The 56758-nt window shown below is 62.2% G+C and carries 54 protein-coding genes (2 of these 54 cut by a window edge); 25 read left to right on the top strand and 29 right to left on the bottom strand.

Annotated features, from left to right (window positions below; genetic code table 11):
• Positions 1–1186 carry the 5' portion of a M20/M25/M40 family metallo-hydrolase gene (locus HB630_RS03110; protein WP_213769978.1) on the bottom strand. 197 nt of this gene lie to the left of the window's left edge, so 1186 of the gene's 1383 nt are visible here — the first part of the coding sequence; its start codon is at positions 1184–1186; the stop codon falls past the left edge of the window.
• Between the two features lie 160 nt (positions 1187–1346).
• Here HB630_RS03110 and HB630_RS03105 point away from each other — a divergent pair, with 160 nt between their 5' ends.
• Positions 1347–1877 (top strand): hypothetical protein, encoded by a 531-nt coding sequence (locus HB630_RS03105; RefSeq protein ID WP_213769976.1) that lies wholly within the window; start codon positions 1347–1349, stop codon positions 1875–1877.
• Between the two features lie 160 nt (positions 1878–2037).
• On the opposite strand, the gene HB630_RS03100 is transcribed toward HB630_RS03105, so the two are convergent.
• The 4 genes from HB630_RS03100 to soxC all read right to left on the bottom strand — a co-directional run bounded on the left by HB630_RS03100 (position 2038) and on the right by soxC (position 5810).
• Positions 2038–3426, bottom strand: a complete 1389-nt coding sequence (locus HB630_RS03100) for an ammonium transporter (RefSeq protein WP_213769975.1) — start codon at positions 3424–3426, stop codon at positions 2038–2040.
• A gap of 64 nt (positions 3427–3490) precedes the next feature.
• Entirely contained in the window at positions 3491–3718 is a 228-nt protein-coding gene (locus tag HB630_RS03095) for a hypothetical protein (protein ID WP_213769973.1), read from the bottom strand.
• 243 nt (positions 3719–3961) lie between these two features.
• Positions 3962–4525 (bottom strand): cytochrome c, encoded by a 564-nt coding sequence (locus HB630_RS03090; RefSeq protein ID WP_213769971.1) that lies wholly within the window; start codon positions 4523–4525, stop codon positions 3962–3964.
• Complete coding sequence (gene soxC / locus HB630_RS03085; RefSeq protein ID WP_346656022.1) at positions 4512–5810, bottom strand: sulfite dehydrogenase; 1299 nt, start codon at positions 5808–5810, stop codon at positions 4512–4514. The genes HB630_RS03090 and soxC overlap by 14 nt, the downstream gene beginning before the upstream one ends.
• A 787-nt stretch (positions 5811–6597) precedes the next feature.
• Between soxC and HB630_RS03080 the strand changes: the two genes are divergently transcribed.
• On the top strand, positions 6598–7536 hold the full coding sequence (locus HB630_RS03080) for an alpha/beta hydrolase (RefSeq protein WP_249780613.1): 939 nt from the start codon (positions 6598–6600) through the stop codon (positions 7534–7536).
• Positions 7537–7568: 32 nt separating this feature from the next.
• On the opposite strand, the gene HB630_RS03075 is transcribed toward HB630_RS03080, so the two are convergent.
• From HB630_RS03075 to HB630_RS03060, 4 genes are read right to left on the bottom strand one after another with little or no spacing between them, the layout of a single operon-like run.
• Positions 7569–7757: a hypothetical protein gene (locus HB630_RS03075; RefSeq protein WP_213769969.1), complete on the bottom strand. Its 189-nt coding sequence runs from the start codon at positions 7755–7757 to the stop codon at positions 7569–7571.
• Between the two features lie 48 nt (positions 7758–7805).
• Entirely contained in the window at positions 7806–8540 is a 735-nt protein-coding gene (locus tag HB630_RS03070) for an SDR family NAD(P)-dependent oxidoreductase (protein WP_213769968.1), read from the bottom strand.
• Entirely contained in the window at positions 8533–9915 is a 1383-nt protein-coding gene (locus tag HB630_RS03065; protein ID WP_213769967.1) for a fatty acid--CoA ligase family protein, read from the bottom strand. Before HB630_RS03065 ends, HB630_RS03070 begins: the two co-directional genes overlap by 8 nt.
• On the bottom strand, positions 9902–10147 hold the full coding sequence (locus HB630_RS03060; RefSeq protein ID WP_213769965.1) for an acyl carrier protein: 246 nt from the start codon (positions 10145–10147) through the stop codon (positions 9902–9904). Before HB630_RS03060 ends, HB630_RS03065 begins: the two co-directional genes overlap by 14 nt.
• 218 nt (positions 10148–10365) lie before the next feature.
• Here HB630_RS03060 and HB630_RS03055 point away from each other — a divergent pair, with 218 nt between their 5' ends.
• Complete coding sequence (locus tag HB630_RS03055; RefSeq protein ID WP_213769964.1) at positions 10366–11415, top strand: HoxN/HupN/NixA family nickel/cobalt transporter; 1050 nt, start codon at positions 10366–10368, stop codon at positions 11413–11415.
• 68 nt (positions 11416–11483) lie between these two features.
• Here HB630_RS03055 and HB630_RS03050 read toward each other — a convergent pair whose 3' ends face one another.
• Both HB630_RS03050 and HB630_RS03045 read right to left on the bottom strand, forming a co-directional pair.
• On the bottom strand, positions 11484–13316 hold the full coding sequence (locus tag HB630_RS03050; RefSeq protein ID WP_213769963.1) for a long-chain-acyl-CoA synthetase: 1833 nt from the start codon (positions 13314–13316) through the stop codon (positions 11484–11486).
• A gap of 201 nt (positions 13317–13517) precedes the next feature.
• A complete protein-coding gene (locus HB630_RS03045; protein WP_213769962.1) occupies positions 13518–14816 on the bottom strand; it encodes an MFS transporter in 1299 nt (432 codons plus the stop codon).
• A gap of 239 nt (positions 14817–15055) precedes the next feature.
• Here HB630_RS03045 and HB630_RS03040 point away from each other — a divergent pair, with 239 nt between their 5' ends.
• Positions 15056–16045 (top strand): tripartite tricarboxylate transporter substrate binding protein, encoded by a 990-nt coding sequence (locus tag HB630_RS03040; protein ID WP_213769961.1) that lies wholly within the window; start codon positions 15056–15058, stop codon positions 16043–16045.
• Positions 16046–16377: 332 nt separating this feature from the next.
• On the opposite strand, the gene HB630_RS03035 is transcribed toward HB630_RS03040, so the two are convergent.
• Both HB630_RS03035 and HB630_RS03030 read right to left on the bottom strand, forming a co-directional pair.
• The gene (locus HB630_RS03035) at positions 16378–16587 is read right to left on the bottom strand and encodes a hypothetical protein (protein WP_213769960.1); all 210 of its coding nucleotides are present in this window, start codon (positions 16585–16587) and stop codon (positions 16378–16380) included.
• 106 nt (positions 16588–16693) lie between these two features.
• A complete protein-coding gene (locus HB630_RS03030; protein ID WP_213769959.1) occupies positions 16694–17047 on the bottom strand; it encodes a phasin family protein in 354 nt (117 codons plus the stop codon).
• A gap of 297 nt (positions 17048–17344) precedes the next feature.
• Between HB630_RS03030 and HB630_RS03025 the strand changes: the two genes are divergently transcribed.
• From HB630_RS03025 to HB630_RS03015, 3 genes are all read left to right on the top strand, one after another.
• The gene (locus HB630_RS03025) at positions 17345–18763 is read left to right on the top strand and encodes a TAXI family TRAP transporter solute-binding subunit (RefSeq protein ID WP_213769958.1); all 1419 of its coding nucleotides are present in this window, start codon (positions 17345–17347) and stop codon (positions 18761–18763) included.
• A gap of 164 nt (positions 18764–18927) precedes the next feature.
• Positions 18928–20646, top strand: coding sequence for a SulP family inorganic anion transporter (locus HB630_RS03020; protein ID WP_213770705.1), 1719 nt, complete (start codon positions 18928–18930; stop codon positions 20644–20646).
• 357 nt (positions 20647–21003) lie between these two features.
• Entirely contained in the window at positions 21004–21288 is a 285-nt protein-coding gene (locus tag HB630_RS03015) for a hypothetical protein (protein ID WP_213769956.1), read from the top strand.
• A 101-nt stretch (positions 21289–21389) separates the two neighbouring features.
• Here HB630_RS03015 and HB630_RS03010 read toward each other — a convergent pair whose 3' ends face one another.
• Both HB630_RS03010 and HB630_RS03005 read right to left on the bottom strand, forming a co-directional pair.
• Positions 21390–22913 (bottom strand): tetratricopeptide repeat protein, encoded by a 1524-nt coding sequence (locus HB630_RS03010; RefSeq protein WP_213769954.1) that lies wholly within the window; start codon positions 22911–22913, stop codon positions 21390–21392.
• Positions 22914–22918: 5 nt separating this feature from the next.
• Positions 22919–23131, bottom strand: coding sequence for a hypothetical protein (locus HB630_RS03005; RefSeq protein ID WP_213769952.1), 213 nt, complete (start codon positions 23129–23131; stop codon positions 22919–22921).
• On the opposite strand from HB630_RS03005, the gene HB630_RS03000 reads away from it, so the two are divergent.
• Positions 23130–24821 carry a tetratricopeptide repeat protein gene (locus HB630_RS03000; RefSeq protein ID WP_213769951.1) on the top strand — a complete coding sequence of 564 codons (1692 nt, stop codon included), beginning with the start codon at positions 23130–23132 and terminating at the stop codon, positions 24819–24821. The two genes, HB630_RS03005 and HB630_RS03000, sit on opposite strands and share 2 nt — an antisense overlap.
• A gap of 96 nt (positions 24822–24917) precedes the next feature.
• On the opposite strand, the gene HB630_RS02995 is transcribed toward HB630_RS03000, so the two are convergent.
• The 6 genes from HB630_RS02995 to HB630_RS02970 all read right to left on the bottom strand — a co-directional run bounded on the left by HB630_RS02995 (position 24918) and on the right by HB630_RS02970 (position 29501).
• Positions 24918–25319: a type II toxin-antitoxin system HicB family antitoxin gene (locus tag HB630_RS02995; protein WP_213769950.1), complete on the bottom strand. Its 402-nt coding sequence runs from the start codon at positions 25317–25319 to the stop codon at positions 24918–24920.
• Positions 25320–25324: 5 nt separating this feature from the next.
• Entirely contained in the window at positions 25325–25513 is a 189-nt protein-coding gene (locus HB630_RS02990; RefSeq protein ID WP_213769949.1) for a type II toxin-antitoxin system HicA family toxin, read from the bottom strand.
• A gap of 114 nt (positions 25514–25627) precedes the next feature.
• Positions 25628–26392, bottom strand: coding sequence for an SPFH domain-containing protein (locus tag HB630_RS02985; RefSeq protein ID WP_213769948.1), 765 nt, complete (start codon positions 26390–26392; stop codon positions 25628–25630).
• Between the two features lie 210 nt (positions 26393–26602).
• On the bottom strand, positions 26603–27853 hold the full coding sequence (locus HB630_RS02980; RefSeq protein WP_213769947.1) for a CoA transferase: 1251 nt from the start codon (positions 27851–27853) through the stop codon (positions 26603–26605).
• Positions 27854–27965: 112 nt separating this feature from the next.
• A complete protein-coding gene (locus HB630_RS02975; protein WP_213769945.1) occupies positions 27966–29081 on the bottom strand; it encodes a Fic family protein in 1116 nt (371 codons plus the stop codon).
• 264 nt (positions 29082–29345) lie between these two features.
• Entirely contained in the window at positions 29346–29501 is a 156-nt protein-coding gene (locus HB630_RS02970) for a hypothetical protein (RefSeq protein ID WP_213769944.1), read from the bottom strand.
• Between HB630_RS02970 and HB630_RS02965 the strand changes: the two genes are divergently transcribed.
• From HB630_RS02965 to HB630_RS02955, 3 genes are all read left to right on the top strand, one after another.
• Positions 29490–29939 (top strand): PadR family transcriptional regulator, encoded by a 450-nt coding sequence (locus tag HB630_RS02965; RefSeq protein ID WP_213769941.1) that lies wholly within the window; start codon positions 29490–29492, stop codon positions 29937–29939. The genes HB630_RS02970 and HB630_RS02965 overlap by 12 nt on opposite strands.
• Before the next feature lie 94 nt (positions 29940–30033).
• On the top strand, positions 30034–31236 hold the full coding sequence (locus HB630_RS02960; protein ID WP_213769940.1) for an arabinose transporter: 1203 nt from the start codon (positions 30034–30036) through the stop codon (positions 31234–31236).
• A 341-nt stretch (positions 31237–31577) separates the two neighbouring features.
• Positions 31578–31874: a DUF3551 domain-containing protein gene (locus tag HB630_RS02955; protein WP_213769938.1), complete on the top strand. Its 297-nt coding sequence runs from the start codon at positions 31578–31580 to the stop codon at positions 31872–31874.
• Positions 31875–31992: 118 nt separating this feature from the next.
• Here HB630_RS02955 and HB630_RS02950 read toward each other — a convergent pair whose 3' ends face one another.
• The 5 genes from HB630_RS02950 to HB630_RS02930 form a co-directional block, all read right to left on the bottom strand.
• The gene (locus tag HB630_RS02950; protein WP_213769937.1) at positions 31993–32133 is read right to left on the bottom strand and encodes a hypothetical protein; all 141 of its coding nucleotides are present in this window, start codon (positions 32131–32133) and stop codon (positions 31993–31995) included.
• An 86-nt stretch (positions 32134–32219) separates the two neighbouring features.
• Positions 32220–32789 (bottom strand): hypothetical protein, encoded by a 570-nt coding sequence (locus HB630_RS02945; protein ID WP_213769936.1) that lies wholly within the window; start codon positions 32787–32789, stop codon positions 32220–32222.
• 70 nt (positions 32790–32859) lie between these two features.
• Positions 32860–33411 carry a DUF1376 domain-containing protein gene (locus HB630_RS02940; protein ID WP_213769935.1) on the bottom strand — a complete coding sequence of 184 codons (552 nt, stop codon included), beginning with the start codon at positions 33409–33411 and terminating at the stop codon, positions 32860–32862.
• Positions 33408–33605, bottom strand: coding sequence for a hypothetical protein (locus HB630_RS02935; protein ID WP_213769934.1), 198 nt, complete (start codon positions 33603–33605; stop codon positions 33408–33410). Before HB630_RS02935 ends, HB630_RS02940 begins: the two co-directional genes overlap by 4 nt.
• Positions 33602–34132, bottom strand: a complete 531-nt coding sequence (locus HB630_RS02930; RefSeq protein ID WP_213769933.1) for a GcrA family cell cycle regulator — start codon at positions 34130–34132, stop codon at positions 33602–33604. The genes HB630_RS02935 and HB630_RS02930 overlap by 4 nt, the downstream gene beginning before the upstream one ends.
• A gap of 126 nt (positions 34133–34258) precedes the next feature.
• Here HB630_RS02930 and HB630_RS02925 point away from each other — a divergent pair, with 126 nt between their 5' ends.
• Together HB630_RS02925 and HB630_RS02920 are read left to right on the top strand one after the other, a co-directional pair.
• Positions 34259–34882 carry a S24 family peptidase gene (locus HB630_RS02925; RefSeq protein WP_213769932.1) on the top strand — a complete coding sequence of 208 codons (624 nt, stop codon included), beginning with the start codon at positions 34259–34261 and terminating at the stop codon, positions 34880–34882.
• Between the two features lie 155 nt (positions 34883–35037).
• Positions 35038–35328: a hypothetical protein gene (locus tag HB630_RS02920; RefSeq protein WP_213769931.1), complete on the top strand. Its 291-nt coding sequence runs from the start codon at positions 35038–35040 to the stop codon at positions 35326–35328.
• A gap of 151 nt (positions 35329–35479) precedes the next feature.
• On the opposite strand, the gene HB630_RS02915 is transcribed toward HB630_RS02920, so the two are convergent.
• Entirely contained in the window at positions 35480–36454 is a 975-nt protein-coding gene (locus tag HB630_RS02915; protein ID WP_213769930.1) for a quinone oxidoreductase, read from the bottom strand.
• A gap of 277 nt (positions 36455–36731) precedes the next feature.
• On the opposite strand from HB630_RS02915, the gene HB630_RS02910 reads away from it, so the two are divergent.
• The 11 genes from HB630_RS02910 (at position 36732) to HB630_RS02860 (ending at position 55005) form a co-directional block, all read left to right on the top strand.
• A complete protein-coding gene (locus HB630_RS02910) occupies positions 36732–37799 on the top strand; it encodes a type III polyketide synthase (RefSeq protein WP_213769929.1) in 1068 nt (355 codons plus the stop codon).
• Positions 37796–38302 carry an isoprenylcysteine carboxylmethyltransferase family protein gene (locus tag HB630_RS02905; RefSeq protein WP_213769928.1) on the top strand — a complete coding sequence of 169 codons (507 nt, stop codon included), beginning with the start codon at positions 37796–37798 and terminating at the stop codon, positions 38300–38302. The genes HB630_RS02910 and HB630_RS02905 overlap by 4 nt, the downstream gene beginning before the upstream one ends.
• 59 nt (positions 38303–38361) lie before the next feature.
• On the top strand, positions 38362–39843 hold the full coding sequence (locus HB630_RS02900) for a DHA2 family efflux MFS transporter permease subunit (RefSeq protein ID WP_213770704.1): 1482 nt from the start codon (positions 38362–38364) through the stop codon (positions 39841–39843).
• A 379-nt stretch (positions 39844–40222) separates the two neighbouring features.
• On the top strand, positions 40223–41566 hold the full coding sequence (locus tag HB630_RS02895; protein WP_213769927.1) for an efflux RND transporter periplasmic adaptor subunit: 1344 nt from the start codon (positions 40223–40225) through the stop codon (positions 41564–41566).
• A complete protein-coding gene (locus tag HB630_RS02890; RefSeq protein WP_213769925.1) occupies positions 41563–44664 on the top strand; it encodes an MdtB/MuxB family multidrug efflux RND transporter permease subunit in 3102 nt (1033 codons plus the stop codon). Before HB630_RS02895 ends, HB630_RS02890 begins: the two co-directional genes overlap by 4 nt.
• Before the next feature lie 8 nt (positions 44665–44672).
• Positions 44673–47948 (top strand): efflux RND transporter permease subunit, encoded by a 3276-nt coding sequence (locus HB630_RS02885; protein ID WP_213769923.1) that lies wholly within the window; start codon positions 44673–44675, stop codon positions 47946–47948.
• A gap of 169 nt (positions 47949–48117) precedes the next feature.
• The gene (locus HB630_RS02880) at positions 48118–49653 is read left to right on the top strand and encodes an efflux transporter outer membrane subunit (RefSeq protein ID WP_213769921.1); all 1536 of its coding nucleotides are present in this window, start codon (positions 48118–48120) and stop codon (positions 49651–49653) included.
• Between the two features lie 11 nt (positions 49654–49664).
• The gene (locus HB630_RS02875) at positions 49665–49994 is read left to right on the top strand and encodes a hypothetical protein (RefSeq protein WP_213769919.1); all 330 of its coding nucleotides are present in this window, start codon (positions 49665–49667) and stop codon (positions 49992–49994) included.
• Complete coding sequence (locus tag HB630_RS02870) at positions 49982–50392, top strand: hypothetical protein (protein WP_213769918.1); 411 nt, start codon at positions 49982–49984, stop codon at positions 50390–50392. Before HB630_RS02875 ends, HB630_RS02870 begins: the two co-directional genes overlap by 13 nt.
• Before the next feature lie 168 nt (positions 50393–50560).
• On the top strand, positions 50561–53758 hold the full coding sequence (locus HB630_RS02865; protein ID WP_213769917.1) for an efflux RND transporter permease subunit: 3198 nt from the start codon (positions 50561–50563) through the stop codon (positions 53756–53758).
• Between the two features lie 32 nt (positions 53759–53790).
• The gene (locus HB630_RS02860) at positions 53791–55005 is read left to right on the top strand and encodes a mandelate racemase/muconate lactonizing enzyme family protein (RefSeq protein WP_213769916.1); all 1215 of its coding nucleotides are present in this window, start codon (positions 53791–53793) and stop codon (positions 55003–55005) included.
• Between the two features lie 79 nt (positions 55006–55084).
• Here HB630_RS02860 and HB630_RS02855 read toward each other — a convergent pair whose 3' ends face one another.
• Positions 55085–55387 (bottom strand): HU family DNA-binding protein, encoded by a 303-nt coding sequence (locus tag HB630_RS02855; protein ID WP_249780612.1) that lies wholly within the window; start codon positions 55385–55387, stop codon positions 55085–55087.
• A gap of 367 nt (positions 55388–55754) precedes the next feature.
• On the opposite strand from HB630_RS02855, the gene HB630_RS02850 reads away from it, so the two are divergent.
• Entirely contained in the window at positions 55755–56138 is a 384-nt protein-coding gene (locus HB630_RS02850; RefSeq protein WP_213770783.1) for a hypothetical protein, read from the top strand.
• Between the two features lie 142 nt (positions 56139–56280).
• Here HB630_RS02850 and HB630_RS02845 read toward each other — a convergent pair whose 3' ends face one another.
• On the bottom strand, positions 56281–56758 hold the 3' portion of the coding sequence (locus tag HB630_RS02845) for a trypsin-like peptidase domain-containing protein (protein ID WP_213769915.1). The gene runs 572 nt beyond the window's last position; only the last 478 of its 1050 coding nucleotides appear in the window; the start codon falls outside the window, past its right edge; its stop codon occupies positions 56281–56283.

Here is a 56758-nt window from a genome sequence, read left to right as displayed (position 1 = left end):
GCAGGATCGCGGGATCCTTGCCGGTGGTCTTCCGGATCGAGTCCGCCGCCCATTCGATCCAGGGGCTGTCGAGATCTGCGCGCGAGGCCGCAAAACTCTGCGAGGCGCTTACCTTCACCATCGAGAATCCGTTTGCATCGAGATGACGCTGAACCGCAGGCACGACATTCTCGATGTTCGTGCCGACGACATAGCGGATCTGCAGCACGGCGCGCGCCTGGCCGGGAATGGCATTGGCCGGCTTGTCGATATTGCCCGAGGACATCGCCAGCACCTCGAGCGTATTCCATGCGAAGAGCCGTTCGGCCGGCGACAGGCCATCCTCGCCCCAGTTTGGCGATAACGCGGGCTCGTCCGCCATCGGCTCGACCTTGACGTCGGCGAGCATGGCGCGGATCTGGTTGGTGAGCCGCGGCGGCTTCATCTCCTCCAGCAACAGACGGCCCTGCCCATCGACCAGCGAAGCGATCGCGTTGGCAAGGATTGTCGCGGGGTTGGCCAGCACGCCGCCCCAATTGCCAGAATGATGGCCGCCATCGCGCAGATCGACATCCAGATGAATCCGCAAGCCGCCGCGGCACCCCAGAAAGATCGTCGGACGATCCGCCGACAGCCGCGGCCCGTCCGAGGCCACGAACACGTCGGCCCTGAGTTCATCGCGCAAGGAGCCACAGACTTCCATCAGGTCGGGAGATCCGATCTCCTCGCTCATCTCGATGATGAACTTGGCGTTGAATCCGAGCCTGCCGCCACGGGCCTCGCGAACCGCACGCAGCGCCGCGATATTGATCGAGTGCTGGCCTTTATTGTCGGCGGTGCCGCGGCCGTAAACCCGATCGCCCGCAATGGTCAGCCGCCAGGGATCGAGATGGTCGCGCCACTCGCCGGCCATGCCGTCGACGACATCGCCGTGACCGTAGGTGAGAACGGTCGGCGCCGTCTCACCCTCTTTATATTCCGCGAGCAGATAGGGACGCTTGCCACCGGCGGATTCGATCACGCGCGTGGTGAATCCGAGTTCCGAAAACGTCGGCTTCAGTTCCGCCTCGAGATAGGCGCGCAGCACCTCCCTCCTTCCCTCATTCTGGCTTTCGGTCGGATACGCAACCCTACGGCCGAGCTCATCGAGAAAATCACCGGATTGGAGATACTGGCTGACGCGATCGATGACTTCGGCTCTGCTCACGAATAATATCCCGCGTTGGCGTTGCGGGATCAGCGTAATCGAACACACGCCATCGGGTCCATGTCTGATCCGTGCCTGATTGTTTTGATCGGCCTGATTGTTCTGATTTGTGTCGTTTTCAACCCTTCGCCGGAACGTGAATGTCCGGGCACAGGTCCGCATGAGCGCAAATCTCGATGAACGGAATGCCGGTGGTTATTCGGTCGCCTACGGGCGCGACGACAGCTATTTTCCTGTCTATGTCACCGCCGCCCTGGCCGCGATCTTTCTCACGGCCGCCTGGATCACCGCCGCGGCCTATTGGCTGGCGCTGGCGGTCGCGGCGGCCGGCTTCACCTATTACAACATTCCTTTGCTGGAGACCGGGCGGCCCACCATCGGTGCCAACCAGTATGGCATCTTCATCCAGGCCTTCGGTCTGCTCCGCTGGCGGGCCATCGAACGGATCGATCTTGTCGAGATCGCCGAGCGCGCGATGACGGTGCATGAGCTTCAGATTGCACTCAACACGACGCTTGCCAGCGCGCTCGTCACCGACTGGCGCAAGCAGCCGATCCATCGCCTGCTGATGCGCTTGCCGTGGCGCATGGATCACAAGGGCGTGCTGCGCGTCAGCCTGGAGCCATTTGACCGGCCGCCCGATGAAATCCATCGAACGTTCCTCAGGATGTGGCGCTTTTATCGGAGCTAGCCAGCTGCGGGGAAATTCCGCCCCCCTCTCCCACAAGCGGGAAAGGTAACGCGGGTTCACGGACGGGTCGATTCAACCAGGCCACTGGCTGGCTTCCGTCCCATGCCCGGAGCATTGGCCGGCCGAAATGCCGGTGCTCCGGGACGATCTCGATGGCTGGCTACTGCACCACTTCTCCATGCAGCGCGAGATCGAGTCCCTCGCGCTCCGTTTCGTCCGACACCCGAAGGCCGACGAAGATCTTGACCACGAACAGGATGATCAGGCTGACGACCGCGTCATAAATGAAGACGGTGGCGACGCCGGTGCATTGATTGAAGAACTGACCGATATTGCCTTCGAGAACACCCGCGGTCCCGCCATATTGCTCGACCGCAAATACCCCGGTCAGCAGCGCGCCGACGATGCCGCCAATCGCATGGACGCCGAAGCAATCCAGGGCATCGTCATAGCTGAACAGGTGTTTCAAGCCGGTGCATCCCCAGTAGCAGACGACGCCCGCGGCGATTCCGATCACAAAGGCGCCGACCGGTCCCACGAAGCCGGAAGCCGGCGTGATCGCGACAAGCCCGGCGACCGCCCCCGAGCAGATGCCGACGACGGTCGGCTTGCCCTTCAGCGCCCATTCCACCAACATCCAGGTGAAGCCGGCGACAGCCGTGGCGATCTGGGTCACCAGCATCGCCATGCCGGCCTGCATCCCCGCGGTGACGGCGGAGCCGGCGTTGAAACCGAACCAGCCGACCCACAGCAGAGCGGCGCCGATGAAGGTCAGCACCACATTATGCGCCGGCCCCGTCTCGGCGCGCTTGCCGAGCATGATGGCGCACATCAGCCCGGCGACACCGGCGTTGATATGCACGACCGTCCCGCCGGCGAAGTCGAGCACCTTCACCCATGCGGCATCGTTGCCGGCGGAAAATATCCCGTCGGGTCCCCAGACCCAATGCGCGATCGGCGCATAGACGAAGATCGCCCACAGGCCGATGAACCACAGCATGGCCGAGAATTTCATGCGCTCGGCGAACGCACCGGCAATCAGCGCCGGCGTGATGATCGCAAACGTCATCTGGAAGCAGATGTACACACTTTCGGGAATCGTCGCGGCGAGCGGATTGGGATTGCCGATGCCGCCCTTGCCGATATCGCTCAGGATGTCCTTGAGGAACATGCGATCGAGGCCGCCGATAAAGGGCGTGCCGGCGCGAAACGCCAGGCTGTAGGTCAGGATCGCGAAAAGAATCGTCACCAGGCAGGTGACGGCAAAGCTGGTCATCACGGTGTCGCCGACATTCTTCTTGCGCACCATGCCGCCATAGAACAGCCCGAGGCCCGGGACCGTCATCATCAACACCAGCGCGACCGAGGTGAGCATCCACGCCGTGTCGCCGGAATTAGGCGTGCAATTCTCGAGAACCTTGCCGCCGCAGGCCGGCGGCGCGTCCTGCGCGAATGCGATGTCACTGAACGCAAGATAGAGAAGTACCGTCCCCAGAACAGCGGTCCCGAAAGTCGCGAGCCTCTGGCGCGCGTATGTCCCTGATCCCATCGTCGTCTTCCTCCCTGTCGCAAGATGATGTCAGTAGGTTTACCCAGCCCCTTTTTCAGCCCCTTCAGCGCGAACGTACGCGGTCCGCTCGATCGCAACCTGCGACGATAGAGAGGTCGGCATGCCAGGCGCCGCAATCAATTTCCGGATGTTGTTTGTGCCGGCCGAATCCGTCGGCCTCGATCACAGTGATGGTTTGCACGGCGACGGCCTGCATGCCGAGAGCCGACGGCACGCCGTGTACTTCGTCGGGCACGACTGGCTGGATATTGGCGGTGACTAGCCCCATCACTTACCAGCCCTTCCTGACATCCGGTCAGGGCTCGACAACGTTTCCCGCAACTAATTTTTGGTCTTGATTAATCAAGATTCATGCCAGCGATCACGCGCTGGCAACTTGTTGAATCGCTGTTGATTCCAATTCGCTCTTCCGGAATCACTCTAGCGTTCTGCTATTTCTGATAGCAGGCTCGCCCATAAAGAAGGCAGGATATTGCAGCGCAACGGCGGTTGCGCGCGATGTATCCATCTCCGCTCAGCAGCCTTTCTCGCAAGCCGGATTCTTGACGTCGGGCCTGGGGTCGCCGGTGAACATGCTCCGGTTCGGCATCTCGATCGCGCTCAGCGTCCTGGCGTCGAGCGTCGCGTCGGCGGGCAACAGGCCGTTCATGTTGAGGATATAGGCTGAGACCGCATAAACATCTTCATTGCTGAGCGACTGCGGCGCGTTCTGCGGCATCGCACGGCGGATATAGTCGAACAGCGTCGGCGCGTAGGGCCAGTAACTGCCGACTGTCTTGATCGGCTTTGGCGTCGCGATCGTGCCTTGGCCGCCGACCAGGCGATCGCCGACACCGCCCTCGCCCTTCTCGCCATGACAAGCCGAGCATTGCTGCTCGAACACCTCGCGGCCGTGGGCGACGGTGCCGCTTCCGGCCGGAAGGTTGGAGCCGTCGCGGCCGATATCGATATTCCAGCCGGCGATTTCCTTATCCGTCGCGGGGCGGCCGATGCCGTAGTGGCCCTGCGTCTCGGCACGCACGGAGAACGCCAACGACGTCAGCGCCACGAGCGCCAGCACGGATTTACGCATTGGCATTGGTCACCTGCCCCTGCGCGTCGATGCGCCACGGTTGGATCGCGTTGTTGTGGTAATATGAATTCACACCGCGAACGGATGTGAGTTCGGCGAAGGTCGGCTGCACATAGCCGGTCTCGTCGATGGCGCGGCTCTGGATCACTGCCGGTTCGCCATCCCAGTGCCACGGCAGCCGAAACCGCGTCAGCGCGCGGGTCAGCACCGGCTCCTGCAATTCCGCTTCCTGCCAGCTCTTGCCGTCATCGACCGAGATATCGACGCGCTTGATCTTGCCATGCCCGGTCCAGGCGATGCCGGTGATCTCGTGAAAGCCTTTTTGCCTGAGCTGCTGCCCGCCGGAGGGCCGGGTGATGATGGATTTCGCTTCCATATAGAAGGTGAACTCGCGCGCGGTGCCATCCGGCATCAGGTCGGTGTATTTCGAAGTCTCCTCGCGCGAATAGGCCGGCTCGGTCACGGCCTTCAGGCGGCGCAACCATTTCACGTTCATATTGCCTTCGAAGCCGGGCAGCAGCAGCCGCAGCGGATAGCCCTGCTGCGGGCGCAGCCGCTCGCCATTCTGGCTGTAGACCAGCATGGCATCGTCGAGGCATTTCTCGATCGGGATCGAGCGCGTCAGCGCCGCCGCGTCGGCGCCTTCGGCCACCAGCCATTTGGCTTCAGGTCGCAATCCGGCCTCTTCAAGTACCAGTTTAAGACTGACGCCGGTCCATTCGGCGCAGCTTAGCAATCCCACCAGGTCGGACGCGGTCTTGCCGTAAGGCTTGGTGTAGACCGGATTGCCGGAGCATTCGAGGAAGTGGATCCGCGATTGCGACGGGAAGCGGCGGATGTCCTCCATCGTGAAGATCGTCGGACGCTCGACCAGCCCATGCAGCATCAGCCGATGCTGCTCCGGATCGATGGCGGGAACGCCGCCATGATGGCGCTCATAGAACAATCCATTGGGCGTGATGATGCCGTCGAGATCGCCGATCGGCGTCCGCCCCGAGGCCGAGATATATTGCGGCAGATTCGCCTGGATGTTCTTGACGACGTTCTTCTCGAACGGCGACGGCGTGCCATAGGGTTGACTGCCCATGTCCGCGCCCGGCGCCTTCATCCAATCGGGAATATTGGGCGGCAGATTTTCCGAGCCTGGCGCGGGCTGTTCGGCCAGCGCTTGTCCGCCGATACTGCCCATGACCGCGCTGCCGAGCAGCGCGCCACCTTCGCCCAGCAATCGCCTGCGCGACAGGGACCGCCTCGCCTTATCGGCACTGGCGGCAGTTGTTTTGCTTGCCACTTCTTCCTCCGCTCCCGGTGGTGACGGCTTCCGAGCCCTTACGGGGCCGAAGCCATATGGTCATATTCCCCCGCTTCGCTCAACGCCGGCTCGTTTCGAATGGCATGTGGATGACGGAAGGCTGCGTCTAAAATTTATCGGTGATCGGGAACAAAATTCTCGCCACGATATTTCGTTCCCGAGATCTGCACCGGCGACGCAGATCCGGTTTGCGAAACGCCTCGCGTGATTTCTCAAGCTTCTTGAGAAGATCAATTGTATTGTCCGGAATGGGGCATAGCCGCCGCATTTAACTGAACATCGTATCGATCATCGGCCATCGCGCTGGACAATGATGGCTGATCCCGGCGGCTGCGCGGGCTTGCGGCATCGCGCGGGGCGGCTTGCACCCGAGACAATCAACTCAACGGCGAAAGCAAAGGGGAGCGAGGCAGGCCGCTCGCATCGCGCAGATTCCAATGCAGCACTCCTGATTAATAATGGCATGAGAAGACCATGCCGTCGTTCCGGCCTGCCTGCCCAAAACGACGATGGCGAAGTGTGGGGGAATTAGGGCGCGCGTTTCGAAAGAATTGCGGCTGTTAGATTAAGGGTGGCGACCGCAGGTAGATAATTAGTGTAGAAAGCCGCCTATTTTCGTACCAACACGCATGAAATCAACAATCCAACAGCATAATTTGCTGCAAAGCAGCAAAATTACCCAAAATTAATTCTGGTTTCGATGCTTCCCTACTCGACCGATAAACGTTTTACACCATGTGTTGAATCAAAGTGATCCGAGGAAACCATGAAGAGGGGAATCACAGTTCTGGCGTGCGTCTGTCTGCTTACGGCTGGCGTCTATTTCGCCATCAGCAAGTGGGGCATCAGCCACGAAACGCTGGATCTGTTCGACGCCTCGCGGCAGCGGCCGGTGACCGTCGATCTCGCCGTGCGGCGCGATTTCCGGCTGAAAGCGGACGAAGGCTTCTGGAAGCTCCCGGTCGCGATCATCAGCAATGGCAACACCGTCAAGAACACCGAATATTCGTTCCTGGCCAACGTGCTCGCGACACGTGGATATCTGGTTGCCAGCATTCAGCAGGACAATCCGGGCGACCCACCGTTGATGACGGTTCCGGGCGAGCCCTATGTCGGCCGAACCGCGGTCTATAAAAAAGGCGAGTCCAATATCCTGTTCGTGCTCGACGAGTTGAAGGGCCGGCAGCCTGACGCGGACTATCGTCACCTGACGCTGGTCGGGCATTCCAACGGCGGCGACATCTCGATGTACTTCGCCAAGCAGCATCCCGAACTGGTCGCGCAGGTGGTCACGCTCGACAATCTGCGCGTGCCGTTCGTGGTCAGCGACAGGATGAAGATATTGTCGTTTCGCTCCGACGATCCGAATTTCAAGGCCGATCCCGGCGTGCTGCCTTCCGCAGCCCAGACGATCAGGGACGGCGTCGACATCGTCAGGACCAAATTCCAGCACACCGACATGAGCGATCGTGGCCCCGACGCCGTGAAGCAGAAGATCCAGGCGGATCTCGATCATTTCCTGGGTGACCACTCCACCAGCGAATTGTCGGCGACGAGCACCGACAGGCCGCTGATCGCCAATCCGCCGGTGCCGGCCGCGCCGCCAGATCAGAAATCCAAGAAGCCGACGGCGCAAAACTCCGGCGCGACGGCCCCGGTCACTCCAACGCCAAACGCGCCAAAACCGGGCGCGCAAGGCTCTTAGAGTCTGCTTGAATCAGAAGCGAGGCGCCGATCTCAATCGGCGCGCTGCTGCACGGTCTGCTCGCTGGTGAGGAGCCGATCCGTATACGCCGCCCCCCCAATCGCGAGCAGCGCCAGAATGGAAATCACCGCCAATGTCTGCATCCGGAGATTGTCGTTGGCGATTGTGGCCAAAAACGTCAAAGCCTGGCGCATTTTCGAGGAGATCGAGACAGCGATCATCGCTGCACCGCAAGAGCCGTGCAACGAAATGCGTCAGGATATCAAGGCTCAAGCCGTGTTACCGGCGTCGATCGTCAGCACCGACCCCGTAATATTACGGCCGCCGTCGCCGAGCAGGAATTCCACCATGCGCGCGACATCCTCGACTTCAGGCAGCCGCCGCAGCGCGCTGCGGCCGGCGATGCGCTGGCGCTGATCGTCCGACAGGCTCTGCGTCAGTTCGGTATCGACGAAGCCGGGCGCGATCGCGTTCACGGTGATGCCGAGCTTGCCGACTTCGCGCGCGAGCGACCGGGTAAAGCCGGTCGCCGCCGCCTTGGTCGCACCATAGACCGACAGGCCGTTATAACCGGTGCTGGCGATGATCGAAGACATGTTGATGATGCGGCCGGCGCCGTCAGCCATCATGTGCCGCACCACATATTTGGTGAGCACGACCGGCGAGAGGATGTTGAGACGAAGCAGCGCCTCGATATCGCTGTTGTGCATCGTGGCGAGCAGCCCTTCGGTACCGATTCCCGCATTGTTGACGAGGCCGTGGATCGCGCCGAATTCGTCACGCAGTTGCTTCACGAAGCCTGGGATGGCCTCGACATCGCTGAGATCGAACGGCTTAAAGCGGAGCGCGCCCCGGCCCTGCCGGATCGCATCCTGGATCGCGTCGTTCAGTTCGTCGTTCTCGTGCCGCGCCACCGCGATGACATGATAGCCGGCGCCGGCTAGCCGGCGCGCGATGGCGAGCCCGATACCGCGACTGCCGCCGGTGACCAGGACATTATGCATCGTGCCGAGCCAGCTTTCCGGCCGCCGTGATCTCCAGCGATGGCACGAATTTGATCACGGCCGGCACCTTGTGGGGCGCGAGCGAGGCCTTGCAACCAGCCAGGATCCGGGCGCGGATTTCGTCGCCACGGCCGGCGTCATCACCGTCGGCAAGAATGACGTCGGCGACCACGACGGCGCCGGTGATCGGGCTGCGCCGCGACTTGGCACGCGACATCCGGACTTCCGGCTGACGGTTGATCACCGCTTCGATCTCCTCGGGATGGACCTTGAGGCCGCCGATATTGATGATGCCGCCGCGCCGGCCGACGAAATGGTAACGGCCGCCACGCAACTCCACCATGTCGCCGGTGTCGACGAAACCTTCAACGTCCGTGAGAGCTGCGGCCTGCCGGCCGATATAGGCATGGGCCGTGCGCGTCGAGCGGATTCGCAGCGAGCCTTCCTCGACCTTCATTTCGACGCCGTCGTGAATTCCAAGCAGAGCGGCGGGAAAACCTTCACGGCCATCATTGACCGCGAAACCGACGCCGGCCTCGGTCGAGGCATAGGCATGGCCCACAGACGCATCGCGAAACGCCGCGCGCAAGCCGTCGAGCACGGCCTGGTCGGCGATCTCGCCCGACAGGCGGACGTAGCGCGGGGCGAAGCCTTTGGCGGCGCCGCTCATCAACAATTTGCGCCAATGCGACGGCGTGCCGGAAATATGCGTCACGCCCCGCGCTTGCAACCGCGCGACATGATCGGCCAGCGCCTCACCCGGATTCGACAACACCATCGAACCGCCGCCGATGATCGCGCGCAGGAAAATCTGAAGCCCGCCATAGCGGCGGATGTCATAGAAGGTGGCCCAGACAGCGGCGCCGCCGCGCGCTGGGCCGTCGGCGACGATCGCGCCGGTCAAACCTTCCAGCGTGTGCCCGACGATCTTCGGCGCGCCCGATGTGCCCGATGTCAGCATCAGCCATTCGGTCGCGCGTTCGGTCCTGGCTTTTATGGCGGCCTTTGCCGGCGGTTGCGCGTACACCACGAGCTTGCTGTTCGCGCCCTCCCATTGCGCCGGATGGTCGGTGACCACGGCGTCGATCTCGGCGTCCTGCATCAGACTTTGCAGATGATCGGCCTTGAGGTCGGGCGGACAGAGCAGCATGCGTCGCGCCACGCCGTCGAGCTCCGTCATCACCAGGCCGGAGATCAGTTGATCGGCGACAGCCAGCAGCACCGAGCGCCCTGACAATTCCTCAAGGCGACCGGCGAGGCAGCTATGTTCGAGGATATCCGTCAGCGAGACGATCCGCTGCGCGTCGGAAATCGTGCGGCCCTTCAGCTCCGGGCCGAGATAGTCGCGCAGCGCGAAAATCTCACGCGGGGACATTTTCATAGGCCCGGATGAAGTCGCCTATGGTGAGAGGAAAGGTGGCGTCCTCCGACATCGTGAACGGGTCGATGCCGAGATCGTCTTCCAGACGCGCCACCAGGATTGCAAAGGCCAGCGAATCGAATCCGGTTTCGTGCAGCGACAACGCGTCGTCGAGCGGCGGCAACGTCACCTTCTGCTCCACGGCAACCTGCCGTATCGCCGCGAGAATCTTTAACCTTACCGACATGGATGTTCCGCCTTGTTCTGAGCCCCGAAACGGCATCATAGGGCGCAAATGTGAAATATCCCGGCCCGGCCGCGGTCTTTTGCGCGCGTTGGTAAACCGAAACTCGCCGCTCCGCCTCCATTTGGGACGGGGACAACAGTATGCTAAAGTTAATAAAACATCACATACAGAAGATCCAATGGCAACTCAGACTGGCGCCGTAACCGGAAGGATCAAGCGTGTTCCCCAATCCGTTTGACGACCGGCCGGTACGGATCAAAGCCAAAATCGCGATGATCTACATCCTGCTTGTTGCGGCGAATATCGCGGCCTGGATCTGGGCATTGATGGCGTTTACCGGCAAGCCGGCTTTGCTCGGCACGGCCGCCCTCGCCTACATGTTCGGCCTTCGGCACGCTTTCGATGCCGATCATATCGCCGCCATCGACAATGTCGTTCGCAAGCTGATGCAGGAGGATAAATCGCCATTCTCGGCGGGCTTCTACTTCTCACTCGGGCATTCCACCATCGTTATTCTGGCTTCGGTTGCCGTTGCCACGGCGGCTGCCATGCAGAACAAGCTCGAAACGTTTCACAACATCGGTGGCGTGATCGGGACCAGCGTATCCGCGCTGTTTTTGCTGATCGTCGGCCTCGCCAATCTCCTCATCCTGAAAAGCATATGGTCGGCGTTCGGCCGCGCCCGCCGCGGCGAGAAGATCATCGAGGAAGACCTTGATACGCTGCTGGCGGGTCGAGGTCTCCTGGCGCGAATGTTCCGTTCCGTGTTCCGCGTCGTATCGCGATCCTGGCAAATGTATCCGATCGGCTTTCTCTTTGGCCTTGGCTTCGATACCGCCACGGAGATCGGCCTGCTCGGCATCTCGGCCGCCCAAATGGAACAGGGCACGGCATTCTCGACCATTCTGGTTTTTCCCGCCCTGTTCACCGCCGGCATGTCGCTGATGGATACGACCGACAGCGTAGTGATGACCGGCGCCTATGGCTGGGCCTTCGTGAATCCGGTCCGGAAGCTCTGGTACAATCTCACGATCACAGCCGCGTCGGTTGTGGTGGCTCTCTTCATCGGAGGCGTGGAGGCGCTCGGATTGATTGGAGAAAAACTCGGACTCGAAGGCGGATTCTGGGGCCTGATCGGCAATTTGAATAACAATTTGACGAATTTCGGCCTGGCGGTTGTCGGCATCTTCATCGCAAGCTGGATCGTTTCCGCGGCGGTATACCGGGCAAAGGGCTTCGACCATCCGCAAGTCGCGCAGCCGTTCTGATCGGATGCCGCCTGTCGGATTGGGGTCAATCGCCCTTGTCACCGCCGCCCAAGCCGACGGAAGCTAATTCATAATCTGATCGAACCATCGAGAATGCGCGCATAGGCGCCATCGTCGACCGGGCGATACGTGCCGCATTTCGGCTCGCGGAAGAACAGCGGATCGGTGACGCGATGCGGATCGAAACCCTCGCGCATCAGACCGTGTTTCTTCTGCTTGAAGGTCTCGGTGCTATCGAGCGCCGTGCAGATGCGGATCATCACCGGACAGGCATAGGCCGGTAACCGGCGCGACAGGTGACTGGCGAATTCGCCGAGATCGAAACTTGAATCGACCACGATCGCGGCCATGCCGGCGCGGCCGTCGGCGCCGGGAATTTCGACGCCATAGGTCGCCGCTTCGATGACACCGGGGCAATCCGCCACGGCCGCGTTCACTTCCGAGGTCGCGACGTTCTCGCCTTTCCAGCGGAAGGTATCGCCGATCCGGTCGACGAAATGAAAATAGCCCTGCTCGTCGAGCCGCATCAGGTCGCCGGTGCGAAACCAGGCATCGCCCCTGGCCCGCACGTGGCGCAGGATCTTCTTTTCGGTCTGCGCGGCATCGGTGTAACCCTCGAAACGGCCGCCGCCCTCGTCCGCGATTCCGATCCGTCCCACGGCTTCGCCGGCCTCGCCGCGCGCGCAGGCGATGCAAAGTCCGTCGGCGTCGCGGACGGGCGTGCCAAGCTCGGGATCGACCCGGATGATCGCCGCCGGGAAACGATGCGCCAGCAGTGGCGGAATCCGGCCGATCGCGCCGGGCTTGCCCTCGACATTGTAGAGCGAGAAATTGCCCTCGGTCGCCGCATAGAATTCGAGGATCCGGGGAATCGCGAAGCGCACCTGGAAAGCTTCCCAGATATCGCCGCGCAGCCCGTTGCCGCAGGCCAGCCGCAACCGATGCTGCCGTTCGAATTCGGATGCAGGCGCTTTCAGCAGGTACCGGCAAAGTTCGCCGATATATTGGAACAGCGTGCAATCCCAGCGCACGATCTCGCGCCAGAACTGGCCGGCCGAGAATTTGTCCGGCAGTACCACGGAACCGCCCGCGCTGAGCATGCTGCACGGCGCGACGATGCCGCCGACGCTATGAAACAGCGGCAGGCAATCATACAGCCGATCGTCGGGTGAAGCGTCGGTCAGTCCGGCGAACCAGCCGCCCCAGTTCAGGATGCGGCGGTGGCTGATGCTGGCCGCTTTCGGCAGGCCTGTGGTGCCCGAAGTGTAGATCAGCAGCGCGCGATCATTGATGGTAATGCCGCGCCGCTCGTCCGGCGTCAGCGCGCTGCCACTCGTCCGGTCCAGAATTGCATCCAGCGCTTCGCCGACCTCGCCCGTTTCGACCTGATCGCCGCCATGAAGCCAGACCTTCGGCACGCGGTTCAAATAGGGCGCCGCAGTCTCGAAAGTTGCGGCAAGATCGGCGGCCAGGATGACGTGATCGGCTTCCGCGACGTTGATGCAATGCGACAGCGACAAGCCGACAAGCTTGGTGTTGATCAGTGCGACGACGCCGCCAACCCTGGTGATGCCGAGCCAGGCCGCGAGATAATCCGGCCGCGCTGGCATGAACAGGCAGACCGTATCGCCGGTCTTGATACCCGCTTGCAGCGCCCAGCGCGCATAGCGGTTGATGCGGTCGGCGAGATATTCGTAGCTGAACGTCTCTGTTTCCGACAGCAGCGCAGGATGCTCCGGCTGCCGCGCCGCATGGCCGTCAACGATGTCGGCGAACAAACAATGCGGCTCGGCTTCGATACGTGAGGTGCGCTCGATCGCCTTCAGCCAGATCTTGGCTGCCGACGGCCTGCCCTGCCGCGGCCGTCCATCTGTCGATCGCTCGATAGGTTCTGCGTTCATGGCCGAAGGCTCGCGGATCGATTCGGGCCATCTATAGCCGCGCGCGCCCGGTCAGGGGTTAATCGGATTCGTTAAATCCGGGCCCTTATAGCGTTTTCAAGTGAAACGGATTCCGGTTCGCGTCAAGAAAACGCGTCGAAACAAAATGTTAGAGCCCGATTCTGATTCAATCAGAACCGATAAGGCTCTCACCGGACAGAGTTAAAATCGGCTTGCGGGCGCGGTTTCACGCATCATCGCCATCGCCGCAAGCCCGACCGCGCTGGCAAACAGCATGTACCAGGCCGGCGCCAGCGCATTGCCGGTGACATGAAGCAGCCAGGTGACGACCAGTTGCGCGGTTCCACCGAAACTCGCGATCGCCACCGCGTAGATCGTGGCAAGGGCGCCGCCGCGGATGTTCTGCGGCAGAGATTCCGTGAACGCGACATAGAACGCGCTGTAGGGAATGCTGCCGATCAGCGACAGCAAGCCGAATCCGCCCAGCAGCGACATCGCGCTCTTCGTCTCCACGATCCACAGGAAGACCGGATACGTCAGCAGCAACGTGGCAAGCTGCGGCCACACCATGACCCGCCATCGCCCGGCGTGGTCGGCGAGCCAGCCGCCGTAAAGCGCGCCGGCGATGGCGAGGCCGTTGCTGACGACAGAAGTGGCGAAGGCGAGATCGGTCGCCACATGCAGCGTGTTCTCGGCATAGGTCGTCATGTATTGCGTGACGTAAGTGGCGATGGTGCCGCTCGCCAGTATGAGCAGGCCGAGTACGATGACGCGGGCGTGGTCGCGCATGATACCGAGCCGTTTGCCGGCAGGGCGTTTCGCGGCCTCACTCAGATCCACCGTTTCCGGTAGCGCGGCACGCAAATACAACCCGAACGGCAGACTGACCGCGCCGATCAGAAACGCGATGCGCCAGCCATAGGCCGTGAGGTCGGCCTCGTTCATCAGTTTCGACAGCACGACGCCGACCAGCGCGCCCGCGGTCGCCGCGATTTCCTGGCTCGCCGGCTGCCAGGAAACCGCAAGCCCTCGCCTGCCGGGCGCGGCGGATTCCATCAGATAGGCCGTGGTCGGCCCGACCTCGCCGCCCAGCGAAAAACCCTGCACCATGCGCGCGATGATGGCGATGATGGGCGCGGCGATGCCGATCTGCTCGTAAGACGGGGTCAGCGCCAGCACGATGATGGCGCATCCCATCATGGCAAAGCTCAGGATCATCGCCGGCCGCCGGCCGGCCCGGTCGGAATAGGATCCGATCACGATGCCGCCGATCGGACGCGTAATAAAGCCTGCACCGAAGGTCGCCAGCGACAGCATCAGGCTGCCGAACTGACCATGCGAGGGAAAAAAGGTATGTCCAATCTGGATCGCGAAAAAACTATAGGTAATGAAATCGTAGAACTCGAGCATGTTGCCGATGGTGACGGCCAGCGTCGTGCGGGCGAAGAAAGCCGGCCGATCCGGTTCAGCCGCGGCAGCCTGCGAAGATCGATTTGCCATCCGTCCCATCCATCAAAGTTACCGGCTGCGCCACGGGCCATCTTCCGCCGGTGAAAGCTCCCGTCAATCCCCGGAGCCGATCGCGGGACGAACGGCGCCGGCGAGAATATCGGCAGCCAGACGGTCATATTTGCGCACCCAACCTTTACCATGATGGATACTACATCGTGTAGCGCGGTCTGGTTTCTGCGATGATTGTCCGAGTTGATGATTGCCCGATCCACTGACGAGAGGCCGCAATGATCTCCAGGCGCGCTTTATTCCATTCGGCAGCGGGTGCCGCAACCGGGCTGCTGCTGCCGAAATCGATGACATCGGCGCAGGCCGCGCCCGCCTATCCGGTGCAACCGGTGCGCTGGGTGGTGCCTTACACCGCCGGCGGCGCGACCGACGTGCTGTCGCGGCTGGTCTGCCAATACCTGTCCGACCGGCTGGGCCAGCCCTTTGTGGTCGAGAACAAGCCCGGCGCCGGCAGCAATATCGGCACCCAGTATGTGATCAACTCGCCGGCAGACGGCTATACGCTGCTGCTGACCAGCACCGCCAACGCCATCAACGCCTCGTTCGATCCGACGCTGACCTATGATTTCGCGAAAGACATCGTGCCGGTTGCGGGCGTCGCCCGCATTCCGCTGATGCTCGTGGTCAACAACGATCTGCCGATTCACAACGTCGCCGAGTTCATCGCCTATGCCAAGGCGCATCCAGGCGAACTCAGCATCGCCTCGTCGGGCGTCGGGACATCGCTCCATCTTTCCGGCGAATTGTTCAAGGCGATGGCCGGGATCAAATTCACCCACGTCCCCTACCGCGGATCAGCGCCGGGCCTGACCGACGTCATGTCGGGCCATATCCAGGGCATGTTCGACAATGTCTCGTCGTCGTTCGAATTCGTCAAAAGCGGCAAGCTGCGCGCGCTTGGCGTCACCACCAAGGAACGGTCGGATATCCTGCCGAACGTGCCGTCGATCACCGAAACGCTGCCGGGATATGAGACCAGTTCGTTCTACGGCGTCGGCGCCCCGCACGACACGTCGGCGGAAATCGTCGATCTCCTGAACAAGGAAATCAACGCCGCGCTCGCCGATCCGACCATCAAGCCGCGGATCACCGAACTTGGCGCTATTCCGATCGCCGGCAACGCCAAGCAGTTCGCCGCCATGCTCGCGGTTGAAACCGACCGCTGGCGCAAGGTGGTGGAAATGTCCGGACAAAAGAGAGAGCTCTAAGCCGGACGACTTTTCTTCGAAAAGTCATCCAGCCCTATCTTTTTGCCAGCTCTATCTTTTGTTTGAACATGACCTTCCTGCACAAACGCGTTCCGCGTTTGTCGCGAGGGAAAACCGGTTTCCGCTTTGCGCTAACGCAGCCCTCCGGGTCCGGATCATGCTCAAAAGCCGGCTCCGGTTGAATCAGAACGGGACCGAGAGCGTTTTCGAGTGAAAGCCGGCTCTGGACTTGGATAACGGGTATACCGGTTCGCGTGAAGAAAACACGTCAAAACAATAATCTAGAGCTTCGGTTCTGATTCAATCAGAACCGAACATGCTCTCGCAGCCGTCTATCCGCGGGTATCCAGCGATACCCCCAACTGATGCGCCTTGACGGCGGTTGCACCCACGGTTCGCTTCAACGCCTTCGAAATCCTGGCGACCCCGACCTTCTTTTTGGCAAGCGATTTCAATTCACGCACATCCGCCGCTGTCCAAGCCCGCCTAACTGACTTTTTCTTCACCGGTTTTTTCGTTACTGATTTTTTCTTCTTGGCCATGTCGGCTCCTCTACTTAAGACGCGCGCTTGTAGCACAACGAGACGATAAGGCAATGAAACGAAAATTGCGGCATGTTAATTTTACACGCGCGTCGTGAGCGCGGTGTCAAGGCTCGCGCTTCGATACATCCTTTGCGGCGGACGCAAGGTTGGCGGCGATCTGCCGCATCTGTTCGCCAGCGCTGGCAAATTGGCTTTGCAGAAATTCCGTTTGAATTTGCAGGGCCTGCTGAAGATCGGTCGCCTGCACCAACTTCCGCGCCTGCTCGAATGCTGACATCACATTCTGCTCGGTGAAGCTAAGCACCTGTTTGGAAATCTCGGTTCCCGGCCCCGGAATCGCCGCCGCCGATTTGCTGGCGGCACCGAAAAACATGCCGAATGCTCTTTCCGTGTGGTCGATGGTTTTTTCGACAAGGTCACGCAATTCGGCCGGCACGTGCAGTTTAGTTTCTGTCATCCCATCTTCCCCGATCTAAAAATTAGCAGCTAGCATGGTTTCGTAACTGCGTCCCTGCCATATTTTCCCCTCATCCATCCGTGGAACGGTGGATGATGACAAGAACTTTACCGGCATTCCGGCCAGGATCATTCTAAAGACCGTTTTCGACTATTTTACCGTGGCGAAAAGATTCGGTGTCGAAGGCCGGACGGCAGATGACAATAAGCCGGCAGGCAGCTACGACTGCGGAAACCACCGCGCCGGCGATCGAAGGAATTCATTGAAATATCCGTTATATGGTCGCCAAAAGGATTCATGGTTACAATCGACAAAACCCAGGAATCGAACGAGCCGTTGAGCGGCGCGCCTCTGCTCCGCCAGAAGCGACGACGCTTTTCGTTTTTCATCCTGTTTGCCGGACTGTTTGTTTTCGCCGTCGCCGCTGGCGTGCTCTATTATGCCTTGCGGCCGGAGATCCTGCGCATTGCCGTCGGGCCTTCCGGCAGCGACGACCAGAAACTGATACAGGCCCTGGCGCAGACCTTCTCCCGGGAGAAGAGCCCGGTCAGATTGTCGGTGCTTCCGACCGACAGCGCGACCGCGAGCCTGGCGCTGCTGGGGGCCGGCAAAGCCGACCTTGCCGTGGCCCGCGGCGACCTCACCATGCCGCCCGACGCCCAATCGGTTGCGATCCTGCGCAAAAATATGGTCGTGTTATGGGCGCCCTCCGGCCTATCCGGCAACGGCTCCAGGAAGATACCGGCGTCCAAGGTCAAGAGCCTGGAAGATCTCGCCGGCCGGCGCCTTGGTGTGATCGGAACGACGCAAGCCAACGTCACATTGCTCCGCGTCATCCTGAGCGAGTCGGGCATCGCTCCGGAGAAAGTCGCCGTGGTGCAGTTCGCCGTCAATCAGCTCGGCGAGATGGCACACGACAAGAGCATCGACGCCTTCATGGCGGTGGGGCCGCTGGACAGCAAGATCACCGCCGAGGCGATCGCGACCACGGCGCGCGAACGCGGCGAGCCGAAATTCCTGCCGATCGACGTATCCGAAGCGATCGCGGAGAAGCATCCGCTCTATGAGTCCGAGGAAATTCCCGGCAGCACCTTCAGCTCGTCACCGGCGCGGCCCGACGACAAGGTCGAGACCGTGAGCGTCAACCATCTGATCGTCGCGCGGCGCGAACTATCCGAGACATCGGTCGGCACCTTCACGCGGCAATTATTCGGCGCCCGGCAGGCGCTGGAAAGAGAATTGCCAGGTGCCGCCAATATCGCGACGCCCGACACCAGCAAGGATGCGGCACTGCCGGCGCATCGTGGGGCCGCGGCCTATATCGACGGGACCGAACGGACCTTTCTGGAAAAATACAGCGATTATATCTGGGGTGCCTTGCTGCTGCTCTCGGGCCTCGGCTCGGCCGGAGCCTGGTTCCGCTCTTATCTGAAGCGGGACGAAAAGGCCCAGAGCATCGCGCTGCGTGATCGCGTGCTGACGCTGTCCACCCAGGCGCGCGACGCCAATTCGCCCGACGAGCTGCGCAGCATGCAAGGCGAGGTCGACAACATCGTCCGCGAGACCTTGAATGCGTTTGACGACGGCGCGATCGAGGAAGGCGACCTGGCCGCCTTCAACCTGGCGCTCGAGCAATTTCGCCGCTCGGCCGCGGACCGCTACGCGGCGTTCGGCAACGTAACCTTCGATCCCCCGCGACTGCGAAGCAGGCAATAATTTAGCGGAGGATTGCCGCCAAAACCTGCTCGATTCAGGCGGCATCAAAATCTGGATTTAGCTCGTTGCTTTTGGCGCATTTTCTTCATGCCAACCGGTACCCATTTCGCTCGAAAACGCTGTAAGGTCGCCGGCTCAGACGGTTTTCGACGAAACGGCGCATGATGATCGATACATCCTCTTCCGGAGCTTCCCGCCATGCGACCGCGCATCACGGCTGGCCGCTGCTGCGTTCGCTGCAAGGCTATCGGCCCTCGTTCCTGACCCATGATCTGGTCGCGGGTTTCACCCTGGTCGCGATCGCAATCCCCGAGCAACTGGCGACCTCGCGACTCGGCGGATTTTCACCGCAGATCGGCTTCTTCGCTTTTCTCGCGGGCTCGCTGGCGTTCGCTTTGTTCGGAAGCAATCGCTTTCTCTCCAGCGGTGCCGACTCGACCATCACACCGATCTTCGCCGGCGGCCTTGCGTTGCTCGCGATATCCGGCTCACCCGATTATGCCGCGCTCGCCGGCGCGCTCGCGCTGATGGTCGGCGTTGTGCTGGTCCTGGGCGGCATTTTCCGCCTTGGCTGGGTTGCCGATTTGCTTTCGATTCCGGTGACGGTAGGTTTTCTGGCGGGGATCTCAATTCACATCCTGATTTCGCAAATGCCCGCCATTCTCGGGCTGCGGGAACCAGGCGGCGCGATGCTGGAGCGGCTTGCCACGCTGGTCGCGCAACTGCCACAGGCGAACCTGTTTTCGCTCGGCATCGGCCTTGGCGTTCTGGCGCTGATCGCCCTTTCCGAGCGGACCGATGCGCGCATTCCCGGCGCGCTGATCGGGCTGGTCGCCGCGGCCGCCGCGACTGTATTCCTCGGCCTCGAAAGCCGTGGCGTCGCCGTGCTGGGCGAAATCCCGGTGGCGCTGCCGTCGCTCGCCATTCCCGACATCGCGGTGAGCCGATGGCTGCAACTGGTGCCGCTCGCCTTGATCGTGTCGATCATCGTCATGGTGCAAACCGCCGCCACGACGCGATCGTTCTCCCCCGATCCGAACCAGCCGCCGGACGTCGATCGCGATTTCATCGGCGTCGGCGCCGGCAGCCTGATCGCCGGCATGGTCGGCGGATTTCCGGTCAATTCCAGCCCGCCGCGCACCGCGATCGTCTCGGAGACCGGCGGCAAATCACAGCTCGCCATCCTCGTTGCGGCGGCGATCGTTCTGGCGCTGCTCGCCTTCGGCGGCAATCTGCTGCGCCACGTGCCGCAGGCCGCGCTCGGCGGCGTGCTGCTGTTCGTCGCCATGCGCATCATCCGCGCCGGTCAGATCGTGGCGATCTACCGGCAATCACGCGGCGAATTGCTGCTGGTCCTGGCGACCGCAGTGGCCATCATTGTCCTGCCCATCGAGCAGGGTGTCGCGATCGGAATCACGCTGTCGCTGCTGCACGGCATCTGGAGCACCACGCGCGCCCGCGTCACGCTTTACGAGCGGGTGCCGGGCACCTCGATCTGGTGGCCTTGCAATCCGCACATTCCCGGCGAGACCCAGCCCGGCGTCGTGGTCGCCGGATTCCAGGCGCCATTGTCGTTTCTCAACGCCTATCATTTTCGCAATGACATGGCGGCGCTGGCGCAGGCTTCCACACATCCGCCTCGCCTCATCGTTCTGGAATCAACCGGCATCGTGGAGATCGACTTCACCGCCGCGCAGCTCCTGAGCGACACGATCAGCGCCTGCCGCGCCTCGGGCGCCGGCTTTGCCATCGCAAGGCTTGAATCGGAACGGGCGCAGCGGGCGGTCGAACGGTTCGGCATCCTGCCGCTGCTCGCCAAGGGCCAGCTATTTCAAAGCGTGGAAGAAGCCATCAAAGTGTGCGGCGGCGAGACCACATCTTAAAGACCAGGGTCTCGATGGCAACCAATCGTCCGGTTGCGGTGATCGAGAGACAAAGCCACCTCGCCTTGCGAAATCCGACGCAGAGCGAGGTGCAGTTGCGGGAGGATCCGGGAGCCGGAACTGTGGCTCAATAAAGACACCGGATCGATAAAGACTGGATCGATGTACTGTTCCCGGCCATGACGAATTAAGTGGCGAGGAAGCGCAGACATCGGAACCGAGCATCCGGAACTCGCGTTCCGCTGCCATGTTTCCGCTGCCATGTAATGAGCGCGAGAACGCCTTGATTATGTTCGGAACTCCGTCTCCTCCCCCTGGTTCTGTCTTCGCGTCATGCATCCCAGGAGGATATCTTTCATGCGATCCAAAATTCTACTCTCCGCTCTCGTGGCCGCCTCGCTGGCGGGCGCAACGACCATTGCATCCGCGCAATCCTCGCAGATGCAACCCGCTCCCGGCGCATCGAGCGAAGGCAATGTCGGTCCTGGCGCGACCAGCAGCAGCGGCCATATGAAGTCCAGCAAGATGAAATCGGGCACCACCACCGGCATGAGCAAGGGTACGTCGCGCAATCCCTCCAGCGAGGGCAATGTCGGTCCGGGTACCGGCAGCACCAATGGCTCCAGCCCCGGCAACAGGTAGCTGCCTTCGCTGTAACGACAAAAATTCGCAAGCACCTTCCGACAAAAACGAAACGGGCTCCGGTCTTGCCGGAGCCCTCTTCATTTCAAGCCGCACCGACCTCAGACGCGCGCCTTACGCGTCGAAGCCGAAGCCGCCGCCTTCTGCATGATCATCGCGACGACCGCATCGATGATCCGGCTGATCGCCGCGCGCCGATAGGCCCAGCGTTCGTCGGCGTCCGGCACTGCGATGACCATGGTGGCGTTGGCTTCGAACAGCAGGAGGTCGCCATCCGGCGAGAGCCCAAAATCGATGCCGGCATAGTCGAGACCGAGCGTGTCGCGAATTCCATGCAGTGCCCGCATCGCCTTGTCGCCCAGCGCCGCTCGCATGTCGGCGAGAAACAGCGCTTCCTCGGCGCGATGGTCCGGCTTCTCGGCCATGTCGGAAGTGAAATAATGCACTTTCCAGTTCCGCGAGATCGCCAGATGCAGCGGATAGATTTCGCCCGCGATCATCATCACGCGATATTTGCGCGCATTGCCATCGCCGCCGCGGGCATCGAGATATTCGATGACGAGCAGATCTTCGCCGGGAAGATCCGCGGCCATAGCGGATAGCTCATCCGCCTTCTCGACAAAGATAAAGTTGCGCCCGGTGTGATAGCCGGGTGAGCGCAGCAACAATGGAAACGTGAAACCGCGCTCCGCCAGCGCCGCGGCGCCGCCGGGTCCGGCAAGCAGCTCACGCGAGAGCGAAATCGTTCGCGGCGTCACCACATGGGGCACGGCACCAAGCCGGACGGCGTTGTCGATGCGTCCGGTTTTCATCACCGCACCCGGATCGTTGATCACGGGCGCCATGCTCCGCGCGATCAGGCGGGTCGCCGCCTCCAGGGCGGGCTGGCAGAGATCGGTATCGCCGATGGCGTTGAAGATCAATTGGTGCGGCGGCAAGGCTGTCTGCGGATCGAGATAATCGGCGACGATCACCGATGTCAGGAAAGTGCAATCGTCGAGGAATGCGGCGGTCGGGATGTTGCCGCCCCCCGACGATACCAGTTGCAGCAACGCTACCGGCGGCGTGGTGCCGCGATAAGGCTGTGTCGAAACCGCGTGATGGCGAAAGCCGATCGCAAAATGCTCTCGGGCGGCGGCGCGATCGCCGAGATCGGACAACACGGCGCCCAGTCCCTGATGCGCCTCTGCGCGGTCCGGATCGATCCGCAGCGCCGCCTCGTAATGCTCGCGCGCTTCCGCATGACGGTTGGCGCGCAGCAGCAGATTGGCGAGGTTGACCCGCGGCATCGGGTTACCGGGATGGTGCAGGATCGCTTCCGCATAGACGCGGCAGGCGGCGTCGATCGCGCCGGTCTGGGTCAGCAGCATGCCGAATTCGTTGAGCGCGCTGAAGTGCTGCGGCGCCCGGCGCAGAATATCGATGAAGGCGGACTGGGCCTCGCTGCGGCGGTCCAATGCCCCCAGAAGCACCGCACGCTCGACCTCGGTCGCGATGGCATCATCCCCGCCCCCCGCGCGCGCCAGCAGGCCGTCGAGTTGCCGCAGCCGCGCTTCCTGCGCCAGCCGGGGCGCCCAGCTCTTCGGGCCGCCGGTATCGGCCAAAACTGCCGGTTTCTGTTTCAAGGGGCTCACGATCTCAGCAGCTTCGGGCGCAGGTCATCTCGATCCGGGACTATCGGCTGATTCGCCGCCCCGGCGTATCGGCAAAATATCGGCTGGCTCGCCGCCAATATTACCGAATGCAATATTGCCGTTTCCGATTCCGGCGCGGCCGCATTCCGCCTGTCCCCGGCAATGGCGAAGGCGGCAACGACAACACTTTGTTTACCAAGAATCTTCATGGTCTGGTTACCTTTCCTCAACGAGGCGCCAACCATGACCGCACCCACGCCGGCCACTGCCGATACCGAGCGGGCGCTCCCGACCGGCACGAACTGGCTGCGTATCGGCGACGAACATTATGGGGCCGGCCGGAACGACGCCGCCATCGATGCCTATCAATGCGGCCTCGCCGCCATCGCCGCCGAACCGCCCGGCAGCGTACCGGCGGCAACCGTTTCGGACCTGCACGCAAAACTCGGCAACGCCTGCCTGCTCCAGGGCGATCTCGAAACCGCCGCCGCGAACTACAAGGCGGCGCTGCGGCTGGCGCCCGAACTGACGTCGTGCTGGTGCAACCTCGGCAACATCCACATCAAGACCGACAAGGCGCAGGAGGCGATCGCCTATTATCTGCAGGCGCTGAAAATAAATCCTGCGCATTGGGCCTCGCGCACCAATCTGGTTCAGGCGCTGATAGCGACCAAGCAATTTGCGGTCGCCAGGACGCTGCTGCTGGAGCTGGCCGCGGAACGGCCGCAGGACGCCGCGATCCACCATCAGCTCGGCAAGGCGCTGTTCGAGCTGGGGGAAGTGCTATCGGCGATCGAATCCTTCGAGCGGGCGCTGGCCCTCAATCCGCGCGACGCCGACAGCCTTTACTGGATCGGCGGCATCAAGCAGCGGCTCGGCGATGACGCGGCCGCGCAGGTCGCCTATGCGAAGGCGGCCGCGATCCAGCCGCTGATCCGACGGCCGGCGATCAAATCGCCGGCGGATTTTCGCGTGCTGGCGCTCTACGCGCCGTTCGGCGGCAACACCCCGACCGAATATCTCTTCAAACATGCCGCCTACGAGACCGATACGCTGGCACTGTTCGAGTCCAATCACTACGACGCCGACCTGTTCAAACAGGGCGTCCAGGTCGTCGTGAACCTGATTTCCGACGTCGACCAGGCCGCCGCGGTGCTTCCGCTTGCCGCCGATCTCGTCGAGCGGCTCGGCAAGCCCACCGCCAACGATCCCCGCAAGATCCTGCGCACCACGCGCGATGCGGTCGCGGAATTGCTGACGGGAATTGAAAATTGCCGGATTCCGAAAATCCTGCGCCATCAGGCCGGCAGCCAGCTTGGAATCGACGACCTACAGGCCGCGTTCCCATCACTGTCTCCCATCCTGGTGCGGCCGGTCGGGACTCACGGCGGCGATGATTTCGAGAAGATCGACCGCGTTGCTGATCTCGCAGCCTATCTGGCGCGTCCCGCCGACACCGATCGCTACTTCATCGAATATGCCGACTATCGTTCGGCGGACGGTCATTTCCGGAAATATCGCTTCATCTTCGTCGACGGGCAAATTCTCCCCTACCATCTCGCGATCGGAAACGACTGGAAGGTGCATCACGTCAATACCGACATGGCCAACCAGGAATGGATGCAGCGGGAAGAAGCCGCCTTTCTGGACGATCCCGCCTGCGTCTTCAATCCTGAGCACTACCAGGCGCTGCGCGAGATTCAGCAGCGCATGGAGCTGGACTATTTCGGCATCGATTGCGGTGTGGACACCAACGGAGACCTGCTCGTGTTCGAGGTCAATGCCTCGATGCTGGTGCATGACGACAACGCGCAATTCCCTTACAAGGACCCGGCCGTCCGCCGCATCAAATCGGCCTTCGATGCGATGCTGACAAAGCTGGCCGGAATAGGTGACTGAAGACAGTCGCCACCGCGCCAAGCGAGACGTGCCTCACCCTCACAATTCCACGGTCGCCAAAAGCCCGGAAAGCAATCCGGACTTTTCCGCTTTGCTTTATGCAGCCTCTAATTCCATAAGTTTTTTGGCCGCATGAGTTAGGAAACCGGACCTCGTATAGCCGTGCGCTTCTGCAAATTTGTCAATTCGCTCCAGAATGTCTCCGGACAAAGTGACATTGACGCGCACAATTTTTGGCGGTGCGTTTTTCACAGAAACGAGGATGGCCACTCCGGATCGGTTGTCTGGATCAGACATCACTTGTTCTAGGGTAGAGGGCTCGGGAATAGCCTCTCCATCCTCTGCCAACCCTTCGATGTGAAGGGTCAGGGCTTCCTCAGCCATGGCTCTGGCGTCATCCAGGTTGGTTCCTGCGGTAACAACACCGGGAAAATCTGGAAAGGAAACGCCAAAGTCGCTGTCGGCATCCTTATGGATAAGACCAATATAATGACGCATGGTTCCTACCTCAACTTTAGACCTGACTGTCTTTCAATGCTCTTCAGTGTCCCGATCGGGATATCCCGCTCGGGATGCGGAACAGTTACCCGGCCCTTTTTATCGGGATGTTTGAACTGCACATGGCTCCCCTTCTGAGCCACCAGCACCCACCCATCCCTTTGAAGGGCCAAGATAATTTCCCGGCTTTTCATAGTGTGTATTTATACACACTGGCTTAATTTGTCAACCTATAGCGAACCGATCGTTCCCGCTGTTCCGTGTACCGTCGGCAGCGGAAGACGATTGGCGCCAGCTTCTGCGATCGCCTATTTCGGCGCGGCATCCCTGGCAAGCATCGCCAAGGCTTCCTGCACGGTCGACATGAACTGCGCCGGGAAGATGATGGTGGAATTCTTCTCCACCGAGATTTCCGCCATCGTCTGCAGGGTGCGAAGCTGCAACGCGACCGGATGCTGCGTGATGAGGTCGGCGGCCTCGCCGAGTTTGACCGCAGCCTGGTATTCGCCTTCGGCCGCAACGATCTTGGCGCGGCGCTCGCGCTCGGCCTCGGCTTCCTTGGCCATCGCGCGCTGCATGTTTTCAGGCAGCGTGATGTCCTTGATCTCGACCGCGGTGACCTGCGTGCCCCAGGGCTCGGTGTGCTGGTCGATGACGTTCTTGATCTGATCGTTGATCCCGGCGGTGTCCGACAGCAGCTGATCGAGGCTGAAGCGGCCGACCACGTTGCGCACCGTGGTCTGGCTGATCTGGTTGATCGCGTTATAGACGTTCTCGATCGCGATCACCGCCTTTTCGGGATCGGTCACGTGATAATAGGCGACCGCCGCGATATCGATCGAGACGTTGTCCTTGGTGATGATCTTCTGCGAGGGAATCTGCATCGTCACCGTGCGCAACGACACCCGCGTCATCTGCTGGAACGGCATGAAGATCAGCGTCAGGCCGGGTCCGCGCACGCCCTCGAACCTGCCGAGCAGGAATACCACGCCGCGCTCATATTGCTTCAACACCCGCAGCGACGCCAAGACATAGATGATGGCCGCGAAGACAAGAATAGAGATCAGGCCCATGATATCCTCGTGACGGCATCCTGACGCCGTTGTTTGTGACATTCCATCCGCGTCAATCTAGAGCATGATTGGTTCTGATTGAATCAGAACCGAAGCTCAAAATTCCAGTTTTGACGCGTTTTCTTCACGCGAATCGGTATCCACTTCGCTCGAAAGCGCTTTAGCAAGCGAACCCTCATGGAAATGTGAGATGGCGCATGGCGGCCGGCATTACGCCGCCCCGAACACCCCCGCTCCGGTCAACTCCGCGATCCGGCCTTCATCGTAACCGAGGGTCTTGCGCAACACATCCCTCGTGTGCTGGCCGAGCAGCGGAGCGGCGACGGGATCGACGACCGGCGTCATACCAAGACCGATCGGCGCTTCGATGTTGGGAACGGTGCCCGCGGTCGGGTGCGGGATCTGGCTGAGACGATGGCGCTCGCGCAGTTCCGGCGCGTTGAACGCCTCCTCGATGGTGCGAAGATAGCCGACCGGGACGTTGACCCGCTTCATCTTCCCGATCCAGTTGTCACGCAGGTCGCGCGCAAAGATCTCCGCCAGAACCGCCCGCAGCTTCTCCCTGTTGGCGGTCCGGGCTTTCCGGGTGGCGAATTCCGGATCGGTGACAAGGTCGGGCCGTTCCAGCACTTCAGTCATCAGGCGGCGAACCAGCCGGTCGTTGGCGCACGCCATGTAAAACGGCCCGTCCATCGCCTCATAGACGCCAACCGTTGGCGAGCCGTTCGGCGAGTTGCCGAACCGGCCCTGATTTTGTCCCGTTATCAGATAGGTCATGCCGAAGAAGCCAGTCATCGCGACCGCGATATCGAACAGCGCGACCTCGACATGCTGGCCGCGGCCGATCCGGTCGCGGGCGATCAGCGCCATCAGGATCGCGTTGCAGGCCGACATCCCCGTCGCCATGTCGATGACGGGATATCCGGTCCGCACCGGCGGACCGTCGGGAAAGCCGTTCAGCGACATGAAGCCGCTTTCGGCCTGCGTGATCGGATCGAAACCCGGGCGCAGCGCCCACGGCCCCTTGCGGCCATAGGCCGAGATCGAGCAATAGACCAGACGCGGATTGCTTGCCGCCACCGATTCATAATCGAGGCCGAACTTCTTCATCACGCCGCCGGAGAAATTCTCCACCACCACGTCGGCTTTCCCGATCAGCGCTTTCGCGACCTCGCGCCCCTCGGGCCTGGCGAGATCGAGCACGATACCGCGCTTGTTGCGGTTGAGGCTGAGAAAGGCGGCGCTCTCGCCGCCGATTTCCGCGTGCTCGTAATGGCGGGTGTCGTCGCCGCCATCCGGGTTTTCGATCTTGATGACTTCGGCGCCGAAATCCGCCAGCGTCTGCGTGCAGGCGGGACCGGCGACAACGCGGGTGAAGTCCACGACCAGCAGGCCGTCGAGAGCGGTCGGAGCGTCTTGTTCGCGTGGCGTGTACTCCGGCAAAAGCGGTCTGGCCGTCATGATCTCCCGTCCTTTTCTTGTGATTATTTTGGCCGATGCCGGCGGTCGAGCGCCGCGCCGATCGACTTTACGGTCTATCCGCTGAAGTCCACAAGTACCGCTTGTGCGGCGTTTATTCCGCGAGATCGCCGGTCAGCGAATAGCTCGTACTGCGGCCACCGCCTTCATTCTTTGCGAGCAATCCGCGCCGGACCAGATCTCCGATATCGCGCAGCGCCGTATCCGGCGAGCATTTCTCGATCGTGGCCCATTTTGATGAGGTGAGATTGCCCTCAAAACCATCCAGCAGACGGTTGAGAATATCGCGCTGACGTTCATTGAGCGGCGCGGCCGAATGCTTGTTCCAGAATTCCGCTTTTCGGAAAACGATGGCGAGGGTCTTCTCCGCGCCGTCGAAAGCGCGATCGAGACATCCGAGAAACCATTCCATCCACGCCGTAATGTCGAGACCGCGCTTCTGCGTCGACTCCAGCATGTCGTAATAGGCCTTTCGCTCAAGCCTGATCTGCGCCGACATGCTGTAGAAGCGTTGCGGACTGTCTTCCGAGCGGGCCAGCAACATGTCCGCGATGGCGCGAGCGATGCGGCCATTGCCGTCGTCGAACGGATGGATGGTCACGAACTGCAGATGGGCCAGCGCCGCCTTCAGCACCGGATCGATATCGTCCTCGCCGTTGAACCAGGCGAGAAAGGACTTCATTTCCGTATCGAGCCGCGCGGCGGCGGGCGCTTCATAGTGAACGCGCTCGCGCCCCTCGGCGCCGGAGACCACCTGCATCGGGCCCGATCGATCGTCGCGCCATGCGCCGACGATGATCCTGCGCATGCCGCTGCGCCCGGTCGGAAACAGCGACGCATGCCAGCTCAGCAGGCGCTCCTCGGTAAGAGGATCGTTGAACCTCTGGGTGGCGTCGAGCATCATCTCCACCACGCCTTCGACATGGCGGTCGGCAGGCGGCAGGCCCGCGGATTCCATGCCGAGGCGCCGCGCGATCGAGGAACGAACTTCCTCCTTGTCCAGAACATCGCCCTCGATCTCGCTGGACTTGAGCACGTCTTGGGTGAGCGTTTGCAGGACAGCCTCCTCGCGTAGCGCAAATCCAAGCGCCTGCATGCGACCGATCAATCGCCCCTGCCGGTGCCGGACGGCGGCGAGTTGTCCGGCAAGACGGCGCTCATCCCAAATGAAGTTGGGCCAGGCCGGCAGTTGGTGGATGTAGTCAGCCATCTAATCACCGCATAATTTGCGGAATTTATGATCTGTATTCTCCGCAGGCACAAGGCTAATCCCAGCGTAAGATGCGGAGATTACGGCCGATATTCTCCGCACCGTAAAAATTCATAAATCAAACAGATATTTAAGAGCCCCATTCAGAAATCCCAACAACCCGCCGCGCTCCGGCTTGAAATCCAATTCGATCTAATCTAGATATATCTAAATATGAGATATATCGAAATCGTATCAAATGGACAAATCATGCGCCACAGACATTCAAACCTTCAACCCCTCCACGCCCGCTTTCACCGGGGATCCTTCGAGGACGGCGATTTCCGGCACGAGCATCGCGGCCGCGAACATCGCCAGCGCGGTCCGGACGAGCGCGGCCGTCATCGGCATGGCCACCGACCGGAACGCTTGTTCGATCACGGCGAACTGCGCCTGGTGGTGCTCGCCTTGATCTCCGAGCGCCCCCGGCACGGCTACGAGATCATCAAGGAGATCGAGGATCGCGTCGCCGGCACCTATGCCCCGAGCCCCGGCGTGATCTATCCGACACTGACCATGCTCGAGGAACTCGGACATGCGACCGTGACCGAAAGCGAGGGCAAGAAGCTCTACGCCATCACCGCCGCCGGCACCGCCTGGCTCGACGCCAACAAGGCCGCCGTCGACCATGCGCTCCAGCGCATGCAGTCGGTCAATTCAGCGCATAATGGCGGCCGCGCGCCGGAGATCATGCGCGCCAGGGAGAACCTTAAGCTCGCGCTGCGGCTGCGCGAGGCACGCGGGCCGCTCACCGAGCAGCAGATCCGCGATATCGCCGCGGCGCTGGATGCCGCCGCGACCGCGGTCGAGCGCAGCTGAAATTTATGCAGGCAACCGATCGAGCGAGCCGCTATAACACCGGCGGCTCGCCGACCGTGCGCGCGATCAATATCTCAAGACAACAAGAAACCACATGACCAACTCCTCTTCCTCCGCGTCTTCTTCAGCGGAGCACAACGTCTTTCTGAAAATGCTGCCGATCACGCTGGCGGTGTTCATCGGATTCTTCACCCTCGGATTGCCGCTGCCGGTATTGCCGCTGCATCTGCACTACACGCTCGGCATGAACAATATCCTCGTCGGCGTGGCGATCGGCAGCCAGTTCGGCGCCGCGCTGCTGTCGCGGGCCTGGACCGGATCGCTCGCGGACACGCGCGGCCCGAAACGCGCCATGATCATGGGCCTGGTGATCGCGGCCATTTCGGGCGTGGCCTATCTCGCTTCTCTGGCGTTCCTCGCAACGCCCGCGGCCTCGCTCGGCGTGCTATTGATCGGCCGCCTTCTGCTCGGCTGCGGCGAGAGCCTGATCATCACGGGCGCGTTGAGCTGGGGCATCGGCATGGTGGGGCCGCACAGAGCCGGCAAGGTCATGGCATGGGTCGGCATCGCGATGTACGCCGCCTATGCGACCGGCGCGCCGGCCGGCACCTTGATCTATGGCCCTTACGGATTTTTCGGCATCTCCATCGCGACCATCGTGGTTCCGCTGCTGGCATTGACGGTCATCGCCGGAGCGCCTGCGGTCGCAGTATCCACGGCGCCCCGTGCGCCGTTCTACAAGGTGCTGGGAACGGTGTGGGTACCGGGACTCGGACTGCTCCTGTGCAGCACCGGATTCGGTGTCATCACCACCTTCGTTGCGCTGCTGTTCGCGGCCAAGAACTGGGGCAGCGCTTCGCTCGCCTTCACCGCCTTCGGCATCGCGTTCATCGTCGCGCGGCTGTTGTTCGCGCATCTTCCGGACAAGATCGGCGGCGGCAAAGTCGCCTTGGTGTGCGTGCTGATCGAAACCGCCGGACAATTGCTGATATGGCAGGCCGGTCACGTCCTGATGGCCTATGCCGGCGCGGCTCTGACCGGATTCGGCTATTCTCTCGCCTTCCCCGGCTTTGGCGTCGAAGCAGTGCGGCGCGCGCCGCCACAGAGCCGCGGCGCCGCGCTGGGTGCCTTCATGGCATTCCTCGATATTTCCTTGGGGATCACCGGACCGACCGCTGGCGCGATCGCAAACGCGTCCGGCGTCAGCACCGTCTATCTCGCGGCTTCGGTAACGGTCGCGCTCTCGACGCTCATTGCCGTATATCTGGTCGCGAACCCGCCGCGAGCGATGGCATGAGGTCCAGCGCAATCAGCTGACGCCAGGGCTCGTCGGTTCTGACTGGATCAGGGCCGGTCCCTCATATTTTATTTTGGCAAATTGCGATCCCGTGAACAGCCAGCCTTACGCAAGCCGCCTTATAGCGCAGCCGATCACGATATTTTCTCATCGATTCCATGAGCAGAAACGCAACGCCGCCGCCATAAGATGATGATCATCCTTCAAAATGGCCACGGCATCGAATTTTCGATGCTTCCCGGCGGCAGAAGAGAATTACATTGCTATTTTTCAACGCCGATGGCGCTGCGTCTCCTATCGTCCCACCTCGATCTGCTGGGGGTTCAACCAGAGAGACGAAGATGAAACAGGTTTTGAGACTTGCCGCTGCATCCGCCCCGGCGCTGATGGCATTGGCCTTTGTTGCCATGAGCTCGCCCGCTTCCGCGAGTTCGAATGAATATTGCCGCAAGGACGTGACCTCGGCGATCGTGTCCTGCAGCTTTGCGACGCTAGACCAATGCAAGGCGATGTCATCCGGCCGCGGCGGCGATTGTTTCCGCGACCCGTATCTGCCCGAGGCCGGCAATCCGAACAATGCGCTGGCCTATCAGCCCAGGGCCAGGCTGCACCATAACCGGAAGCCGATCGAAAATTGATCGGTCCCTGACGACAAATCGGCGCTGCCCGTGGCCTGCAAATACACTTGAGGGGTCACGGGCAGCTTTCACCGGATCCGCTGCAGATGAAGCCTCCGGGTCACCAGCCCTACAGCGCCTAATCCTGAACGCAGCTCCAGCGCAAATCCCTGCCGAGCGAGGGAGAATAGCCGCTGAGACAGTTTGGCTTTGCGAAGGCCAGCCAAAGACCGGACAGCACCACGACCAGCGCAACACTAAATCCCAGCCGCAGCTTCATGCCGATCTCCGTTCCTTGCCAAGCACAATATAGCTTGCCGGGAGGGTGCGCCGCCACCATGTGCGTGCGCGCCTCATCCTGCCGCCTCATCCCACCGGCGGCGAACGCGGCTTTTCGGTCGCAAACCCGTAGATCAGCGCCAGCCGGTCGAGGCATTCGCGGAATCGCCGCGCGAAATAATCCAGCCAGCGCTGGCCACTCAGCCCGCGCTGGCGGCTGATCTGCTCCATCGTCAGCCCCAGAATCAGCACTTCATGCACCAGCGCCGATCCATCGGCGCCGAGTTCGCGCTCGGTCCGGTTCAACCGTAGCACCGCCTTGCGCTGGCCTTCGGTGATCGGCTCGCGAAACTGCCCGCCATCGACATATTCGCGAGACGGATCGACGGCCTGCGGGCCGCGCTCGGCCCTCTCCCAATCGTTCTGAAACGAACGCCCGCCCTGATACTGCGCCTCGTCGATCTGACGGCGCGCGTGCAATTTCCCCAGGGGATCGTTGCGAAGCGAACGCAGCGCGACGATCTTGTCACCGGGCTCCAGGCCCAAGGGATCGTCGACCTCGACAGAGGCGACCTCCGCATTGCGCGGCAGATCGCGCGATCGCCGGTCATGGGCCTTGGCCGGATTATAGGGTTTGTAGCGTTTGGCGCGTGGCATGTCTGAAAACTCCCCTGAAGGAAATGCGTTAGAAAATTCCGATATCCCCGTTTGCGTCAGGGCGTTCGCGTCATGTCGTCCGCCTGGCGACATAGGCCGCCAGTTCCGCGCTGACGGCGATCGCCGGCTTTTCCGCCCGCGCTTGCGGTCCCGACCGCTCGGCCGACACCGATTCATCCGAACAAGGATTCTTGTGTGGGTGTGAGTGGTCGGCGTCTGGTGCAGCCTCGCCGAACGTTTGCGCGGCAATTGCTCGCGCGGGCGCAGATCGCCCCTGCGCCCGGTTTTCCAGTTTCATGCGAGCCAGCGCTGAACCGATACCGCCCTTTTGCCCAGCGATCGCGCGCTTGGCGGAAACACGCATCATCTTTTCCAGTTCGGCGTCGATGCGCTTGTGCTTCCATCCCTCATAAAAGAAGTCCTGCAGAGTGGCGCGGTATTCGCACCAGGTGCGAAGCGGCAGTTTTGTAATCTTGGCAAGCTGCCGGTTGTCGTCGGGCAACTCGCCTTTGCGCCAGTAGTGCATCATCAGCAGCAGATACGCCCCATGCTGCGCGGTGGTGAGGTGGCCGGTGTCGCCGAGATAGTCGCCGACATAAAGCGGCATCCAGGGACGGTTCATGGAAGACGGCCCCCCTCGCCGGCTAGCGCCGTCATTTCGTCGCGCAGCCATGCAGCGAGTTCGCGCGATCGCGTGGAGTCGGGCGGCTCTCGCCCAATCAGCGCGCGCAAATGCGCGATGCGATGCCGGCGTGGCAGCGGCTTCATCCGTTGCGCCATGACTTCAATCGGCGTCCAGTTCACCTGACATCTCATGCTGCCTCCACGATCCCGAGCAGCGCCGTGCCAACGCAGCGTTCCGGCTCCGCATCGACGCCGCAAGTCAAATGAAAATGCGCCATGCAATAGCTCGACTCCTCGCGCTGCTTATGGCCGCAGAAGGTGATGGGCTCACCTTCTTCGTCGCCGCCATAGGGGTAGCGGCAATCGCCGGGCTCGAGTTCGAGCAGCGACAGATGGCGCGGCTCGATCGCGACGCAGCGCAGCTTTGGCAGCGGGACAGGCTCGAAGGCCGGCACGAACCATTTTGACATGGCGTCGTAGCGCTCGCTCAATCGGTGGAGACCTGCCTGCCGGGATTTCGGCGCCAGTTGCGCCCAATCCTTCGGACGGTCGTCGCCGGCAAGCCCCATCCGCCTGGCGCGGCCGATCGTGGCGTTGCGGGAATAGCTGGTGTTGAATTTGGCGTTGATCGCGCGCGCGATCTCCGCATAGGACATGCCGAGGGCAAGATAGTCCCGCAGCGCGTCCGAATGCTCGGGCGCCCAGTTGGTCGGTTCCATTATTTTCCCTGCTCTTTTGTCGCCGCCCGGCGCCGTCAGTAATTTCTGATATTCCGAAATCAAAGTCAAGCTTGATTTCTGATAATCGGAATTGCTATCATTTCTGAAATTCGGAAAGCGTGGCATATGCTGGACATCAGGTTGATCGAACGCGGGCTGGCGAAGCCGGGCAAGACCAAGGGCGGGCTGGCCGCCGCCATGGGTGTGCGCCCCGGTGCCGTCTCCGAAATCCTCTCGGGCATCCGCCTGATCAAGGCCGCCGAAATCACCGATATCATCGACTATCTCGAACTGAATTCGGTGCCGATCATGGGCCGCGTCGGCGCCGGCGCCTCGATCGAGCCGGAGCACGAGCAGGTGCCGCCGGAAGGGCTCGGCGAGGTGGAACTGCCGTTCCCGATCGCGGAGGAAACCATCGCCTTCGAGGTTTCCGGCGATTCCATGCTGCCGAAGTACGAAAATGGCGACATCATCGTGGTCTATCGCGAGCAGCGCCACCCGCTCTCCAGCTTCTATGGCGAAGAGGCTGCGGTGCGGCTGAAGACCGGCGAGCGCTATCTGAAGACGATCGAACGCGGCAAGTCAGCTTCCGTCGTCAACCTCACCAGCTTCAACGCCAAGCCGATCACGGGCGTGAAACTGGAATGGATCGGCGAAATCTGCGTCACCCTGCCGAGGGGCCAGATCGAGCGGTTGCGGGCCAGGGCCGCAGCCAGGACACGCAAGGCGGCCAAGGACGGGACCAAATAATCGCGGACGGCGATTCGGGCCCCTCCTCGCAGGAGCGGAAGCCCGCCCAGAATTACTTCTGATTATCAGAAATTACGCTTGACAAATTTCTGTTTTTCAGAAATAATGCCAGCCTGATTTCAGCATTCGTCCCGATCTGCGAAAGAGCCTTTTCATTGCAATATTTCGTCGTGATGATCGATTACGGCCGTCGCGGCCGCGAAGCCATTGTCGATCCCGAAATCACCCGCCGCGACGTGATCGCGCGCATCGCCTCCGGCGAATACAGGAATATCAGTTTCATACACGAAATCGCCGATGCCACCGTCGACGATATCACCGCCGAGATCCTGGCCGAGGCGGCGCTGCCCGAAATCGCGCTCGATGAAATTCCGGCGGCCACCGCCGACCTGCAAGCCGCCCGCTTCGATCATGCCCGCGACCTGCGCAAGCATGAGACGGTGTAGGTAGACAGTCTGGACCCCATCGCCGTCGTCCACCGCGAAAGCGGGAACTCCGGGGACGCGCGTGAAAGCGCGGCCCCGAAGTGTCGAAACAATATCCAGCAGAGATTCCGGGTTCGATGCTTCGCATCGCCCCGGAATGACGGCGACCTTATTACACCAACAGAACCGTCGAACCCGTGGTCCTGCGCGCGGCGAGATCGGCATGCGCCTTCGCCGCATCCTTCAGCGGATAGGTCTGGTTGACCTCGATCTTGACCGCGCCGGACCGCACCACCTCGAACAACTCCTTCGCCATCGCCACGAGCTGCCCGCGCGTGGCGCCATAGGTGTTGAGCGTGGGGCGGGTGACGTAGAGCGAACCCTTCTGCGCCAGCAGGCCGAGATTCAACGGCTCGACCGCGCCGGAGGATGCGCCGAACAGCACCAAGAAGCCGAGCGGCGCCAGGCAATCGAGCGACTTCATGAACGTGTCCTTGCCGACCGAGTCGTACACCACCGGCACCTTCTTGCCGCCGGTGATCTCGTCGACGCGTTTGACGATATCCTCACGGCTGTAGACGATGGTGTGCGCGCAGCCATGCGCCTGCGCCAGCTTGGCCTTCTCGTCGCTGCCGACGGTGCCGATCACGGTGACGCCGAGATGCTTGGCCCATTGCGACAGGATCAGGCCGACGCCGCCGGCGGCGGCATGCAGTAGGATCGTCTCGCCGGCCTTGATGCGATAGGTCTGGCGGATGAGATATTGCGTCGTCAGGCCCTTCAGCATCATCGCCGCCGCCGTCTTGTCATCGATGCCATCGGGCAGCTTGATCAGGCGGTCGGCCGGGATCAGCCGCTCCTCGGCATAGGCGCCGAGTGGCGAACTTCCATAGGCGACGCGGTCGCCTGGCTTGATATCGGTAACACCGGGACCGACTTCCTCGACCACGCCGGCGCCCTCGCTGCCGAGCCCGCTCGGCAATGGCACGGCATAAACGCCCGAGCGGTTGTAGATGTCGACGAAGTTCAGCCCGACCGCGGTGTGGCGGATGCGCGCCTCACCCGGACCTGGCTTGCCGAGCTTGACTTCTTCCCAGACCAGAACCTCCGGTCCTCCGGTTTTGTGAAAACGGATCGCATGCGTCATGGCGTTTTTCCTCACCTCTGATGGCAGATTGAAGGCCTCGCGTTGCCGCTCAGGCTTCGCTCCAGATTTTATACGCGCATCAAAGCACGGCAAAGCGCGGTCCGGCTAGGGCCGGTGCGCGAGATCACGGCTGCAAAAAGGCGATATGCGATGCCAAAGATGATCAAGCCTCAACTTAGTGTGACCGTCATGGCCGGACTTTTTCGTCGGCCATCGAAATAATTTCGTCGCACGAATGTTTGTCATCGCGGTGGCACCTGTTTGAGAAAGATGCGCGATGCCCAACATTTCCCCGGTGCCAAAGGCCGCCCTGGTCTCATTGGCAACATCCGTCCCTCCCAACGTGTTTTTGCAGAAGGATGTTCTTGCCGCCGCCTGGGAGGTGTTCGGGCCGCGCCTTCCCCAGTTCGAGACGCTGTCGAGCATTTTCACCAATACCGGCATCGTCAAGCGCCACGGCGTCAGACCCTTCGGCTGGTATCTCGAACCGCGCGGCTGGCCGGAGCGCACCAAGGCCTTTCTCGAGGGCGCCGAGGCGCTGTTCGTCGACGTTGCCGGCAAGGCGCTGGCGAACGCACATCTCGCTGCCAGCGACATCGACACGATCGTCACCGTCTGCTCCACCGGCATCGCCACGCCAAGCCTGGAGGCCCGCGTCGCGACCCGCATGGGATTCCGCTCCGATGTCTCGCGCGTGCCCGTGTTCGGCCTCGGCTGCGCCGGCGGGGTCTCGGGCCTCTCCATCGCCGCGCGGCTGGCCCAGGCGCGGCCGGGAAGCAACGTGCTGGTGGTCGCGGTCGAACTGTGTTCGCTGGCGATCCGTCTCGACGAACTGACCAAGGCCAACATCGTCGCCACCAGCCTGTTCGGCGATGGCGCCGCGGCAGCGATCCTGCGCACCGGCGATGGCGGCGCCACCGAAATCGAAAACTCCGGCGAACATCTCTGGCCCGATACGCTCGGCATCATGGGCTGGAACGTCGATCCCGAAGGTTTTGGCGTCATCTTCCAGCGCACGATCCCGAATTTTGTCACGGAGCATCTCAACCCGGCGATCGCGAAGATTCTTGCCGGCATGCAGCTCTCGATGGCCGATATCGATCGCTTCGTCTGTCATCCCGGCGGGGCGCGGGTGATCCACGCGCTGGAGACCGCGCTTGAACTTCATCAAGGCGCACTCGATCACGAACGGCAGGTCATCGCCGATTGCGGCAATATGTCGGCGCCGACCGTGCTGTTCGTGCTGGAACGCGCGCGCCAACACGGCCTGCCACCGCGTTCCTTGCTGACGGCGCTCGGACCGGGCTTCACCGCGAGCTGCGTTGCATTGCGGCACGGCGCTTGAGCCTCGCCGAGATCATCCTCGCGCTGGTGACGCTGCAGCGGACGGGCGAACTCGTGCTCGCCCGTCACAACACGCGCAAGCTGCTCGCGCATGGCGCGGTCGAGCTTGCGCCCGGTCACTATCCGCTCATTGTCGCGGTACACGCGGCCTGGCTGGTGGTATTGTGGGTGTTCGGGCATGACCGGCCGGTGAATGTTTTCGCCTTTGCGATTTATCTCGTGCTGCAGGTTTTGCGCGGCTGGGTGCTGTATACGCTGGGCCCGCGCTGGACCACACGGATCATCGTGCTGCCGGGAGCGCCTCTCGTCACATCCGGCCCCTATCGTTTCCTGTCGCATCCCAATTACGCCATTGTCGTTGGCGAAGTCGCGATGCTGCCGCTCGCGCTGCATCTTCTGCTTGTTGCGCTGATCTTCACGATCCTCAATGCAGCCGTGCTCGCGATCCGCATCCGCGCCGAAAGCCGCGCGCTGCAAACGCCGCACCACAGCATCGCCTCATGATCGAGCGGCCCGCCGAGACGCAAAAGCCGCGCGCCGCGATCTGGCTCGGCTTCATCCTGATGTGCCTCGGCATGTTCATGGCGATCCTCGACATCCAGGTGGTCGCGACCTCGCTGCCGGCGATCCAGCATGCGCTGGCGATCTCGCCGGATACGATGAGCTGGATCCAGACCGCCTATCTGATCGCCGAGATCATCGCGATCCCGCTGACGGGATGGCTGACGCGGGTGCTGACGCTGCGCTGGCTGTTCGTGTCGGCGATTAGCCTTTTCACCCTCGCTTCCGTCGGCTGTGCGTTCAGCCACGGCTTCGCGGCGCTGATCGGCTTTCGCCTGCTGCAGGGTTTTGCGGGTGGCACACTGATCCCGGCGGTGTTCTCCGCGGTGTTCCTGCTGTTTCCGACCCGCCTGCATCCGATCGCCACCACGATGGCCGGCATCACGGCGGTGCTGGCGCCGACCATCGGCCCGGTGGTCGGCGGCTGGATCACCGAGACGTTCTCCTGGCACTGGCTGTTTTTGATCAACGTCGTGCCCGGCGTGATCGCAGCCGCTGCGACGCCCCTGCTGCTGCCGCGCGAAAAGCCCGACCTCGCCGAGCTTGCAAGCCTCGATCTGGCTTCACTGGCGCTGATGGCTTTGGCGCTGGCGAGTCTCGAGATCGCCTTGAAGCAGGCGCCGCAGCATGGCTGGCTGTCTCCCTTCAGCGCGATCCTGTTCGCACTGAGCGCAGCGGCCACGATTGTCTTCGCCACGAGAACGCTGAGGGCTGTACACCCCGTCGTCGAATTGTCGACGCTGGACACGCGCTCCTTTGCCATCGGCTGCGGCTTGAGCTTCTGCCTCGGCGTCGGCCTGTTCGGCTCGACTTACCTGATGCCGGTGTTTCTCGCCTATGTGCGCCGTCATGACGCATTCGAGATCGGCACCATCATGCTGGTCACAGGCGTCGCGCAACTGGTGACAGCGCCGATCGCCGGCGCGCTGGAAAGCCGGTGCGATCCACGCTGGCTGTCGGCGATGGGCTTCGGCCTGTTCGCGCTCGGCCTTGGCTATAGCGCATTCCAGAGCCGCACCGCGGATTTCAGCGAAATGTTCTGGCCGCAAATCCTGCGCGGCGTCGCCATCATGTTCTGCCTGCTGCCGCCGACAAGACTGGCGCTCGGCGCATTGACGGCGGCCCGGGTGCCGGACGCCAGCGGTCTGTTCAATCTGATGCGAAACCTCGGCGGCGCGATCGGCATCGCGCTGATCGATACCAGCCTCTATGGGCGCACGGCGGAACATGCTGAAACGTTGCGCGAGCGGCTGATCGCAGGCGACGTCACCGCGGCGCAGGCGATCGGTCTGGATGTGCAGCTGTTCACCCACCCGCCCGCCGGCATATCCGCCGCCACGGTCGAAGCCTATGTCCGTCCGATGGTCGAGAGGGCGGCGTTTGCGCTCAGCGTCAACGAGGCCTGGGCCCTGCTCGCCTGCGCGGCGCTGCTCGGATTGATGCTGGTTCCATTCGCGGGCCGGCCGCCGCAACAACCACGATAATAACAGACAAACAGTTGAATCGAATCCGAGCGACTCGCGCTCACGCGCGGTCAAACGGATCGTGAAAGCAGATGAATAAGGCCACGGAGTGTGGTTTTTCAGAGACTGTGGTTTTTAGGTCGCGCGAAGCTGCCGATCTCCGCGCCAAACGCCGATTGATCGGCCGAATGTGTCGGATAGGCTCAGGATTCTTTCCGATTATTAATGCAGTAAGTCCCTGTTGGAAGTGTAGTTCTTTGCCGCGGAAGCGGTTGCGAAAGATCATTCAAAACGCCTAGAATGATTGGCCGGTCATGCTTGGTTTGAACGACTTCATACCTTCGACAGGTCACGCAACGAGAGGCCTGCAAATGAACGATAGTTCGGCGATAGAACGTTCATGAACCAACCCATCAAACCTCCCCAGGAAGCGACGCCCCAGCGTGAAGCCTCGGTTCCGGCGGACGCTCCTTCCGCGCACAAGCCGCGGTCGGCATGGCGCTTTGTCGTGACAGGCCTTGTGTTGCTGCTGATCGTGGCGGGTATCGTCTGGTGGGCCAGGAATCAAAGCGAGCCGGAGCAGGCGCGCGGCGGCCGCAACGGCGCGCCGATGTCGATCGTGCCGGAAGTCGTCGGCAAGGGCGACATCGGGATCAATCTCAACGCCCTTGGTACGGTCACGTCGCTCGCCACGGTGACGGTGCGAACCCAAATCAGCGGCTATTTGATGAAGATCGTCTTCAAAGAAGGCGATGAGATCAAAAAAGGCGACCTGCTCGCCGAAATCGATTCGCGACCTTATGAAGCGGCGCTCGCGCAAGCGCAGGGAAATCTCGCGCGCGATGAGGCCTTGCTGAAAGGCGCGCAGGTCGATCTGGCGCGTTATCAGGGTCTCGCCGCGCAAAACGCGGTGCCGCGCCAGACACTGGACACCCAGGTCGCGCTGGTCGCGCAGGACGAGGGCACGGTCCAGGCTGACCGCGCCGCGGTCAACGCCGCGCAGGTCAATCTGAATTATTGCCGCATCCTGTCGCCCCTGGACGGCCGCGTCGGCCTGCGCCAGGTCGACCAGGGCAATTATGTCACGCCGGGCGATGCCAGCGGCCTCGTGGTCATCACGCAGTTGAAGCCGATCAGCGTCCTCTTCACCGTGCCGGAAGACAATTTGCCGGCGATTTCGAAGCGCCTGCAGGAGGGCGCCGTGCTGCCGGCCGCGGCACTCGACCGCAGCAGCACCAGCAAGATCGCCGACGGCACGTTGCAGACCTTCGACAGCCAGATCGACCCGACCACCGGAACGATCAAGCTGCGCGCGCAGTTTCCCAACGAGACCGAGACGCTCTATCCAAATCAGTTCGTCAACATCCGCCTGCTGCTCGACACCCACAAGGGCGTCACCACGATGTCGACGGCCGGTGTTCAGCGCGGCGTGCCCGGCACCTTCGTCTATCTCGTCAATGCCGACAGCACCGTTTCGGTCCGCAAGGTCGAACTCGGCATCACCGATGGCGACCGAATCGAGGTTGTCTCGGGCTTGCAACCCGGCGACCGCATCGTGGTCGACGGCGCCGACAAGTTGCGCGACGGCGCGAAGATCAACGTCCGCTCGGAGGCCGATAGCAACGCGCCGTCCACAGGCCCCGGCGCGACCTCGCCTTCCGGATCCGATCCGGCAAAAGGCGGCAAAAGGCGGCGTTCACAGAACGGAAACGGACAGAAACAAGATAACGGGCAACAGCAATGAGTCCGTCCCAGCCGTTTATTCTGCGGCCGGTGGCGACAACCCTGCTGATGATCGCCATCATGTTGTCCGGCATGCTGGCGTTCAAGTTCCTCCCGGTCGCCGCGCTGCCGGAAGTGGATTATCCGACGATCCAGGTGCAAACCTTCTATCCCGGCGCCAGTCCGGACGTGATGACCTCGTCGGTGACGGCACCGCTTGAGGTGCAGTTCGGCCAGATGCCGAACCTCAACCAGATGAGTTCGGTAAGTTCGGCCGGCGCCTCCGTCATCACCTTGCAGTTCGGCTTGAGCATTTCGCTCGACGTCGCCGAGCAGGAGGTGCAGGCCGCGATCAACGCCGCGGGCAACCTTTTGCCCTCCGACCTGCCCGCGCCGCCGATCTACGCCAAGGTCAATCCGGCCGACGCGCCGATCCTGACGCTGGGATTGACGTCGAAAACCATGCCGCTCACGCAGGTCGAGGACTTCGTCAATACGCGGCTGGCACAGAAAATCTCCCAGCTTCCAGGCGTCGGTCTCGTCAGCATCTCGGGCGGCCAGCGGCCCGCGGTGCGGATCCAGGCCGACATCCGCAAGCTCGCCGCCTACGGGCTGAACATCGACGACCTCCGGACCACGCTCGGCAACGCCAACGTCAATACGCCCAAAGGCAATTTCGACGGCGCGATGCGCGCCTATACGATCAACGCCAACGACCAGATCCGAAACGCCATCGACTATAAATCGCTGATCGTCGCCTACAAGAACGGCTCGCCGGTGCGGCTCACCGATGTCGGCGACGTCATCGACGGCGCCGAAAACGACAAGCTCGGCGCCTGGATGAACGAGACGCCGGCGATCATCCTGAACATCCAGCGCCAGCCCGGCGCCAACGTCATTGCGGTGGTCGAGAGCATCCAGGCGCTGCTGCCGCAGTTGCAGGCCTCGCTGCCCTCGGCGATCGACCTCAACGTCCTGACCGACCGCACCGTGACCATCCGCGCCTCGGTGGATGACGTCGAGTTCGAATTGTCGCTCTCGATCCTGCTGGTGGTGCTGGTGATCTTCGTGTTCCTGCGCAACACGCGCGCCACCCTGATCCCTAGCCTTTCGGTGCCGCTATCGCTGGTCGGCACGCTGGGAGCGATGTATCTGTTCGGCTTCAGCCTCAACAACCTTTCGCTGATGGCGCTGACGATCGCCACCGGCTTCGTGGTCGACGACGCCATCGTCGTGATCGAAAACATCTCCCGCTACATCGAAGAAGGCGAGCAGCCGTTGCAGGCCGCGCTTCGCGGTTCCGAGCAGATCGGCTTCACGATCATTTCGCTGACGGTGTCGCTGATCGCGGTGCTGATCCCGCTGTTGTTCATGGGCGACGTGGTCGGCCGGCTGTTCCGGGAATTCGCCATCACGCTGTCGGTCACGATCCTGATCTCCGCCGTGGTGTCGCTGACGCTGGTACCGATGGCCTGCGCCAAGCTGCTCAAGCCCGAATCCGAGGCGCATGAGAACGCGTTCCAGCGCTACAGCCGCGAAGGGTTCGACAGGCTCGTCAGGCTCTATGGCCACGCGCTCAACTGGGTGCTCGATCGCCAGACCTTCGTGCTGTTGATCGCGCTCGGCACCTTCGCGCTCACGGCCTATCTCTACGTCGTCATCCCCAAGGGCTTCTTCCCGCTGCAGGATACCGGCGTCATCCAGGCGATCTCCGAAGCGCCGCAATCGGTTTCCTATGCGGCGATGGCGGAGCGGCAGCAGCAGCTCGCCAGCGTCATCCTCCGGGATCCCGAGGTCGAAAGCCTGTCGTCGTTCATCGGCGTCGACGGCACCAACACCACGCTCAACAGCGGGCGGATCCTGATCAACCTCAAACCCTACGACCAGCGCAAGTCCGGTATCACGACGGTCATGCAGCGGATCAAGGACGCCACGGCCTCGCTGACCGGCATCACCCTCTACATGCAGCCGGTTCAGGATCTCACGATCGAAGGTACTGTCAGCCGCACGCAGTACCAGTTCATTCTCGAGGACGCCGATCCCGCGCAACTCAACGAGTGGGCGCCCAAGCTGGTCGACAGACTGAACCAGTTGCCGCAATTCTCCGACGTCGCCAGCGATATCTCCGCGTATGGGCTATCGGTCTTTGTCGAGATCGACCGCAACCAGGCTGCCCGTTTCGGCATCACGCCCGCCACGATCGACAACGCGCTCTACGATTCCTTCGGCCAGCGCATCGTCTCCACGATTTTCACCAATTCAAACCAGTACCGCGTCATCCTCGAAGCCGATCCGAGCCTGCAAACCTCGCTGGATTCGCTGTCGTCGATCTATCTGCCCTCTTCGGTCGGCAGCACGCCGGTTCCGCTGTCGGTCATGGCCAGCATACGGACCGAAACCGCGCCGCTTCAGGTCGCGCATCTCGGACAATTTCCGGCCGCGACCGTCTCGTTCAACCTGGCGCCGGGCGCTTCCCTCGGCGACGCGGTGACGGCGATTAAGCAGGCGCAGATCGATATCGGCCAGCCGCCGAGCGTCATCACCGCCTTCCAGGGCGCGGCGCTGGCGTTCCAGGCGTCGCTGTCCAACCAGCTTTTCCTGATCCTGGCCGCGGTCGTCACCGTCTATATCGTGCTGGGCGTGCTCTATGAGAGCTTCATCCATCCGGTCACCATCCTGTCGACGCTACCGTCCGCCGGCATTGGCGCGCTGCTGGCGCTGATGGCCGCCGGCAGCGATCTCACCATCGTGGCGATCATCGGCATCATCCTGCTGATTGGCATCGTCAAGAAGAACGCGATCATGATGATCGACTTCGCGCTGGACGCCGAACGCAACGAAGGCAAGCCGCCGCGCGAGGCGATCTACCAGGCCTGCCTGCTGCGCTTCCGGCCGATCCTGATGACCACCATGGCGGCCGTGCTCGGCGCCTTGCCGCTGATGCTGGGTACCGGCGCGGGCTCGGAACTGCGGCACCCGCTCGGCATCTCCATCGTCGGCGGCCTCCTGGTCAGCCAGATGCTGACGCTGTTCACGACGCCCGTGATCTATCTCTGGTTCGACCGCCTGGCGGTGCGCTTCTCCGGCCGCGCGGGTGACACTCGCCCGGCAACGAGCTGAACCGAACCATGGGCCCGTCAACCCCCTTCATTCGCCGGCCGGTCGCAACCACGCTGCTGACCTTCGGACTTGCGGCGGCGGGTGTGGTCGCGTTCTTCAAGCTGCCGGTCTCGCCGCTGCCGCAGGTCGATTTCCCGACCATCTCGGTGCAGGCGACCCTGCCCGGCGCGAGTCCGCAGGATGTCGCGACCACCGTCGCCAGCCCGCTTGAGCGCCATCTCGGGCAGATCGCCGACGTCACCGAAATGACCTCCTCCTCGGCGGTGGGATCGGTGCGCATCACCCTGCAATTCGGGCTGAACCGCGACATCGACGGCGCCGCGCGCGATGTGCAGGCCGCGATCAACGCCGCCCGCGCCGACCTGCCGACCAGCCTGCGGTCCAACCCGACCTACCGCAAGGTCAATCCGGCCGACGCCCCGATCCTGATCCTGACCCTGACGTCGGACACGATGACGCGCGGCGATCTCTACGACGCCGCCTCGACCGTGCTGGCGCAGAAGCTGTCGCAGGTCGAGGGCATCGGCGAGGTCGGGGTCAGCGGCAGTTCGCTGCCCGCCGTGCGCGTCGATCTCATCCCGCAGGCGCTGTACAAATACGGCATCGGGCTCGAGGACGTGCGGGCGGCGCTTTCGAGCGCCAATGCCCACAGCCCGAAGGGCGGCATCGACGTCGGCGATCAGCGCTACCAAGTTTACTCCAACGACCAGGCCAACAAGGCCGCCGACTACCAATCGCTGATCGTCGCCTACCGCAACGGCTCGGCGGTGCATCTTTCCGATGTCGGCGACGTCACCGACGGCGTCGAAAACCTGCGCAATTCCGGCCTCGCCAACGGCAAGCCGGCGGTCCTGATCATCCTCTACCGCCAGCCCAACGCCAACATCATCAGCACCGTGGACCGGGTCAAGGCGCTGATGCCGCAATTGCAGGCTTCGATTTCGCCCGCGATCGAAGTGGGACTGGCCGTCGACCGTTCAACCACCATCCGCACCTCGCTGCATGACGTCGAACGCACGTTGGTGATCGCGGTGCTGCTGGTGATCGTCGTGGTGTTCGCATTCCTGCGGAACCTGCGTGCGACCTTCATCCCGGTCGTAGCGGTGTCGGTTTCGCTGGTCGCGACCTTCGCGGCGATGTATCTGATAGGCTACAGCCTCGACAATCTGTCGCTGATGGCGCTGACGGTGGCGACCGGCTTCGTCGTCGACGACGCCATCGTCGTGCTGGAAAATATTACCCGCTATATCGAGAATGGGCTGTCGCCGCTGGAAGCCGCACTGAAGGGCGCCAGTGAAGTCGGCTTCACCGTGCTGTCGATGAGCATTTCGCTGATCGCCGTCTTCATCCCGATCCTGCTGATGGGCGGCATCGTCGGCCGCCTGTTCCGCGAATTCGCCATCACGATCTCGATCGCGATTCTGATTTCGCTGGCGATTTCGCTCGCAACCACGCCGATGATGTGCGCCGTGCTGCTGCGCAGCGAGAGCGAACAGGAGCACGGACGGCTGTATCACGCCAGCGAACGCTTCTTCGAGGGGATGCTGAACGTCTATCGCCGCTCGCTGACCTCGACGCTCAGGCACCCGGCGACGATGATAATGACACTCGCCGTCGTCATCGGGCTCACGGCCTATCTCTACATCGTCATCCCCAAGGGCTTATTCCCGCAGCAGGATACCGGACGGTTGACCGGCGCGATTCAGGCCGATCAAAGCATCTCGTTTCAACTGATGCAGCAGAAGCTCGCGCAGTTCGTTTCGATCATCAAACAGGATCCCGCCGTCGAAACCGCGGTCGGATTCACCGGCGGCGGCCAGACCAATTCCGGCTTTGTCTTCGTCTCGCTGCTTCCGCTCTCGGAACGTGGGATTTCGGCAGACGGCGTCATCAACCGGCTGCGGCGCAAGATGGCGGTTATTCCGGGCGCAACGCTGTTCCTGCAGGCGGTGCAGGACATCCGCATCGGTGGCCGCGCCAGCAATGCGCAATATCAATACACCCTGCAAGGCACCACCCTGGAGGAACTGAACGAGTGGTCGCCGAAGATCATGGCCGCGTTGCAACGCGAGCCGAAGCTGACCGACGTCAACAGCGACCAGCAAAACAGGGGCCTTGAAACCGATCTGGTGATCGACCGCGACCAGGCCGCAAGGCTGGGGATCACCGTCAGCCAGATCGACAACACGCTCTATGACGCCTTCGGGCAGCGCCAGGTTTCGACCATTTATGTCGCCCGCAACCAGTATCACGTGATCATGGAGGTCGCGCCGCGGTTCTGGCAAAATCCGGAGACGCTGAAGGACGTCTATGTCTCTACCTCCGGCGGCTCGGTCGGCGGCTCGCAAGCCTCCAACGCGGTCGCAGGAACCATCGTCGCCCCCGGCGTGTCGGCCAATTCCGCCAATGCGCAGGCCGCGCGCAACCTCGCCACCAACTCGATCGGCGCCACCGGCAAAGGCGTGGCCTCCACCGGAGCGGCGGTCTCCACCAACCAGGAGACCATGATTCCGCTTGAAGCGGTGGCGAAATTTACCCAGGGCTCGACCCCACTCGCGGTCAATCACCAGGGCCTTCTGGTCGCCAACACCATTTCATTCAATCTGGCGCCAGGCGTGTCGCTCAGCGACGCAGTCTCCACCATCGAAGCCGCCACGAACCGGATCGGCGTGCCCGCCACCATCCGCGGAACCTTCCAGGGCACGGCGAAGACCTTCCAGGATTCGCTTTCCAATCAGCCGTACCTGGTCCTGGCGGCGCTGGTCACCATCTACATCGTGCTCGGCGTGCTCTATGAGAGCTACGTGCATCCGCTGACGATTCTCTCCACCTTGCCGTCCGCCGGCGTCGGCGCCCTGCTGGCCTTGATGGCCTTCCGGACCGAATTCAGCATCATGGCCCTGATCGGCGTCATCCTGCTGATCGGCATCGTCAAGAAAAACGCGATCATGATGATCGATTTCGCGCTCGAGGCCGAACGCCATCGCGGGCTTAGTTCCTTCGATGCGATCTACGAAGCCTGCGTGCTGCGCTTCAGGCCGATCATGATGACGACGATGGCGGCCCTGCTCGGCGCGCTGCCGCTTGCCATCGGCATGGGCGAAGGCGGCGAATTGCGGCAACCGCTCGGCATCGCGATCGTCGGCGGCCTGATCCTGAGCCAAGTCCTGACGCTGTATTCGACGCCGGTCGTCTATCTGTACATGGACCGCTTCCGGTTCTGGGCCCAACGGCTTACCGGCGGCGGCCCGGCGCCTGTGACCGGATTGCAACCAGGCGAATAGATGTCAACAGCAGCTTCCATGACGGACCTAGCGCTTGAGCGACCCCTGTGCGATGTCGGAACCGGGGCCTTTTCATTGTGGCGGAGGCACGGACGCAGTGCAGTTGGACGCAGGACGCGCGGAACGCCATTGAAGTCGCAGCTTGAGCCGGTGGACTATGACTAACGTTATGCCGAAGTCACGCGCCCTGCCGGCAGGACCGGCGCCCGGCTCGCGGCTGCGCGGCAAGGCGCGTGCCGCCTCGGCCCTTGCCATGCTCCTGCTCGCGCCGGGCTTGTCCGGATGCATCCTCGGCAGCGAGCGGCCCGAGCTTAATCTCGAGGTCCCCGCCGCCTATCGCGAAGCCTCGTCGCACGCCCCGGACGCCGCCGTCCCGGCGCTGGATTGGTGGCGCGGCTTCCGATCCGCCGAGCTGACCTCGCTGATGGAAGAGGCTCAGATCTTCAACCTCGACATCGCGGCGGCCGTCGCCCAGGTGATCCAGGCCGACGCGGCGGTCGGCGTCTCGGGCGCGCCGCTGTTGCCATCGGTGTCGGGCACCGCGACGGCCGAGCGCGAACATTTCGGATCGCAGACTGGCGGCAGCAACAACAGCGGTTTCGGAAGCGGAATCAGCAGCGGCAACGGCGCCTCCACCTTCTCGCAGTTCAATACCGGCCTCACCGCGAGCTACATCATCGACTTCTGGGGCAAGAACCGCGCGACGCTTTACTCTGCGGAAGAAAGCGCGACGGTGGCCCGCTATAACCGCGAGGTCGTGACGCTGACGACGATCGTGACCGTCGCCAACACCTACTTCCAGGTTCTGGCGGCACAGGACCAGTTGAACGTCGCGCGCCGCAACCTCGCCGCCGCCGAACGCATCATGACGCTGATCAGGCAGCAGTTCAACGGCGGCACCGCCTCGCAGCTCGACGTCTCGCAGCAGGAGGCGCTGGTCTCGACCGAGCGCGCGGCGATCCCGCCGCTCGAAGTCACCTTGAGGCAGAATATCTTCGCGCTGGCGCTTTTGGTGGCGCGCGCTCCGGCGAATTTCAACGTCAAGGGCGGAGCGCTGACCTCGATCGTCGTTCCGCGCGTGACGCCCGGCCTGCCCTCCGAGCTGCTCTATCAGCGGCCGGATGTGCGGCAGGCCGAGGCGCAACTCGCGGCTTCCAATTTCAGCGTCGAATCGGCGCGCGCCGCCTTCTTTCCGCAGATCCAGTTGACCACGACGACCGGCGTGCAAAGCGCGGCGCTGGCCTCGCTGTTCGGTCCGGGTGCCTGGTTCTATACGCTGTCCGCGGGGCTGACTCAGCCGATCTTCGACGGCTTCCTGCTCGAGAGCGAATTGAAGCAGGCCAAGGGCGTACAGTTGCAGAACCTGCAAGCCTATCGCAAGGCGGTGCTGTCGGCCTTCGCCGATGTCGAGAAAGCACTGGTCGCGCTCGCGCAAACCACGCGGCAGGAGCGGCTGCAGATCGAAGCCGTGAGAAACTCGCAGCAGGCTTTCGACGTCTCGGAAACGCAATTGCGCGCCGGCACCGTCAACCTCATCACGGTGCTGCAGACCCAACAGACCCTGCTCACCGCCGAGAATACGCTGGCTCAGGTGCGCTTGACCAAGCTGCTCGCCGCCAGCAGCCTGTTCCAGGCGCTCGGTGGCGGATGGACGCCGGACGGCAAGCTGGCCTCGCTGCAACCGGAAACGCAACCGAAACCATAAGGGGCTTCGTCATGCGGACGACAATCTTTGGCGCAGCGATTTTGGGCGCTGTGGTCTTGACGGCCACGATGACAGGCGCGGCGCTTTCGCCTGCGCAGGCGCAGCTCGCCAACAGCACGCCGCTGAGCTTCGGCATGACCGCGGATCAGGCTTCGCAAGCGCTGGGCACGCAACTGATCTATGTCCGCGGCCGTCCCGGCGATGAAATGTACCTCGCTTTGCCCAACGTGAAGGGCAGCGCTCTATCGGACCGGCGGGACGGACTTTATCTTCAGTTCCGGCGCGGCAAGCTCGACGGCTGGAAAGGCGATTGGGGAGCGAACCGGCCATGTTGCAACTGATGACACGGCCCAACCGCATCAGCATCGGCAGACTGACGATTTTCAGGCTGACGATTTTAACGGCAGCCCTGACCATTCTCGCGTCCGCCGGCGCGGCGCCGGCGTGGGCGCAGCGCGCGCACGAACCCTTCCTGCGGCGGGATACGCCTCCGACCGCCTGGTATTATGACAACCGCGACGACGTCAGGGACTTTCAGGCCAATGGCGTTTTTCCCGGCGATTTCGCCGCCCATCCCGGCCTCGCCTGGCTCGGGGCGGCTGGAATCATCGGGTTCACGCCGTCGGGCGGGTCGCATTTCGGCCCGATCTATTGCACCCAGCGATATTATCGTTCACACAATCCCAGGCCCGGCTATTTCCAGGGCGATGACGGCGTCTGGTATCGCTGCAGAGAATAAGATTCGGCAAATTCGCTTTTTGACGGATCAATATTACAAAAAAGTAATGCCGTTCACGGATTGAATGAGAACTTAGTGATTGGAAAACCTTCTCGGGCGATGTCAGAAACTCCCGGCGTGAGTTTTGCAGCGCAACCGCTGTTTCGCGATTGACCGAGAAGCGCACGAATGAATGGCATTGTCAGAATTGCCCTGAGCCGACCGTACACGTTTGTCGTGCTTGCACTGCTCATTCTGATGATCGGGCCGCTGGCCGCGCTGCGCACGCCGACCGACATCTTCCCGGAAATCCGGATTCCCGTGATCGGCGTGGTCTGGCAATATACCGGCTTGCCGCCGGACCAGATGTCGGGACGCATCACCACGCCGTTCGAGCGCACCTTGACCACCACGGTCAACGACATCGAGCATATCGTCGCGAATTCCTATAACGGCATCGGCATCGTCAAGATCTTCTTCCAGCCCAATGTCGATATCCGGACCGCCAACGCCCAGGTCACGGCGATCTCGCAGACGCTGCTCAAGCAATTGCCGCCGGGCGCGACCCCGCCGCTGATCCTGAACTACAACGCCTCCACGGTGCCGATCGTGCAGCTCGCGCTGTCCGGCGAAGGCCTCACCGAACAGAACCTCGCCGACATCGGCGTCAACCAGCTGCGCACGCCGCTCGTCACGGTTCCCGGCGCCGCAATCCCCTACCCCTACGGAGGCAAGCAGCGGCAGATCCAGATCGATCTCAACCCGACCGCTCTGCAGGCGCTGGGACTATCAGGCCAGGACGTCGCCAACACGCTGGCCGCGCAGAACCTGATCACGCCGGTCGGCACCGAGAAGATCGGCCTGTTCGAATACACTGTCCAGCTCAACAACTCGCCGCTGAAGATCCAGGAACTCGGCGATCTGCCGATCAAGACCGTCAACGGCGCCATGGTCTATGTACGCGACGTCGCCACCATCCGCGACGGCTATCCGCCGCAGACCAATATCGTACACGTCGACGGCAACCGCTCGGTTCTGATGATGGTGCTGAAAGCGGGTTCGGTCTCGACGCTGGATATCATCGCCGGCATCAAGCAGAAGGTCGCGCAATTCAAATCGTCGCTGCCGGACGCGCTCAAGATCAGCTTCATCGGCGATCAGTCGGTATTCGTGCGCGGCGCGATCACCGGCGTCGCCCGCGAAGGCATCATCGCCGCGTTGCTGACCAGCGTCATGATCCTGCTGTTCCTTGGCAGCTGGCGCTCGACCATCATCATCGCCACCTCGATCCCGCTCGCCGTGCTCGGCTCCATCATCATGCTGTCGATGATCGGCGAGACGCTCAACATCATGACGCTCGGCGGGCTCGCGCTTGCGGTCGGCATTCTCGTCGACGAAGCGACCGTGACGATCGAGAATATCAATTACCATCTCGAACAGGGCAAGCAGGTCGAGCAGGCGATCCTGGACGGCGCCAACCAGATCGTGGTGCCGGCCTTCGTCTCGCTGCTCTGCATCTGCATCGTGTTCATACCGATGTTCTTCCTCTCCGGCATCGCACGCTTTTTGTTCGTGCCGATGGCGGAAGCCGTCATGTTCGCGATGGTCTGGTCGTTCATCCTGTCGCGCACGCTGGTGCCGACGATGGCGAAATATCTGCTGCACCCGCATGAGGATCATGGCCACGACGGACCGCCGCGCTCGCGCAACCCGCTGGTGCGGCTCCAGCGCGGTTTCGAAGCCGGTTTCGAACGGCTCCGCGCCAGCTATCACGACCTGCTGGCGCTGGCGCTGAAGCATCGGCCGACCTTCGTGATCGGCTTCGTCTGCTTTATCGCGCTGTCGTTCCTGCTGGTGCCGTATCTCGGCCGCAACTTCTTCCCCTCGGTCGATGCCGGCCAGATCCTGATGCATGTGCGAACCCAGGTCGGCACCCGCGTCGAAGACGCTGCAAATCAGTTCGCCGATATCCAGAAAGCCATTCGCACGGTGATCCCGTCCGACGAGATCGAGACCATGGCCGACAATATCGGCATGCCGATCAGCGGCATCAACATGACCTATAACAACACCGGCGTGATCGGGCCGCAGGACGGCGATATCCAGATCAAGCTGAAAGAAGGCCATGCGCCGACCGAAGGTTACGTCAAGGCGCTGCGGCAAGCGCTGCCGGCGCGATTTCCCGGTGTCGTCTTCGCCTTCCTGCCGGCCGATATCGTCAACCAGATTCTCAATTTCGGCGCCCCGGCGCCGATCGATCTCGAAATCCGCGGCTTCAATCTCAACGGCAATTACGCCTATGCCGGCAAGTTGCTCACCAGGATCCGCCATATTCCCGGCGTCGCCGACGCCCGCATCCAGCAATCGGCGCGAAGTCCAAGCTTCAATGTCGACGTCGACCGCACCCGCGCCCAATATGTCGGCCTGACCGAGCGCGATGTCGCCAACAGCATGGTGGTCAATCTGGCCGGCAGTTCCCAGGTCGCGCCGACCTATTATCTCGATCCCACCAACGGCGTGTCCTATTCGATCGTGATGCAGACGCCGCAATATCAGCTGGACACGCTGAGCGCGCTTGAGACCTTGCCGATGACCGCCGCGGGGACGGAGACGCCGGTGATCCTCGGTGGCATCGCGGACATCACCCGGACGACTTCGAACGCCGTCGTGTCGCAATACGACATCCAGTCCATGGTGCAGGTCTACGCCACCCCGCAGGGACGCGACCTCGGTTCGGTGGCGGCGGACCTCCGCAAGGTGGTCGCCGAAACCGCCAACGAATTGCCGAAGGGCAGTTCGGTGGCGCTGGTCGGCCAGGTCCAGACCATGGAGAGTTCGTTCTCCGGCCTGCTGTTCGGACTGCTCGGCGCGGTGGTGCTGATCTATCTCCTGATCGTGGTGAACTTCCAGTCGTGGTCCGACCCCTTCGTGATCATCACGGCGCTGCCGGCGGCGCTCGCCGGCATCGTCTGGATGCTGTTCACGACCCAGACCACGCTGTCGGTGCCGGCCCTGACCGGGGCGATCATGTGCATGGGCGTCGCCACAGCCAACAGCGTGCTGGTGATCAGCTTTGCCCGAGAGCGCTATGCGGAACTGGGCGATCCCATCGCCGCCGCGCTGGAAGCCGGTTTCGTCCGCATCCGCCCCGTCATGATGACGGCGCTCGCCATGATCATCGGCATGCTGCCGATGGCGCTGGGCCTGGGCGAAGGCGGTGAACAGAATGCCCCGCTCGGCCGCGCCGTCATTGGCGGCCTGATGTTTTCGACGATTGCGACCTTGATGTTTGTCCCCGTTGTGTTCAGCATGGTGCATGGGAAGCGGAATCTGGCTTCGGCGGAGGTTGTGCCGCTCGACGAGCATCGCGCTGAAGCTGCCGAGTAACGACAAAACAATAAAATCGCAGGGGAAACATCATGCCTGGGATATCGAAGGTGCGGAGCGTGGAGACGCTCGCGTGCGACGCTGGCTGGCGCAACTATCATTTTGTGAAGATCACCACCGAAGACGGTGTGATCGGCTGGAGCGAATTCGATGAAGGCTTCGGCTCTCCCGGCCTGAGTTCGGCGATCGAGCGGCTTTCGGCCCGCGTGGTCGGACAGAACGCACTCCAGCATGAGCGGATTTATGCAGAGCTGTTCGCCGCGACCCGTCCCAGCGCCGGCGGCGTCATCGCACAGGCGCTGGGGGCGATCGAAAACGCGCTGCTCGACATCAAGGGCAAGATGCTCGGCGTCCCCTGCTATGAATTGCTCGGCGGCAAGATTCGCGACCGCATCCGGGTCTACTGGTCGCATTGCGCCACCTGGCGCATCAATCATCCGAACTGGTACAAGCCCGCGATCACCGATCTCTACGGCGTCAAGGCGATCGGAAACGAGGTCCGAGAAAAGAAGTTCACGGCGCTCAAGACCAACATCTTCACCTATGACGACGGCAAGCCGCAGGGCTGGCGGCCGGGATTCGGCTCGCCGTTCGAACCCGAGATCAATGTCGACCGCAAGGTGTTGCGCGACCTACGCATGCATCTCGAGGCGATCCGCGACGGCGCCGGGCCCGATATCGACATCCTGCTCGACCTCAATTTCAATGCCAAGACCGAAGGCTATCTGAAAATCCTGCGCGAGATCGCCGACCTCGACATGTTCTGGATCGAGATCGACACCTTCGATCCCCTGGCGCTCGGCTATATCAGGCGGCAAAGCCCGCACCCGATCTCGTCCTGCGAAACCTTGACGGGTTTGCGCGAATTCCTGCCCTACTTCCGCGAACAGGCGACGGACGTCGCGATCATCGACACGCCGTGGAATGGGGTGTGGCAATCCATGAAGATTGCCGCAGCCGCGGAAGCCTGCGAGGTCAACGTCGCCCCACATAATTTCTACGGCCACCTCTGCACCATGATGAACGCGCATTTCAGCGCGGCGGTGCCGAATCTGCGGATCATGGAAACGGATATCGACCGTCTGGCCTGGGATCATGAGCTGTTCACCCATCTGCCCGAGATCATAGACGGCTATCTGATCATGCCCGACCGGCCCGGCTGGGGCACCGAGCCCAATGAGGAAGGGCTGCGCGCCCATCCACCGAAGGGCAAAGGCGGATTATTGAATTACGGCCGGAAAGCCTGACCGCCACGAAAAGCACTCCGGCCGTAGACCCCGGCATTCGCCCCAACAAGCAAAAGGCCCCGCGAGGGGCCTTTTACATTTAGACCGAGTCCTTCGCGGCCTTGACCGGGCGAGCCCGGACGATCTTGCGGGCCGGCTTGGCCTTGAAGGTCATCGGCTCTCCGGTGAAGGGATTGGTGCCCTGCCGCGCCTTGGTGGCGGGCTTCTTGATGACGACGAACTTGGCAAATCCCGGAACCAGGAAGATGCCGTTCTTCTTGAGCTCCTTGTAGCCAACGGTCGCCAGCGTCTCCAGCACGCCCTTGACGTCCTTCTTCGCTACTTCGGTCTCCACAGAGATCTTTTCGATCAACTGCGATTTGGTCATCTGCACGGCAGCCATTTTGTCTCCTGTAGGTTGATTCGCATTATGCGACACTATTTGGAAAAACCCTGTAAAAACCGCATATCCGGCGATCTTCACAGCTTTGTTGGTGGCATAGCCACCCTCGCCGGCCGAACCGGTAAACGATTCGCAGCGCCGCCGCCCCCTTTATTTATAGGGGTTGCGCGAATTTAGCTAGTTTTAAGCCCAAAATCGCCCGTGCAGCGGTGAAAATGACCGCCCCCCGGCAGGGCTATCCGAAGCCGGCAATTCGCGCCGGCCGGCATAGCCATGCCGCACCGACCGCCGCATTACAACGCGTTCACGTCAGGAACATCGGCACTCACGGTTCGTTTCCTCCTCATAGAAATTGGGAGAAACAGTCATGACGAGATTCAGGATAATCAGCGCTGCCGCACTCGTTGTTGCGCTTGCAGCGGCTTCACCTGCAATGGCCCGTGGTGGTGGGCACGGCGGCGGTGGACACATGGGCGGCGGCGCGCATTTCGCCGGCGGCGGATTCCATGGTGGCGGCTTTCATGGCGGCGGATTCCGTCGTGGCGCCGGTATCGCGGCTGGCCTAGCGGCGGGCGCAGCGATCGGCGGCCTTGGCTATTACGGCGGTTATTATCCCGACTATGGCGATTCCTACGCCTACGATTACGACGACAGTTATGCGCCCGCGCCCTATTACGGCAATGGCGACTTTGTCTGTCAGCCCGGCACCTGGTTCCGCGGCGAAGACGGCCGCCGGCATCTTTGCCAATAATCGGCTTGATGGCGTTTTCGAGCGAAGCGGATCGAGGTTCGGTTCTGATTCAGAATCGCAGCTTCAGCAAAACACAAAAGAAAAGGCGGCCGATCGGGCCGCCTTTTTGTGCGTGGATCAAAGTGCGGCGATTACACCGAACCTAACGCGCCGCCGGCTTGCGTTCGATCGGATGAATGTCGATCTCGCGCAGACGACCGAGCCGCAGCACATCCATCTTGAGCTTGCGATCGATGCGGTCGCGATCGAGCGTGCGGATCAGATCGTCGACGCCGTTGATCTCGACATCGTCGAGACGGATCACGACGTCGCCCGGCAACAGGCCGGCCTGCGCCGCGGGACCGTCGGGCTCGATCTGCATCAAGAGCGCGCCCATCTTGTTTTCGACGCCGGCAAGCAACGCATGCCGCCGCGGGATCGGCGCGCTCTGGCCGGATACGCCGATATAGGCGCGCCGCACATAGCCGTGGCGGATGATCTCCGACAGCACGAATTGCGCGGTGTTGCTCGCAACCGCAAAGCAGATGCCCTGCGCACCGCTGATGATCGCGGTGTTGATGCCGATCACCTCGGCTGCCGACGACACCAGCGGGCCGCCGGAATTGCCGGGGTTGAGCGCG

Source organism: Bradyrhizobium sp. dw_78, from assembly GCF_018449525.1.
Taxonomy (GTDB): Bacteria; Pseudomonadota; Alphaproteobacteria; order Rhizobiales; family Xanthobacteraceae; genus Bradyrhizobium.
This window is presented reverse-complemented; position numbering and strand designations above follow the sequence as displayed.

What these genes read in the sequence shown, in the direction of transcription:
- HB630_RS03045 (WP_213769962.1), bottom strand. Translation starts at nt 14,816, where the DNA reads ATGGCAAATCGATCTTCGCAGGCTGCCGCGGCTGAACCGGATCGGCCG.
- HB630_RS03070 (WP_213769968.1), bottom strand. Translation starts at nt 8,540, where the DNA reads ATGCATAATGTCCTGGTCACCGGCGGCAGTCGCGGTATCGGGCTCGCC.
- HB630_RS03060 (WP_213769965.1), bottom strand. Translation starts at nt 10,147, where the DNA reads ATGTCGGTAAGGTTAAAGATTCTCGCGGCGATACGGCAGGTTGCCGTG.
- HB630_RS03080 (WP_249780613.1), top strand. Translation starts at nt 6,598, where the DNA reads ATGAAGAGGGGAATCACAGTTCTGGCGTGCGTCTGTCTGCTTACGGCT.
- HB630_RS02855 (WP_249780612.1), bottom strand. Translation starts at nt 55,387, where the DNA reads ATGGCTGCCGTGCAGATGACCAAATCGCAGTTGATCGAAAAGATCTCT.
- HB630_RS02860 (WP_213769916.1), top strand. Translation starts at nt 53,791, where the DNA reads ATGCCTGGGATATCGAAGGTGCGGAGCGTGGAGACGCTCGCGTGCGAC.
- HB630_RS03005 (WP_213769952.1), bottom strand. Translation starts at nt 23,131, where the DNA reads ATGAAGATTCTTGGTAAACAAAGTGTTGTCGTTGCCGCCTTCGCCATT.
- HB630_RS02960 (WP_213769940.1), top strand. Translation starts at nt 30,034, where the DNA reads ATGACCAACTCCTCTTCCTCCGCGTCTTCTTCAGCGGAGCACAACGTC.
- HB630_RS02910 (WP_213769929.1), top strand. Translation starts at nt 36,732, where the DNA reads ATGCCCAACATTTCCCCGGTGCCAAAGGCCGCCCTGGTCTCATTGGCA.
- HB630_RS02865 (WP_213769917.1), top strand. Translation starts at nt 50,561, where the DNA reads ATGAATGGCATTGTCAGAATTGCCCTGAGCCGACCGTACACGTTTGTC.
- HB630_RS03050 (WP_213769963.1), bottom strand. Translation starts at nt 13,316, where the DNA reads ATGAACGCAGAACCTATCGAGCGATCGACAGATGGACGGCCGCGGCAG.
- HB630_RS03105 (WP_213769976.1), top strand. Translation starts at nt 1,347, where the DNA reads ATGAGCGCAAATCTCGATGAACGGAATGCCGGTGGTTATTCGGTCGCC.
- HB630_RS02875 (WP_213769919.1), top strand. Translation starts at nt 49,665, where the DNA reads ATGCGGACGACAATCTTTGGCGCAGCGATTTTGGGCGCTGTGGTCTTG.
- HB630_RS02870 (WP_213769918.1), top strand. Translation starts at nt 49,982, where the DNA reads ATGTTGCAACTGATGACACGGCCCAACCGCATCAGCATCGGCAGACTG.
- HB630_RS02890 (WP_213769925.1), top strand. Translation starts at nt 41,563, where the DNA reads ATGAGTCCGTCCCAGCCGTTTATTCTGCGGCCGGTGGCGACAACCCTG.
- HB630_RS03030 (WP_213769959.1), bottom strand. Translation starts at nt 17,047, where the DNA reads ATGACAGAAACTAAACTGCACGTGCCGGCCGAATTGCGTGACCTTGTC.
- HB630_RS02935 (WP_213769934.1), bottom strand. Translation starts at nt 33,605, where the DNA reads ATGAGATGTCAGGTGAACTGGACGCCGATTGAAGTCATGGCGCAACGG.
- HB630_RS02950 (WP_213769937.1), bottom strand. Translation starts at nt 32,133, where the DNA reads ATGAAGCTGCGGCTGGGATTTAGTGTTGCGCTGGTCGTGGTGCTGTCC.
- HB630_RS02925 (WP_213769932.1), top strand. Translation starts at nt 34,259, where the DNA reads ATGCTGGACATCAGGTTGATCGAACGCGGGCTGGCGAAGCCGGGCAAG.
- HB630_RS02990 (WP_213769949.1), bottom strand. Translation starts at nt 25,513, where the DNA reads ATGAAAAGCCGGGAAATTATCTTGGCCCTTCAAAGGGATGGGTGGGTG.
- HB630_RS02945 (WP_213769936.1), bottom strand. Translation starts at nt 32,789, where the DNA reads ATGCCACGCGCCAAACGCTACAAACCCTATAATCCGGCCAAGGCCCAT.
- HB630_RS02915 (WP_213769930.1), bottom strand. Translation starts at nt 36,454, where the DNA reads ATGACGCATGCGATCCGTTTTCACAAAACCGGAGGACCGGAGGTTCTG.
- HB630_RS03015 (WP_213769956.1), top strand. Translation starts at nt 21,004, where the DNA reads ATGCGATCCAAAATTCTACTCTCCGCTCTCGTGGCCGCCTCGCTGGCG.
- HB630_RS02995 (WP_213769950.1), bottom strand. Translation starts at nt 25,319, where the DNA reads ATGCGTCATTATATTGGTCTTATCCATAAGGATGCCGACAGCGACTTT.
- HB630_RS02900 (WP_213770704.1), top strand. Translation starts at nt 38,362, where the DNA reads ATGTGCCTCGGCATGTTCATGGCGATCCTCGACATCCAGGTGGTCGCG.
- HB630_RS03025 (WP_213769958.1), top strand. Translation starts at nt 17,345, where the DNA reads ATGGTTACAATCGACAAAACCCAGGAATCGAACGAGCCGTTGAGCGGC.
- HB630_RS03090 (WP_213769971.1), bottom strand. Translation starts at nt 4,525, where the DNA reads ATGCCAATGCGTAAATCCGTGCTGGCGCTCGTGGCGCTGACGTCGTTG.
- HB630_RS02955 (WP_213769938.1), top strand. Translation starts at nt 31,578, where the DNA reads ATGAAACAGGTTTTGAGACTTGCCGCTGCATCCGCCCCGGCGCTGATG.
- HB630_RS02850 (WP_213770783.1), top strand. Translation starts at nt 55,755, where the DNA reads ATGACGAGATTCAGGATAATCAGCGCTGCCGCACTCGTTGTTGCGCTT.
- HB630_RS02930 (WP_213769933.1), bottom strand. Translation starts at nt 34,132, where the DNA reads ATGGAACCGACCAACTGGGCGCCCGAGCATTCGGACGCGCTGCGGGAC.
- HB630_RS03100 (WP_213769975.1), bottom strand. Translation starts at nt 3,426, where the DNA reads ATGGGATCAGGGACATACGCGCGCCAGAGGCTCGCGACTTTCGGGACC.
- HB630_RS03000 (WP_213769951.1), top strand. Translation starts at nt 23,130, where the DNA reads ATGGTCTGGTTACCTTTCCTCAACGAGGCGCCAACCATGACCGCACCC.
- HB630_RS02880 (WP_213769921.1), top strand. Translation starts at nt 48,118, where the DNA reads ATGCCGAAGTCACGCGCCCTGCCGGCAGGACCGGCGCCCGGCTCGCGG.
- HB630_RS03040 (WP_213769961.1), top strand. Translation starts at nt 15,056, where the DNA reads ATGATCTCCAGGCGCGCTTTATTCCATTCGGCAGCGGGTGCCGCAACC.
- HB630_RS02885 (WP_213769923.1), top strand. Translation starts at nt 44,673, where the DNA reads ATGGGCCCGTCAACCCCCTTCATTCGCCGGCCGGTCGCAACCACGCTG.
- HB630_RS02895 (WP_213769927.1), top strand. Translation starts at nt 40,223, where the DNA reads ATGAACCAACCCATCAAACCTCCCCAGGAAGCGACGCCCCAGCGTGAA.
- HB630_RS02975 (WP_213769945.1), bottom strand. Translation starts at nt 29,081, where the DNA reads ATGGCTGACTACATCCACCAACTGCCGGCCTGGCCCAACTTCATTTGG.
- HB630_RS03075 (WP_213769969.1), bottom strand. Translation starts at nt 7,757, where the DNA reads ATGATCGCTGTCTCGATCTCCTCGAAAATGCGCCAGGCTTTGACGTTT.
- HB630_RS03020 (WP_213770705.1), top strand. Translation starts at nt 18,928, where the DNA reads ATGATCGATACATCCTCTTCCGGAGCTTCCCGCCATGCGACCGCGCAT.
- HB630_RS02985 (WP_213769948.1), bottom strand. Translation starts at nt 26,392, where the DNA reads ATGGGCCTGATCTCTATTCTTGTCTTCGCGGCCATCATCTATGTCTTG.
- HB630_RS03035 (WP_213769960.1), bottom strand. Translation starts at nt 16,587, where the DNA reads ATGGCCAAGAAGAAAAAATCAGTAACGAAAAAACCGGTGAAGAAAAAG.
- HB630_RS03065 (WP_213769967.1), bottom strand. Translation starts at nt 9,915, where the DNA reads ATGTCCCCGCGTGAGATTTTCGCGCTGCGCGACTATCTCGGCCCGGAG.
- HB630_RS02940 (WP_213769935.1), bottom strand. Translation starts at nt 33,411, where the DNA reads ATGAACCGTCCCTGGATGCCGCTTTATGTCGGCGACTATCTCGGCGAC.
- HB630_RS02980 (WP_213769947.1), bottom strand. Translation starts at nt 27,853, where the DNA reads ATGACGGCCAGACCGCTTTTGCCGGAGTACACGCCACGCGAACAAGAC.